The following is a 53,686-nucleotide window of genomic DNA, read 5'->3' on the forward strand; positions in this document are numbered from 1 at the left end:
GGGAAGCGGCCTTCGCCCCTCGGGCCGTGTCCTATTGCGAGGGTAAGCAGAAGGTCACGCTTGGCCAGCTCACTAACCTCGCCCGCGTGTGGGCTGATGAAGAGCGTGGCGCGGGCCGAAATCCGCAGCTCCCGTCCACTGACGACGGCATAAAAGCCGGACTTAAGAGGATGGAAGCGGCGGGCTTGCTTTCTATCCCCGGCCGCACTGAGGGAGGCGCCGGTGTCGGGACAGCAGAATGACGGGCCGCAGATCGAACAGCAGATTGAACAGTTTCGGAACGAGGTCGAGACCGCTGTCGAGGCGGACAACTGGGAACGGGCGTTTGCCGCTTCCGTCGATGCGATTTTCTTGACCGCCCTGAAACTCTGCGGCGATGCGGGTGCGGTGAAACGACCGCTGCCCGAGGGTGGCGTCTATGACTTCTGCGCCAGCTTGCGTGCGGACTGCGACCAGTATCTTGAGGCGCAGCCCGATGACTTCAGGGTGGTGACTGCTCGACATGCATTCGATGCCGTCATGGACGCGCAGGGCTTCCTTCTCCGGGGAGCATTGAACGACCCGCTGCCCACGGTGATGTCCAAGCTCATGGTGCTCGGGGCTCGGCTTGGTCATGTCGATATGATGCTCGCCATGGTGACGACGGGCCTGTGGGATGAGTTCGGAGAGGCGAAGTTCAAGCTGCACAGCATCGGCTCGCCCCGGCGCAATCACCGCCCACAATGGGAGGTCCAGTTCTTGGATGAAGCCCGGCGATTCATCTCCGCTATGGGCAGCGGTGCCACGATGGGTGGTCTGGTGCGGCGCGCAAAGACTTGGGCGAAAGAGCGCGAGAAGCAGGGGGATAGCTTGGAGGTCCCAAAGACCGATGACGGCATCAAGGCTGGAATCCGACGCATGCGCCAGCGCGGTGAGATAATCCTTCCCAAGCGAGGGGGGTAAGCGAAGGCTTCATTTACTGGCGCAAGCCTTCCGTCATCTGCATTGGGCTTCGCTCGTGCTGCATCTGGAACACCGAGACGCGGCGGGAATCCTCCCGCTACCTCTCGGGACCAGACGAAACGTGGAAGCTCTTCTCACGACCCCTGAAGTTGCAGGCCGTCTCGGGGTGGCGGAAATCACCCTGCGGAAATGGCGCATACATGGCACCGGCCCGCGCTTCATCCGGTGCGGGGCCAACGTGCGCTACCGGAACTCCGACATCGAAAGCTGGGTGTCCTCGCGGACGGTCGGCAGCACGAGTGAGGCGGCCTAATGACCCCTCAAAATGGAAACCCCGGCGCGGACGGCGCCGGGGCCTCGAAAGTGCGTTCGCCTAAGCAGCAGCAGAACGCCACGAAGGTAGCACAGCCCAAGCCGATGCTGAAGGTGCATCGCGCGTCCGACAACGCCAGCCTGACGTTCCATGGTCGCGAGGCGCAGACCTTGGACCTGCTCATCCAGTGCGGGGCCAACGGCCTCACCAGCGGCGAGGCTTCGCCCTTGGGATGGGCGCGGCGAACGTCGGCCTACGTCAAGAACCTGCGCGACGGCGGGGTGAACATCACCACAACCCGTGAACCGGCGTCGGGCGCGATGGTGGGGCGGTATCGGCTGCTGGACAGCTTCACCGTCGTCGCCTCGCACGGCTTGTGAGGTGCGCGCCATGTCCGACATGACATCCGCCGCCGTCGAGCTGGCGAACACCGGCCTTGCGGTCTTCCCCGTTCGGGCGGGCCGCAAGGAACCCGCGCTTCGAGACTGGCAGGCGCGCGCCACCACCGATCCGGCGGAGGTGATGCAGCTCTTCCGGGGTGGCGCCTACAACATCGGCGTGGCCACCGGCGGTCGCTCTGGCGGCTTCGTGCTCGACATCGACCGCAAGCAGGTGGACGGCCTGACAACCTTGGCCGAGTTGGAAGACCGCCACGGTGGCCTGCCCGAGACACGGACCGTGGAGACGCCTTCCGGCGGTCGTCACCTCTGGTTCGCATCGCCAATGGATCGCTGCATCCGCAATCGCGCTGGCTTCGCTCCCGCGCTCGACATCCGGGGCGATGGGGGCTTCGTGGTGGCTCCGCCATCGGTGGTCGGGGGTGGCCGCTATCGGTGGTCGATTGGACCTGCCCGTCAGGGACTCTCAGAAGCTCCACAGTGGCTTTTGGACCTTGCCGCACCCCAACGGCCTCCGCCCTCGCAAACCCGCTCCACGGGGCTCTCTGGGGCCGGGAGCGGTGGTCTTGCTCGCTATGTCGCCGCTGCGGTGGTGGGGGAAGTCCAGAAGGTCGAGGCTGCACCACCGGGGCGTCGTAATCAGACGCTCTTTCAGGCCGCCGCCAACCTTGGGGAGTTCGTGGGCGCGGGGGTGCTCCGCTCCGAGCTGGTCGAAATCTCGCTCTCGGTCGCGGCGGAGGCGTGTGGCTTGACGCACGATGACGGCCGCCAGGCCGTCACCAGCACCATCGCCAGCGGGATGCGGCGCGGCATGGCCAATCCGCGCGAGGTGACCTCGTGAGCGAAGCTGTGACGCGCCTCGCGGCCGTGGTTGCGGCCGACCTCGCACCTCCGCCGGAGTCTATCGACGCCGCGCGGTGGGCGCAGCCGTTCGTCTGGCGTGACCCGGCGACGCTGCCGCCTCGGCGTTGGCTCTACAAACCCCACCTCATCCGTGGGTTCGTCAGCCTGACGGTCTCTCCCGGTGGCGTCGGCAAATCCACGCTGACGCTATGCGAGGCATTGGCCTTGGCCAGCGGACGTTCGCTTTTGGGCGTCATGCCTGCCGAACGGACGCGGGTGTGGTGCTGGAACGGCGAAGACCCCACCGAGGAAATCGAACGTCGCATTCAGGCGGCGATGATGCATCACCAACTCCGGCCTGCGGACTTGGAGGGTTGGCTCTTCACAGGCTCGGGCCGGGATGCGGACCTCGTGGTCGCCGAACAGGATCGGTTCGGGGTGGCCGTTGCGGCGCCGGTGGTGGACGCCCTCATTCAGTTCATCGGCGACAACCAGATCGGCGCGGTGGTCATCGACCCCTTCGTGTCGTCGCACCGGGTTGCGGAGAACGACAACGGCGCCATCGACCGGGTGGCGAAGACATGGGCGCGCATCGCTAACGCGACCGGCTGCGCGGTCGAGCTGGTCCACCACACACGGAAGACGGGCGGCGCCGATGTCTCGGTTGAGGATGGGCGGGGCGCGAGCGCGTTGCTGGCGGCAGCGCGTCACGCCCGGACGCTGCGAACGATGAACGAGCAGGAGGCCGACAGCCTCGGGGTCGAGCGGATCGACCGGCCCGCCTATGTCCGCATCGACGGCGGCAAGGCGAACCTCTCACCACCGGCGACGGCGGCTGTCTGGTTTCGGCTGGCGAACGTCCACCTGCCCAACGGCGACTACGTTCAGGCCGCTTCCCATTGGACGCCGCCTGACCCGTTTGAAGGTGTGACCACCGCCGACCTGCTGCGCGTCCAGAACGCCATCAAGGCCGGTCGTGGGGAAGCGGGCGAGGGCTGGCGGGCCAACGTCCAGACCGGCGATGCATGGGTTGGTCACGCCATCGCTCTGGCTCTCGGCCTCGATGTCGGCCGCCCCCGTGAGGCCGCGCGTGTGCGCGAACTGCTGCGGACATGGCTCGTATCGGGCGCGCTGGTGAAGGCGGAGCGCAGCATCAACGCCAAGGGAAAGACGGCGCCCTTCGTGGAGGTCGGCCGTTGGGCGGAACTCTGACCCCCCACCTCGCCAAGGTAGGGGGTGGAGAGGTGGGGGAAGTGGGGGGTAGGCCAGTCCAAGAGCCACCCACCCCCACTACCTCAATAGGTAGGGGGTGCGGTGGTGGTGGGGGGTGCATCAGGCGGCGGGTTGCGGTGCGCTGCGCGCACGCGCGCGAGGGTTTCGGCAGCACTACGCGCGGGCGCGCGAGGCCGATGGCTAAAGTAGATTGAAATAGGCGGGTTACGCAGATGATTTCGGGAAATCTGACGGACGGCGGTGACTGATGGGCGGCTACGGATCAGGGCCGGGAGGCGGTCGCCCGACAGTCGAGGGCAGCTTGCGCTTGGAGCTGCCGCGCCTGCGCCGTGCGGGTTACCTAAAGCCCGGCTGTCGCGTGTCGGGTTCATGGTCATGGTCGCGCGGTGGTGACCCCAGCGGCAGCGTCTCGCTCGCCTGCACGGTGGACCCGGAAGGGACCTCGGAGATGGTCATCAGCTTTTCCCACAAGGGCGAGCCGGTCACGCAGCGCATCCGATTGGAGGGCGTGCCCATGAAGTTCGGTGGCTGGCGGTGGTATGCGCGCTGCCCCTTCAGCGGCCGACGCTGCACGACGCTGGTGCTCCCCAACGGCGGCCATCGGTTCGCGTCGGTGAAGGCGTGGCGCCTGCCGTATGCATCGCAGAACGAGGATGCCTTCGGCCGGGCGCATCGTCGGATTGCGAAAGCGAATGAACGCTTGGGCCGGATGTCCAAATATGCGCGCAAGCCGACGCGCCAGCGGCAGTGGGACCGAATCTGGGATGCTGAGGAATTGCTCGACTACGGGCTCGCGCTGGCGTGGCAACGCCTCAGCAAGTTGGAAGGTCGCCTCGAAGGGAAGTAGGCACCCGGCTGACGGCGCCTTGCGCTCTTCGCCTGCGGTCGTAGCTTGCCCGTGGGGGGAGCCATGGCAAACATCACGCTCGAAGTGCAGTCAGCGAAGCTGATATCAATGTTCGGCAGCGGCCCCGGCGGCGCGTCGCACGATGGGAAGTGGACAATCACCTCCGTCGTGAAGCTGAACTGGCCCGAACGCCTCGAACTTGGCACGGGCGAGGACATTGGCAGGCTCGGCAAGCCCGCCGAAATCGAAATGCACCTGACATTCCGGGCCACCAAGCCTGAGCTGGTCGAGTGGGCGACCGAGCGCACCAAAGGCGTCGATGACACCTTCAAGAGCGACGACGACGCAGTATGCGGGACGGCCAGCTACCACGCGGAATGGAACAGCCGCGACGGGCTCGACCACAGCCCGGCCTCCATCCTCTTCGACATCTACACGCCCTCCGACGTGATGGCTTCGTTGGTGCGCTTCGCTGAGAACGGTCGGTTCGTGAAGCAGGTCACCGTCGAGGTGCGCGGGATGGATTATGGCTATGCCCCGGACGGCCGCGAGAAGCGGTGGCCTGACAATGCCGACAACACGATGCTGCCCATCGTCAACGTCAGCTACGACCTCCCGCTCCTTGAACGGCCGGAGGACGAGCCCGAGCCGGGCGAGCCCGCAACGCCGGTCGGCGCCGACCTCGCGCCTGTCCTGAAGGAAACCCTGAAGTGGCTGAAGGGCGCCGTGTGGCTGCTGGCCGCGATTGCAGGCGCGGTGGTGCTTAAGGGATGCCGGTAGTAATTGGCCTGTCGACCTTTAGGGACGGTGTGCAAACAGGTTGCTCGCCACCTGATCCTGCCCGTTGTTCATCACGCAGTAGAAGATGTGTTCGCGGTCAGGCGAGGTGATGATGTGTCGGGTGAGAAGCCGCACGGCCTTATCCCGCCACGCTTGGATTGCACCGAAATTGGGCCGGTCGCGCTTGGCAAGGTTGCGAACAGATCCTCGGTGCAGCCGCTCGCCTGCGTGGCGGGTGTAAAGGTCTAGCAATTCGCGTTTTGTGAGAAAGCCGGAAGTTCGATGCACCCACGTCACAGCTCCGCCCGGAGCTTCAGCGGGTAAGTCGTCCTGCTCAAGCGGCGTCGGATAGAAGTCCGGGTGCAGCTTCTCCAACCCGTTCATGATCCAGTCCGCCTTGTATGACCTCAGCAGATCGGTCTTCTTCGCCGATACGTCGCCATGGATGAGCAGGCAGCCAATGGCGATGGACTCGCAGATCATGCGAAGTTGAAGATAACAAAGTTCTTCAGCGATGACGGCCCGCAGGGGAATGCTCGAAGCGAGAACCTTGTCGATGGCCTCGGTTCGATATTTCACCTCCTGCATGAGGCCTCGATACGATGTCATCGCCTGCTCGTTCACGGCAGCCCCATTTCACTTAAGGCGGTAAGGGAGCCACTGGCGGCGCCACTTGGCGGTGGCCTTGCTCTGGAAGCGAGGCTGGTCGAACTCCCAGCTCTCCCATTCCCATGTCCAGCTTTTCGCCTTGGTCACGAGCGCATCCTCGAAGAACACCCGGTCGAAGGCGATAGGCTCCAACTTGGCTTCGCCAGCCTCGACGCGGCGGAGGAACTCCCGGTCCTCCTTCATCTGCTCCATATGGTCGGTGCGCGCGGATTGCCCGAACTCCCGGTCCTGCGCGCAGTGCAGGTGGATGAAGTTGAAGCCGGAGGACACGGCCTGCTGCATGGCGTGCTGGAAGGCCCGCAGAACGTCGCCAGTCGGGTCGTTGATATGGACGTAGAGCAGATAGGCGCCGTCTTCTGCGGAGCGGTCGAAGTGAGCTGCGCCAAAGCGTTCGGGTTTGAAGTGGTCCTCGCCGAACGTCAGCTTCACCGGCACGAGCGGTTCTTCGGCTCCGTGGTCAGGAAACGTCGCGCTTCCATGCAGCAGGCCCAGCGCGACCGCCTCCACCGACGAATGAGCCCGAACCGGCCAGCTCTGGTGCATCGACAGCTTTGACAGCGCGAGGGTGAACCGGCCGTATCGGTAGAGCTGAGCATAGGGCAGTTCCGCAGCCCTCATGCAGAACCGCGATGACGAAACTTCCGCAGCTTTGGCCTTGCGTCCGAACATCCTGCCACCCCCGATGGCGACACTCCGTCAGCCATCAGCCTGCGGTCAAGCTGGCGTCCTCAAATATCCCTGAGTTCCGCTCTCTGGGTATCGATGTGGTATCGGAAGGCGGTTGCACCGTTGCGGCGTCACCTGCAGCCCTCCCTCAAGTCAATGATTTTGCTGAGGAAGGAATGGTGGATGCGACAGGGATTGAACCTGTGACCCCCTCGGTGTGAACGAGGTGCTCTCCCGCTGAGCTACGCATCCGCCGCAGGAAGGGTGCGCCTATAGCCGCTAGCTTTGCGCCGGGCAAGCGGTCAGAAGCCGAACACACGCTTTTGCCATCTGATCGTAGTGATCGACCAGGATGTCGGGGGCCAGTTCGACCGCCGGAATCTCGGTGTAGCCGAAGCTGACCAGGATCAGCGGAGCCTTGGCGGCGCGGGCGGCGCCGGCGTCCGTAGAGGCGTCGCCGACCATCACCGCGCGCTCGATGCGTCCGCCCGCCGCCTCGACGGCGAAGATCAGGTGGCGGGGATCCGGCTTGGGCGCCGGGGCCGAATCGGCCCCCACCACGGCGTCGAAGAATCGGGCGAGGTCGAGCTTTTCGAGAATCGGCGTCGACAGGCCGGTCAGCTTGTTGGTGCAGACCGCCAGCCTGGCGCCGGCCGCCTTCATCTCCGTCAGGCAATCGACCACGCCGGGGTAGGGGCGGGTCAGGTCGGCGCTGTGGTCGTTGTAATGGGCGATGAAGCGCTCGAAGAGCTCGGGGATGCGCTCGGCGGGCAGGGGGCGGCCCTGGGCGGCGAAGCCGCGCTCGATCAGCCGCCGCGCGCCGTGGCCGATGAAGGGGCGCGCCTCGTCCACCGGCAGGGGGGCGATCCCCTCCTGCTGCAGGACGACGTTGAGCGTCCCGATCAGGTCTGGGGCGGAGTCGACAAGCGTCCCGTCGAGGTCGAAGGCGATGGTCGCGCCGTCCAGCGCGCTGAGATCGGTCAAGGAAACGCTCCGTCGAAACCGCTCGCCGTTTCGGCTAAACGCCGCATGATTGCAACATCCGCACGACTCGTAAGGACCGATCCATGACCAGACGCGCCGCCGTGATTATGGCCGCCGGCCAGGGCACGCGCATGAAGTCGCCGACGCCGAAGGTGCTGCACAAGGTCGGCGGCCGCGCGATCCTCGACCGGGTGATCGACACGGTTCAGGCCAGCGGCTGCGAGCGGATCGTGGTGGTGGTCGGCAATCACAGTCCCGGCGTCCGGGCCCTGGTCGAGGCGCGCCTGGGCGCGGCTGCGGTGGCGGTGCAGGATCCGCCGCTGGGGACGGCCCACGCGGTGCTGGCCGCTCGCGAGGCGCTGGCCGATTTCGACGGCGACGTCCTGATCCTCAACGGCGATTGCCCGCTGCTCGAGGCTCACCACCTGGAGCCCCTGTTCGAACTGCGCGCCGCCGGCGTCGACATGGCGATGCTGGCGTTCGAGCCCGCCGACCCGCTGCTCTACGGCCGGGTGCTGCGCGGCGCCGACGGCCATGTCCTGCGCATCGTCGAGGCCAAGGAGGCCACGCCCGAGGAACTGGCGGTCAGGGTCTGCAACGCCGGCATGATGGTCGCCGATCGGGCCCGCATGTTCGGCTGGCTCGGTCAGGTCACCAACGACAACGCCAAGGGCGAATACTACCTGACTGACACCGTGAAGATCGCGGTCGCCGAAGGCGGGCTGGTCAAGGCCTCGATCGCGCCGGAGAGCGCGGTGATGGGCGCGGACACCGCCATGCAACTGTCGCAGGCCGAGGCGGTCTTCCAGCAGCGCCGCCGCGCGCACTTCCTGGCGCAGGGGGTGCAGATGCTGGCGCCGGAAACCGTCCACTTCAGCTGGGACACCCAGATCGCTGCGGCCGCCATGATCGAACAGTTCGTGGTCTTCGCGCCCGGCGTAAGCGTCGAGACCGGCGCGGTGATCCGCGCCTTCAGCCATCTCGAGGGCGCGGTGGTGAAGGCCGGGGCCCTGATCGGTCCCTACGCCCGCCTGCGTCCGGGGGCGGAGATCGGCGAGGAGGCGCACATCGGCAACTTCGTCGAGGTCAAGAAGGTCAAGGTCGGCGCCGGCGCCAAGGCCAACCACCTCAGCTATCTCGGCGACGGCACGGTGGGCGCGAAGGCCAACCTCGGGGCCGGGACGATCTTCTGCAACTACGACGGCTTCGACAAGTTCGAGACCCATGTGGGCGAGGGGGCCTTCGTGGGATCGAACTCGGCCCTGGTCGCTCCGGTCGTCATCGGGGCCGGCGCCTATACCGGCTCGGGCTCGGTGATCACCCGCGACGTCGCCCCCGACGCCCTGGCGCTGGAGCGCAGCGCCCAGGTCGAGAAGCCCGGCTGGGCCGCCCGTTTCCGCGCCGCCAAGCTGGCCAAGAAGGCGAAGAAATGACGTCGCGGCGCGTCTGCGCTTGGCCTATGTCACCGCCATGAACACAGCAGACGATCAGAAGCGGGCCGCCGGCGAGGCCGCCGCCACCCTTGTCGAGAACGGCATGACCGTCGGCCTGGGCACCGGCTCGACCGCCGCCTGGTTCGTCAAGGCGCTGGCTGCTCGGGAGCTGGACATCGTCGGGGTGCCGACCTCGCTGGCGACGGCGCAGCTGGCGCAAAGCCTGGGTATCCGGCTGGGCGATCTTGGCCAGTTGAAATCAATCGACCTGACCATCGACGGCGCCGACGAGATCGGCCCGGCCCTGTCGCTGATCAAGGGGGGCGGCGCGGCCCTGCTGCGCGAGAAGCTGGTCTGGGAGGCCTCCCGGCGCTGCGTGGTCATCGCCGACGCCGAAAAGCGCGTGGCCAAGCTGGGCAAGTTCCCGCTGCCGATCGAGGTCGTTGCCTTCGGGCACGAGACCACGGCCCTGCGGATCTGCGACGCCCTGGCCGAGTGCGACCTGGGGATCGCGCCGCGTTTGCGCATCAAGGACGGCGCCCCGGTGAAAACCGACGGCGGCAACCTCATCTATGATGCAGCTTGCGGGCGTATCGAGGACCCCGCCCAGCTCGCCGACGCGCTGAAGAGCGTGACCGGCGTGGTCGATCACGGCCTCTTTCTGGACCTCGCGGACATGGCCCTGGTGGGCACGCCGGACGGCGTCGTCACCCTCGAGCCGTAAGGAGTCATCTGTGGCGAAGTACGACTACGACCTCTTCGTGATCGGGGCCGGTTCGGGCGGGGTGCGGGCCGGGCGGCTCGCGGCGCTGTCGGGCGCCAAGGTCGGCATGGCCGAGGAGCACCGCGTCGGCGGCACCTGCGTGATTCGCGGCTGCGTGCCCAAGAAGTTCATGGTCTACGCCTCGGAGTTCGCCAACCAGGCCCAGGTCGCCGAAGGCTACGGCTGGAGCGTGGGCGAGGCGCAGTTCGACTGGAAGCGCTTCCTGGAGGCCAAGGATCGCGAGATCGCCCGCCTGTCGGGAATCTATGTTACCAATCTCAGCAACGCCGGGGTCGAGATCGTCCACGCCAAGGCCCGCCTGAAGGACGCCCACACCGTCGAACTGGTCGGCAAGGGCGAGGTCACCGCGGACAAGATCCTGATCGCCACCGGCGGGCGGCCCTGGACGCCGACCGATTTCGCCGGCGCCGAGCACATCATCACCTCGGAAGAAGCCTTCCACCTGCCTGAGCTGCCCAAGCGGATCATGGTCGCCGGGGGCGGCTACATCGCCGTCGAGTTCGCCGGCATCTTCGCGGGGCTGGGTGTCGACACCACCCTGGTCTATCGCGGCCCGAACATCCTGCGCGGCTTCGACGACGACATCCGCTCGCACGTCACCGAGGAGATGAAGAAGCGCGGCGTGAAGATCATGCTCGGCTGCCAGCACCAGAGCATCGAAAGGACGGCCAGCGGCCTGGTCAGCCACATGGACGGCTGCGGAGACATCGAGACCGACGTCGTGATGTTCGCCACCGGCCGCAAGCCGTACGTCGAGGGCCTGGGCCTGGAGACCGCGGGCGTGGCCCTCAACGAGGCCGGCGCTATCGTCGTCGACAAGTTCTCGAAGACCAACGTCGACAACATCTGGGCGGTCGGCGACGTCACCGACCGGATCAACCTGACCCCGGTGGCGATCCGCGAAGGCGCGGCCTTCGCCCAGACCGAGTTCTACGGCAATCCGACCAGCTTCGATCACGACATGGTCGCCTCGGCGGTGTTCTCGCAGCCGCCGGTCGGCTCGGTCGGCCTGTCCGAGGCCGACGCCCGCCATCTTCATGGCAAGGTCGACATCTACCTGTCCCGCTTCAGGCCGATGAAGACGACCTTCTACGGGGGCGACGAGCGTTGCATGATCAAGCTGGTGGTGGAGGCGGGCTCCGAGAAGATCCTCGGCTGTCACGTGGTCGGCCCGGACTCGCCGGAGATCATCCAGATGGCCGCCATCGCGCTGAAGATGGGCGTGACCAAGCCGCAGTGGGATTCGACGTGCGCCGTGCACCCGACCTTGGCCGAGGAACTGGTGACGATGCGCGACAAGTACGTGCCCCAGGGCGCGGCGGCGTGACGGCTGCGGAGGCGAGCGCCCCGATCCGGGAGGCCTCCTGGTACGGCTGGGTGCTGGCCTTCGCCTTCGTTCTGGCGCCGGTCGCCGGCTGGGTCGGGCCGCTGGCCTTCGCGCCGATCGTGGGCCTGAGCGGCCTGCTCAGCCTGGGCGCGCTGCGTATGGCCGAGCGGGACCGCCCGGCCGCCCTGGCGATCCTGGTGCTGTCGATCTGGGCGCTGGTTTCGATGGTCTGGAGCCCGTTCCATCCGACCAAGGCCGGGCAGGCCACGGCCATGAAGCTGATCCTACAGGGCGTCCTCTACTGGGCGCTGTTCCGGGCCGGGGCTGCGCTGCCCTCGGCCAGCCGCGTCCTGGTCCTGCGCATCTTCGCCTGGGGCATGGCCCTGCTCGGCGCGCTGCTGGCCATCGAGGCCCTGACCGGGGCCGGCGTCTACCAGGCGCTGCGCAATGCGATGGGCGACCCGATCCGGCCGGACCTGGCGGTCAAGAACGTCGCCCAGGGCGGCTTCGTCCTGGCCGTGCTGACCCCGGCCGCGGCCCTGGCGGGCTGGCGCGTCGGCGTCGGCGTCTGGCCAGGCCTGCTGATGGCTGCCGGCGTCCTGGGCGCGAGCTTCGGCCTCGACGCCGACGCGCCGGTGATCGCCCTGGTCCTCAGCGCCCTGGCCGTCTGGGCGGTGTGGCGCTGGCCGGCCTGGGCCCCGCGCGTGCTCGGGGCCGGGGCGGCGGTGTTGTTCCTGGCCGCCCCCGCGGTCGTCTGGGCCACGCGCCAACTCGGCTGGTTCCAGACGCTGGAGCGCGAGGTGCCGCTCTCCTGGTCGCTGCGGATGGGCTATTGGCGCCATGCGGCCGACTGGATCGGCGACCACCCGCTGCGCGGCTGGGGCATCGACGCCAGCCGCATGTTTGGTCCCGGCATCACCCTGCACCCGCACAACGGCCCGCTGCAGGTCTGGCTTGAGCTCGGCCTGATCGGCGCGGCCGCGGCGGCGGTGTTCTGGTTCGTGGCCATCGCCAGCCAGAGCCAGCCGCACCGCGACCTCGGCCGCGGCGCCGCCGTCGGCACGGCGGTCGCCTACCTGACCTTCTCGGCCGTCTCGTTCGGCGTCTGGCAGGAATGGTGGCTGGCGGTCGGCGGATTGGCGGCGGCCGGATGCATGGCGGTTCTGCGACAGGGCCGGCCGGAAAACGCCTAGCAGGGGGCTCAAGGCCTTCCTACGTCATCGACTGCGCAATCATTCTGGGTTTAGAAGCCCTCGGCCCGTTCGTCGTGCGGGCGCGGAGTTGAGCCATGACCGAACATTGGACGCCTGCCTCCTGGAGGAACAAGCCCGCCAAGCACGTGCCGACCGACTATCCGGATCTGGCCGAGGTGGCGAAGGTGGAGCAGGTCCTGCGCGGGATGCCGCCGCTGGTGTTCGCCGGTGAAGCCCGTCGCCTCAAGAGCCTGCTCGGCGATGTCGCTGAGGGCCGCGCCTTCCTGCTGCAGGGCGGCGACTGCGCCGAGAGCTTCAAGGAATTCCACGCCGACAACATCCGCGATACCTTCCGCCTGATCCTGCAGATGGCGGTGGTGCTGACCTTCGCCGGCGGCAAGCCGGTCGTGAAGGTCGGGCGCATGGCCGGCCAGTTCGCCAAGCCGCGCTCGTCTCCGGTCGAGACCGTGAACGGCGTCGAGCTGCCGTCCTATCGCGGCGACATCATCAACGGCATGGAGTTCGACGAGGCGTCCCGTCGCCCCGATCCGCAGCGCCTGCTGCAGGCCTACGGCCAGTCGGCCTCGACGCTCAACCTGCTGCGCGCCTTCGCCGGCGGCGGCTATGCCGATCTCTACAACATCCACCGCTGGACCCTGGGCTTCGTCGCCGACAGCCCGCAGGGCGCCAAGTACCGGGAGTTGTCCGAGAAGATCAGCGAGGCGCTGACCTTCATGGCCGCCATCGGCGTCACCCCGGAAAGCCAGCCCGACCTGCACCGCGTGGAGTTCTTCACCAGCCACGAGGCCCTGCTGCTGGGCTTCGAGGAGGCGATGACCCGCGTCGATTCCACCTCGGGCGAGTGGTACGACACCTCGGCCCACCTGGTCTGGATCGGCGAGCGCACCCGTCAGCTCGACGGCGCGCACATCGAGTTCTTCCGCGGCATCAAGAACCCGATCGGCGTGAAGTGCGGCCCGACCATGGAGCCGGACGATCTTCTGCGGCTCATCGACGTGCTGAACCCGAAGAACGAACCGGGCCGGCTGACGCTGTACGGCCGCTTCGGCCACGACAAGATCGCCGAGCGCCTGCCGCGCCTGCTGCAGGCGACCAAGAAGTCCGGCCGCTCGGTGGTCTGGGCCATCGACCCGATGCACGGCAACACCCTGACCGCGGCCAACGGCTACAAGACCCGGCCCTTCGACCGCATCCTGTCGGAGGTGAAGAGCTTCGTGCAGATCGCCGAATCCGAAGGCGTGCACCCGGGCGGCGTCCATCTGGAGATGACCGGCCAGAACGTCACCGAGTGCCTCGGCGGCGCGCGGGCGCTCTCCGAGGGCGACCTCGCCGACCGCTATCACACCCACTGCGACCCGCGCTTGAACGGCGAGCAGGCGTTGGAGCTGGCCTTCCTGGTGGCCGAGAAGCTCAAGGAAGAACGGCTGGAAGCGGCGCTGCGCGCAGCGATCTAGCCGGCGAAGCGCGGGCGCTTGGCGCTTCCGCGGCCGGTTCGGCGAGCGCCGGGGTGAGCGCTCGCTTGTGCCTTGGCGGGCGCCGGGCGCCTGGAAAACGAGCATGCCGGCCAAGCCGCCCCTTGCGGCTTGTGTTGCAACGCGTCACGTTCCGCGCCTTCTTTGAAAATCGGTGAGATCATGGCCGACCCGGCCCAGGCTGCTCTTCCCTTGGGAGAGCGCGAAATCGACGTTGTGCGCAAGGAAACCGCGGAGCTGTGGAAGCTCTCGTGGCCGGTCGTGCTGTCGCGCCTGGGCATCATGGTCATGGGCCTGTCGGACGCCATCGTCGTCGGCCGCTTTTCGGCGACCCAGCTCGGCTATCACGCCTTGGCCTGGGCTCCGACCAGCGTCGTGGTGACCATGTGCGTGGGGCTGCTCACCGGGGTGCAGGTGATGACGGCCCGGCGGATCGGGCAGGGGCGGCGCGAACTGACCGGCGCGGTGCTGCGCCGCGGCCTGTCGTACGGCTTCTGGATCGGCGTGGTGTCGATGGCGATCACCCTGGCGGCCGGCCCGACCTTCCTGCACGTCATCGGTCTGGACAAGGACCTGGCCGACGGCGCCGCCAAGGCGATGCTGATCTTCGCCCTGTCGCTGCCAGGCTACGCCTTCAGCGTGGCCGCCAGTTTCTGGCTCGAGGGGCTCGGCAAGCCCAAGCCCGGCGCGGTGATGATGTGGCTGGCCAACGGCGTGAACCTGGCCCTGCTGCTGGTCCTGGTGCCCGGCAATTTCGGCCTGCCGGCGCTGGGCGCGGTCGGCGGCGCGTGGGCGACGACCGGGGCGCGGACCTTCCTGGCCTTGGCGATGCTGGCCTATATCTGGCGTATGCCCGAGGCGCGGGCGCTCGGCGTGTTCAACAAGCCGGAGCGCGACAAGCCGGCCGAGGTCGAGCAGCGGCGTATCGGCTACGGCGCGGGCGCCTCCAACTTCTTCGAGGTCGCGGCCTTCGCCTCGATGAACATCTTCGCCGGCTGGATGGGCGGCCTGCACGTCGCGGCCTGGGCCGTCGTGCTCAATGTCGCCGCGCTGGTCTTCATGGTGCCGCTGGGCCTGTCGACCGGTACGGCGGTGATGGTCGGCCGCGCCTATGGCGCGCGAGACCCCCGCGGGGTGACCCGCGCCGGCCTGATCGGCTTCGGCATGACCGCCGTCTTCGGCCTGGTGATCTCGCTGGTGATCTGGCCGTCCGCAGGGCTGATCAGCCAGGCCTACACTTACGACAAGATGGTGCTGGCCATGGCCTCGGCCGCGCTGGTGCTGTCGTGCCTGTTCTTCCTGGTCGACGCCCTGCAGGTGGTCATCGCCCAGGCGCTGCGGGCGCGCGGCGATGTCTGGCTGCCGACCTTCACCCACCTGACCAGCTATGTGCTGGTGATGATGCCGCTGGCCTGGTTCCTGGCCATCCATCTGAAGATCGGGCTGAACGGCATCGTCTGGGCGGTGATCGCCGCCTCGTTCCTGTCGGCCGGTCTGCTCAGCGCGCGCTTCTGGATGCTGGCCCGCCGCGGGTTGTAGCGGAACTATTTTTCGCGCGGTGAACGGTCGATTCACGCTGATCTGCGAGGGTGCCGGCCATGGTTCTCTCGCCGAAGACCGCCGCCCGCTGCCTGCTTGTCGCCGCCGCCCTGGTGTGCGGGATCGGCATGGTCACGCCCGGCCTGCAGGGCGTGGAGAAGAACTTCGTGCCGGCCGACAAGGCCGCCCACTTCATCGCCTTCTATGGCCTGACCGTCCTGATGATGGCTGCGTTCCCCAAGAACCGCCGCCTGGAGATCACCCTGGCCGCGGTCATGCTGGGGGCCTCGATCGAGGTGGCGCAGATGCTCACCCATCGCGGGGTCAGCTTCAGCGATCTGGCCGCCGACGCGGCCGGCGCCTTTGCGGTCTGGGTTCCGATGTGGATCCAATCGCTGCGTAGCCCGCCGGTGGTCGAGCGCCGCCGCCGGGCCAGCGACCGGGTTCCTGAGGCCTCGTCGGTCTAGGTCACAAGGCCGGACAGGCCGGGCGCCACCGAGCTGCTTGCGTGAGGCAGCGCGAGCGCGACGCGCCGCATTGTCGGCGTTGGGAACCGTTTCGCGGCTTAGTGAAAACTCTCAGGCTAATCCGCGGCGGCCGCTTTAAGATGAAGGATCGGCCGTTTGCCCGGCGATGAATGGGACGTCGGCGTTAGGCGAGCCGGCTGGGCGTGACTGACGTAAGGGCGTCTCGGACGCCGAACGACTGAGATGAAGGACATTCGTGTTCCATTGTTTGCGGTGAAGTCTGCTCACGCTTGAAGCGTGTGGTTGTCGGTCAGCGATGAGGGGAATGCTTGAGGCCGCGCGGCCGAATTGCGACTGCTGAACGGCGCGGCGCACTCGTCGGCGGCGGAGCCGGGGCGACGAGGCGTTCTTGGCGGCAAGGGAGTCTGGACGTGGCCGCTCGTCCTGTAGGGGATCGCCTGGGCGCGATTAGAAACCCGCCCAGGCTTCCAACGCTTAGGCCGTCTGCAGTTGACCAGCGGACGTCTTACCGCTGCGCTGATCGCGTTCTAGCTCGTAGCCAAGCTTCTGGCCTTCGTTCAGGGAGGCCATGCCCGCTCGCTCGACCGCTGAAATGTGGACGAACACGTCCGGGCCGCCGTTGTCGGGTTGGATGAAGCCGAAGCCCTTGGCCGTGTTGAACCACTTAACTGTGCCGGTAGTCATGAGAAAATGTCTCCGAATAAGAGTTTTTGCGCGCTCGATATGAGGCGTAGCTTAAGTTTTTCGAGAGGGTTCAAGAGGGGCCGCGGTTTGACTCTAGAGTCAAAATATCTGTTCGGCCGAAATTAAATCGCAAATCGATTTTGAAAGCATCTCACGTATTTCAACTCGCTGCGAGCGAAAAATAAAAATGACTTTCCTGCAATGCGATATTGGGGCGCGAGCCGTTATCACCTCACGCTCAAAGAAGATTTGTGCTAAGTTTGTTAATGCAAAAGGAAATCGAACTCACGCGATTGATCGCCGATCTCCAGGCTCGATCAGTTGTCCACCATCACATCATCATGCAGTTGGTTCGCGATAACGCTCGGGAAGCAGGTGACCCGCGCGCCTATCTGTCCGGCCTTGCTGAAGATCTTACGCAGATTGTTGATCAGAGCCTACCTCTCGACGACGTGCGCACTGCGGCGATGAGCATGCGGCAATATTTCGACGAGTTTCTAGTCAACGTCGGAGCCGAACTGTTGATGAAGCAGCAATCCGACAAGTCCTAAGCGCGGCCTGACCGCGCCTGCGCGGCGCGGGAGCCCAAGCTGTGGCCGCTATTGCGGCGGGTTTTGGAGGCTGGCGGCCAGCGCGCTGGCCTACTGCCGCTGCCGCGACTTGGCTTCCTCGTCGCGATTGATTTGCGCCCGCTCATTTTGCCTCGCGCGCTGGTTCTTCTTTTTCAGGCGCAGAAACACTGCAAGTCCGCCTGCGAACCCGGCGACCATGAGCACCCCAAGACTTTCGAGGTTGTCGCGCAGGCGCCAAGCGTAGAAGCCCGAAATGATCGCGTCAGCGGCGAGAAGCAAACCGGCGCCTGCAACGCCGGCCATGAAGAGGCTGCCGGTGGGGCGCGGCGCGTATTCTTCCGCTCTGGAGGCGGCCATCTTGTCGCGTCTCTTCTCTTCCATAGGCGACTATATCACACGCATCGCTCAGGTGGGGTCACAATAAGCCATACTGAGCGACCGACGCCGGATTGGTTGGGGGGCCGAACCTAGGCCTCGACGCCCAGGATCCAGCCTTCCTCGGTTTCGGCGTCGACGATCACCTCGGCCGCGGAGCTCTTGGCCCCGAAGATCGCGCCCAGCTTGCCGGTCTCGTCCAGTCGCGCGAAGTGCTCGGCGGTGACGCGGACCTGAGCTTGGTCCTTGATCTCGCCAGGCTGCGGCTGGGCCTTGTAGAGCGAGGGGTAGACCTCGGCCACGACCACTTCCACGCCGGCTAGATCGGCTTCGGTCAGCGCCTTGAAGCCGCCCTCGAACGGCCAGACCTTCACGGCCTCGCCGCGGGCCAGCTTGAGGCGGCGGACGGCCGGAATGCCCAGGATCGCCTGACCGCCGACCGAGCCGTTATAGTAAAGCTTCCAGATGGAGGCCGCGCCCTTGGCGGCCAGATCCGCATGCCGGAACTCGGGCAGGTCGTCGGGGCCATGGGCCCGCGGGCGCTTGGGCTGCAGGGTGGTCAGCGCGTCCTTGGGCGGGCAGCCCCAGAACGGGAACGGGCCGCCGGTCAGCCGCCGGTTGATCTCCGAGCCGACGCCGAAGCGGTTGTTCGTGTTGTCGGCCTTGTCCTTGACCATCTTGTCGAGCTGGTCCCAGACCGCGCGCCACGGGAGGTCGCCGGGCAGGGCGAGCGCCTTGGCCAGGCCGCGCGGGAAGCCGAGCGGGAAGTCGAAGCCGACCAGCACGCGCTCGCCGCGCTTCTGGAAGTCGTCGAGGATCTCGCCGAGCTTCTTCTCGGCCTCGGCGCGGGTCGAAGGATTGAACGCCTCGAACGAAAGCCGGAAGCGCAGGTCGCGCTTCATCACCCCGATCCAGACGGAGTCAGGACCCGTGGCGGGCTTGGCCGCCGCGCTCCAGTCGACGATCACATAGGCGCTGAACAGGCGGGACACGGGAAACTCCGGCGGCGACTAACCCTTGGCTTGTAGCGGCTCGATCCCGAGCGGCCAACGCCCTCAGGTCAGCTTGACCAGCATCTTCCCGAAGTTCTCGCCGGAGAACAACTTGAGGAAGGCCTCGGGCGCGCGCTCGATGCCCTCGACCACGGTCTCGCGCCACTGCAGCTTGCCGGCGGCGTGCCACTCGGCCAGGTCGTGATGGAAGGCCTGCAGCAGGTCGTAGTGGCTGGAGACGATGAACCCCTCCATGCGGATCTGCTTGCCGACCGCCTGGGCGATGTTGCGTGGTCCCGGCGGCGGAGTGGTGGCGTTGTACATCGAGATCATCCCGCACAGCGCAAAGCGGGCGAAGGGCCGGGCCGAGTTGAGCGCTGCCTCCAGGTGGTCGCCGCCGACATTGTCGAAATAGACGTCGATCCCCTCCGGCGCGGCGACCTCCAGCGCCTTCATCAGGTCGGGCGCGGCCTTGTAGTCGATCACCTCGTCGACGCCGAGTTCGTCCTTCAGGAAGCGGACCTTCTCCGCCCCGCCGGCCGAGCCGATCACCTTGTGGCCCTTGAGCTTGGCGATCTGGCAGACCATCGAGCCGACCGCCCCGGAGGCGGCCGAGACGAAAACCACGTCGCCGTCCTTCAGGGCCGCGACCCGCAGCAGTCCGGCATAGGCGGTCATGCCGGGCATGCCGGCCGCGCCCAGGAACGCCTGCGGCGGCAGCCCCATGGTGTCGAGCTTCTGCACCATCGAGGCATGGGCGTTGAACGCCTCGCGCCAACCGTAGTTGGACTGCACCAGGTCGCCCGGCTTGAAGCCCTCGTCGGCGGAGGCGACCACCGTGCCGATCGCCCCGCCGTGCATGGCTTCGCCCAGCGCGAAGGGCGCGGCGTAGCTCTTGGCGTCGTTCATGCGGCCGCGCATGTAGGGATCGACGGTCATCCAGTCGTTGCGCACCTGAACCTCGCCGGCGGCGGGCGCGGGCAGGGTGATGGAGGCCAGTTCGAAGTTGTCGGCGCTCGGCGTGCCGACGGGGCGGCTCTTAAGCCGGACCTCGCGCGAGGTGGTCATTGCAGCGTCTCCCTTGCCCGCCTGTCGTTGTCAGCGGCCCATGTTGGCGCGCGGCGCAGGTGGCGTCGAGTGGGGCTTCCGTGTAAGGCGCGGCGCTAGAGTTGGTTGCGGAGCGAATCCATGGGCGAACCCCTGCGAGGCGGCGTGATCGGCGCCGGCGTGTTCGGCGGCCATCATGCGCGCAAGTATGCGGGCGCCAAAGGCGCGGTGCTGTCGGCGGTGCTCGACACCCATCACCCGGACCGCGCCGCGGCATTGGCCGTTCCGCTGGGCGGACGGGCGTTCCATAAGATCGACGAGTTTCTCGAGGCCTGCGACGTCGTCACCGTCGCATCGCCGGCCAGCGCCCATATCGAGGGCGCCCTGGCGGCCTTGAAGGCGGGCAAGCCGGTCTACATCGAAAAGCCCATCGCCATCAGCCTGGATGACGCCGACAAGATCATGGCCGAGGCCGCCCGGCAGAACCTTGTGGTCGCCTGCGGCCATCAGGAGCGGGTGGTGTTCGAGGCCATGGGACTGTTCGACATTCCCGAACAGCCGCTGAGCCTGGAGTCGATCCGCCACGGCACGCCGTCGGAGCGCAGCTTGGACGTCTCGGTAGTGCTCGACCTGATGATCCACGACCTGGACCTGGCGCTGTCGCTGTCGACCGCCCAGCCCATGGCGGTCGAGGGCGAGGGGACGGTCGACTTCTCCGGCGGCTGGGATCAGGCCCGGGCCGAGGTGACCTTCGACGACGGCTTCACCGCGGTGTTCGATTCCTCGCGCATGGCGCTGGAGCGCAAGCGCAGCATGAAGCTGGTCTATCCGTCCGGCGAGGTCGAGATCGACTTCATCAGCCGCAAGTTCCGCAACACCACGGGCTTTGCGCTGAATGAGGACTATGCCGAGGCCCCGGCCGTGAAGGACACCCTGGCCACCAGCGTCGAGGGGTTCCTGGCGGCGGTGCGCGGCGAGGCGCCTCGCCCGATCGTGACCGCCCAGGAAGCGGCCCGCGCGCTCGATCTGGCGCTGGCGGTCGAACGGGCGCTGGAGGATCGGCGCTAGCGGCGTTAGGCTTGCTCAACCCCATCGGTGGAGCACGGCCATGACCAAGTTCGCCTACGACTTCGAGTTCCACACCATCGGAGGCGGCCACCTGCCGCTTGAGACGTATCGGGACAAGGTCGTGTTGGTGGTGAACACGGCCTCGCAGTGCGGCCTGACCCCGCAGTATGAAGGCCTCGAGAAGCTCTACAGCGACTATCGCGACCAGGGGCTGGTGGTGCTGGGCGTGCCCTGCAACCAATTCGCGGGCCAGGAGCCGGGCACTGAGGCCGAGATCAAGGAATTCTGCGAGACCCGCTTCAACGTCGACTTCCCGCTGACCGGCAAGACCGACGTCAAGGGCGACACCGCGCACCCATTCTACAAGTGGGCCAAGGAAGTCCTCGGCGAGTCCGCCGAGCCGGTGTGGAACTTCCACAAGATCCTGGTCGGCAAGGACGGCAAGCTGATCCGCGCCTTCGGCCCGCGCACCGAGCCGCTGGATGACGAAGTCGTCGGCGCGATCAAGGCGGCGCTTTAGGCGCTCGCCCGTTTCGCCGCGGCGACACGGGGCGCGTCAATCAAGTCGGGGGTTCAATGCGTACGGTCGGACTGCTGGGCGGGATGAGCGCCGAGAGCACGACGCTTTACTATCAGGCCATGAACCGGCTGGTGCGCGAGCGGCTGGGCGGCCTGCACTCCATCCAGCTGCTGATGTGGTCGGTGGACTTCGCGCCGATCGCCCGGATGCAGGCCGACGGCGACTGGCAGGCCGCCGGCGAAGTGTTGGCCCAGGCCGCAGCGCGGCTGGAGCGGGCCGGCGCCGAGGCGATCATGATCGGGGCCAACACCATGCATCTCGTCGCCGACCAGGTGCAGGCGGCGGTGAGCGTGCCGCTCATCCACATCGCCGACGCCACCGCCGATGCGGTCAAGACGGCCGGCTGCTCGCGGCCGCTGCTGCTGGCCACCCGCTTCACCATGGAAAAGCCGTTCTATCGCGAGCGGCTGAAGGTCCAGGGAGTCGAGGCCAGCATCCCTAGCGACGCCGAACGCGAGCGGCTGCACGCGATCATCTATGACGAGCTGTGCCAGGGCGTGATTTCGCCCGCCTCGAAGACCGAGGTGCTGGCGATGATCGCCCGGGCCGCGGGCGCCGACTGCGTGATCTTCGGCTGCACCGAGGTCGGCCTGCTGCTGTCGCCGGACGATCTGGACCGGCCGGTGATCGACACCGCCCTGGTGCACGCCCGGGCTGGCGTCGACTTCGCCCTGGGCTAAGGCCTCACAGCAGCCGCTCGTCGCTGTCCAGCTGGAACGGGGGCTCCTCGTCGTCGTCTTGGGCGGCGTCGGGGGCGGGGCCCGGCATGGCGGCCGCGACGCGCGGGGCGATCGGACGGCGCAGGATCGCCTCGGCGCGCGCCAGCCAGCGGTTGGCCTCCTGCATGGCGTCGCTGGGCGAGGTCGCCCGCCGGCGCGCCTCATCGCCGGCCAGCCACAGGTCCAGGTCGAAGTCGGGATGGTGCGGGTCGTCGAAGATCAGCCGCAGCGTCACCCGCGCGGCGTGCTCCAGCGTCTGGTCGAGGGCGCGGCGGGGCTCGCCGCGATAGGCGCGCGCCACCACCTGGCCGTCGACGATCACCTCGGCGCCCATGAGCTCGTCCAGGCGGTAGATCAGCAGCCAGGCCCCGGCGTCCCAGGCCACGCCCATCAGCCCGGTCGAGGTGTTGAACCCCGCGCCCCGGCCGCGCCCGCGAGCGATGATCACGGCTTCGGCCGGTCCCTTCAGGACTCGCTTCAGCGCGCGCCGGATGCGCCGCTCCTCGTCCATCAGCCAGGCGGCCGCGCTGCCGAGCAGGGTCACGACCACGCCGGCCAGCGCCAACAGCAGGAAAAGCCTGGGCCATTCGTTCATGCCTGGACGCTAGCGCCGTTCGCAAAGGCCGAGAAGACCAGCCGCCAGCCAATGATTGAAGTGTCACGCAGCTGATGTCTCATATGGCGCGACGATCGTCGGATGACAGGAGCGCGACATGGGTCTGCTGGACAGCATTCTGGGCGGGGCGGGCGGCGATGGATCGCCGATCGGCGCCATCACCGATCTTCTTGGCCAACAGCAAGGCGGGCTGGGCGGCCTGCTCGGCGCTTTCGAACAAGGCGGTCTGGGCGAAATCGCCAAGTCGTGGGTCTCGACCGGGGGCAACCTGCCGATTTCGGCCGAGCAGATCCAGGCGGTGCTGTCCTCGGGCATGCTCGCCGACTTCGCAGCCAAGCTGGGCGTCGATCCGCAGGCGGCGGCCGGCACGCTGGCCCAGGTGCTGCCCCAGGTGATCGACCAACTCACTCCGAACGGTCAGGTCGCCGCTGGCGGCGGGCTGGGCGGCCTCGCCGACATCCTGGGCAAGCTCAGGGGCTAGGGTCGCTGGACCACCAGCGCTTCAGGCTCCGCAGGATGCGCCAGCTGACATAGATCACGCCGAGCGCGCAGAGCAGCAGGCCGACCGCCACCGCAATGGCGATGTGCGGCTGGCTGAGCACCAGCCACAGGCCGCCGGCGGTCATCACGTCCTCAAAGCCGCTGACAGCGACGTTGCTGACCGGTTCGGGGCTGGTGTTCACCGCCGCGCGGGCGCTGGCCTTGGCGCTGTGGCTGAGCAGCGCCGCGCCGCCGCCCAGCATGAACACCACCACCTGCCAGGCCGGGTCGGAAGCGTCGACAATGGCCAGGGCCAGCAGCGCTCCGCCCAGCGGGCCGACCAAGGTGTGCGCGCCGTCCCAGAGGGTGTCGAACCACATCACCTTGTCGGCGACCAGTTCGGCGACCGCGCCCAAGGCGGCGACGCCGATCACCCAGGGATTGGCGAGCGCGTCCAGGGCCTGGATCTTCTGCGGCAGGTCAATGACCCCGAACCGCATGGCCAGACCCACGGCGGCGATGCAGGCATAGAGCCGCCAGCCCGCCAGAAAGCTCAGGCTCGCGGCCACTCCGACCAGTTCGACCGCGCCCATGGCCCGATCTCCCAGCAGCTTCTCGCGGTGAGGCTAGCCCCGATCAACCGGGAGGTGAAGCTCAGCGCTGGAAGTTGAAAACGTAGGCTTCCTGCAACAGGTTGTTCTCGCGCATGAACTCGGCCATCGACTCGTAGGTCGCGGTGCGGACCGTGCCGTCCTGGTCGTCGGTGCGCAGCCGTTGGTCTGCGATCGGCCCGAACAGTCGCACCACGGCGTTGGTCTTCACGACCGTTGGCTCGTAATGGGCCTTCAGGTTGGCGGTGATCCGCTGCGGATCGTCCGTCTGCCAGATCGCCGCGCCGATGACGTTCAACATGAAGTTGTTGCAGTTCTGGTACTTGCGGGCCCACGGATTGGCGACCAGCGAGTAGGCCGGGTTGTGGACCTTCTGGTAGGTCGGGCTGTCGATCACGGCCAGGATGCGGCGCTGCATTTCCGGGCTCGGGATGATCACCGCCATGTCGTCGACGGTGGAGCCGCGGGTGAAGTCCAGCGGGAAGTCCTGGACCAGGCGGCTCTCGATCTTCGACCAGTCGGTCCCGTTGCCTGCATAGAGGTTGTAGACGGCGTACCCCTTCATCGTCCCGCCGTCGGCGGTCTTGATGTCGCGATAGACCCAGAACGCGCCGTGGGTATAGGCGATGCCCTCGGGCAGTTGATCGCGCATGCGTCCGGCGCGGAACACCATAGCCACCCGCGCGCCCTTGGCGGCGAGGTCGCGCTCGACCTGCTTTGAGAACGCGGCGGCCTGTTCGGCGCTCAGGTGCTGGGAGATCGCGCGGACGGAGCTGTCCTGCGCGCTCGCCGGCACGGCGGCGGCGCTCAGCGCCGCCGCGACCAGCGCGGCTTGAAGGGCTTTCATCAGGGGGTCGGCTTCTGGGCGTTGTAGGGCACTGCGGGCATGGCGTCGGGCGAGACGACCACCTTGTCGTCGACCTTCAGCGGGCCGGAGGCGAAGTCGGCCGAGGCTCCAGCCGCTTCGGACAGGCCGCCGCCGACCGCGGCCGAGCCTGCGCCGACGCTCACGGCCGCGGATCCCGCGGCCCCCGAACCGGCCGCCGCGACGCTGACGGGTACGGCGGCGACGCCCACCACGGCCTGCACGCCCGCAGCAGCGAGGTGACCGACCGCCTCGGACGAGGCGCCGCTGGCGGCCGAGGCGTTGGCGGCGCTGTCCTGGGCCAGGGCCGGCGCGGCGCCTGCGCCAAGGGCGAGCGCCGCAATCATGAGAACGCGCATGTGAACACCTCCGATGAGTTCATGGTGCAGCTAGGATCGGGCCGGAATTGCGGCAAACGCTTTGCGACGAACTAGACTTCCAGTTCGACGACCAGGGGCACGTGGTCGGACGGCTTGTCCCAACCGCGAACGTCCTTGTGGATGACGCAGCCGCGCAGCAGGTCCGCCGCCTGGGGCGAGAGCAGGGCGTGGTCGATCCGGATGCCGTTGTTCCGCTGCCAGGCGCCGGCCTGATAGTCCCAGAAAGTGTAGGCGCCCGGCGAGCCGTCGGCGGTCATGAAGGCTTCGGTCAGCCCCAGCCATTGCAGGGCCCGGAACGCTTCGCGGCTCTGCGGCTGGAAGAGGGCGTCGCCCAGCCAGTTCTCGGGATGGGCCGCGTCGCGCGCCTCGGGGATGACGTTGTAGTCGCCGACCAGGGCCAGCGGCTCCTCGTAGCTCAGCAGTTCGCGTGCGTGGGCGTTGAGTCGCGCCATCCAGTTCAGCTTATAGTCGAACTTCTCGGTTCCGATCGGATTGCCGTTGGGCAGGTAGATCGAAGCGACGCGGACCGGGCGAGGGCCGCTGATCACCGCCTCGAGGTAGCGCGCCTGCTCGTCGGCGTCGTCGCCGGGCAGGCCCCTGCGGACGTCCTCCAGCGGGGCCTTTGAGAGGATCGCCACGCCGTTGTAGGTCTTCTGGCCGTGAACGGCGACGTTGTAGCCCAGGCGCTCGAAGGCCTCGGCTGGGAACTTCTCGTCGACGCACTTGATTTCCTGCAGGCAGGCGACGTCCGGGGCGGCCTCCTCGAACCAACGCAGCACCGTTTCGAGGCGTGCGTTGACAGAATTTACGTTCCAGGTCGCGATGCGCATCGACTGCTCCAGCTAGGGGTGGGGACGCTAGTGGCGCCGACTGCGTGGCTCAAGCCCCGCGAACGCACGTGACCTTGTCGCAATGATAGTCTAGCTACCTGCGACCAATTGTCATTGCACGGGGGTATTCATGTCGCGTTTTGCAAAGCTGGCCATGGTCGGCGCAGCGGTGCTGACTGCGGCGCCGGTCGGTGCGTTCGCCCAGGGCCGTCCGGCCAAGGCGTCCAACGCTCAGAAGATGCAGGAAGCCGCGTCGGCCGAGGTGCCGCGTTGCACCCGCAAGCTCGGCACGCTTTCCATCACCAACGGCGACGATCCGCGCGGCTGGAACCAGTACAACCTTGCGCCGCCGGCCAAGCTTCTGCGCTCGATCGTTCAACGCTCGGGCTGCTTCAACCTGGTGGACCGTGGTGCGGGCCTCAACGCCGCCCAAGCCGAACGCGACATCGGCGCGGGCCTGGGCATGCAGCGCGGCTCGAATGTCGGCCAAGGTCAGATCAAGGCTGCGGACTACGTCCTGGTGGCAGAAGTGCAGGCCGCCGACGGCAATGCTGGCGGCTCGGCCCTGGCCGGCATCGCCGGCGGCCTGATCGGCGGCACGGCCGGCGCGCTGGTCGGCGGCATCAAGACCCGCAAGCTGGAGGCCAACACCGTGCTGTCGCTGACCAACGTCCGCACCACCGAAACGGTGTCGGTGACCGACGGCTACGCGGTGAAGAACGACATCGGTTGGAGCGCCGGCGGCGGCGGCTTTGGGACGACCGGCTTCGGCGGCGCCGTCGGCGGCGGCTACGAAGACACCGAGACCGGCCGCATCGTCACCCTGGCCTTCATCCAGGCCTATTCGAAGATGGTCAACGAACTCGGCCTGGTCTCGGCCTCGCCGGGCGCGGCCCAGGCCTCGCCGGCCAAGACCTTCACCGCCACGGCGCCGGTGAACATGCGCCGCACGCCGGACGCCAAGGGCGCCCTGGTCCGTGCGCTGAACCCGGGGGCGATCCTCTATCCGACCGGCCAGAAGAACGGCCTGTGGTGGGAAGTCGCCGACGAGAACGACAATGTCGGCTGGGTGCTGAACACCAAGCTCGAACCCTCCCGCTAGGGTTCGAAACAGGGGCGGGGGCCGCGGCTCCCGCCCTTTTTGATTCGCGCTAGATCGAGAAGCTGACGCCGCAGCCGCAGCTGGACTTGGCGTTGGGGTTGCGGACCTTGAACTCGGCGCCGGCCAGTTCGTCGACGAAGTCGATCTCCGAGCCTTTCAGCAGCACCAGCGACATCTCGTCGACCAGGGCCGCGGCGCCGTCGCGCTCGATCTTCAGGTCGTCGGGCTGGGCGGCGTCCACCAGGTCGAACTGGTACTGGAAGCCGGAGCAGCCGCCGCCCTCGACCGCGATGCGCAGCATGATCGGCTTGCCTTCGGCGGCGCCGATTTCGTGCAGCCGCTTGGCGGCGGCGGGCGAGAGTGTGAGTTCGGTCGTAGTCATACTGCGGAAAACCTCTGCCTGGACTATATGAGATCGCCAAGCCCTTCGTCCAAGAGGGCGTCGTCAAACTGAGACCCGATGATCCTTCCGCCCCGCGCGCCCTACGCCGAAGATCCCACCAAATCCTTGGGCCGTAAGGTGTCCGAGCCGGAGAGCCGCACCCGCACGCCCTTCGCGCGCGATCGCGACCGGATCATCCACGCGACGGCGTTCCGGCGACTCAAGGAAAAGACCCAGGTGTTCGTGGCGCACGAGGGCGACCATTTCCGCACCCGGCTGACCCATTCGCTGGAAGTGGCGCAGATCGCGCGCTCGGTCGCCACGGCCCTCGGTTTCGAGCCGGATCTGGCCGAGACCATCGCCCTGGCCCACGATCTCGGCCACCCGCCGTTCGGTCACGCCGGCGAGGACGAGTTGCAGATCCAGATGGAGAAGTACGGCGGCTTCGACCACAACGTGCAGACCTTCCGGGTCGTCACCAAGCTGGAGCGCCGCTATCCCGGCTGGGACGGCCTGAACCTGACCTGGGAAACCCTGGAAGGGATCATCAAGCACAACGGCCCGGTGGCCGATAAGCTGGACCGCCCGTCCTGGAATTCGATCGCCGAATTCGACACGGGCTACGACCTGCGCCTGTCGACCTGGGCCTCGGCGGAGGCCCAGGTGGCCGCCCTGGCCGACGACATCGCCTACAACAATCACGACGTGGACGACGGCGTCGCCGCCGGCCTGTTCACCCTCGACGACCTGCTGGACGTGCCGCTGATCGGGCCGATCCTGGCTGGCGTCTACAAGGACTATCCGGGCGTCGATCCGGTGATCACGCGACTGGAGGCTGTCCGGCGGATGATCGGGGCGATGGTCGACGACGTTCTGGCTGAGACCCATCGTCGCGCCCTCGAGGCCAAGGTCGCCACGCCCGAGGACGTGCGCAACATGGACCACGCGCTCGTCTCCTTTTCACGGGACATGCTTGAGGACCTGTCGCGGCTGCGCGAGTTCCTGATGAACCGCATGTACCGCTACTGGAAGGTCAATCGAACCCGCAGCCAGGCCCGCCGCATTCTTGCCGAGATGTTCCAGTTGTTCATGGCTGAACCCGACGTTCTGCCGACGGAGTGGTTCGCTCGCTCGCAGAACCGCGACGAGGCCGGGCGGGCGCGAGTGGTGTGCGACTACATCGCCGGCATGACCGACCGGTTCGCCATCGAAGAGCACCGCCGACTTTTCCACCTCGACGTCTGGAATTAGGCGTAGGGCTGGCTTCGAAGCCTCGGTCCCCTTCGGTAAACTCACCGAAACGCTGCGCGCGATTCGCGCTGCGGCCACCGAGTCCTTTTCGGAGCCTTCCATGTCCGACCCCGATCGCGGCGCCTATACGCCCCCGACCGATGCGCCGCTGTCCTTCGATGCGCGCCAGCCGGTGCGCGGGGGTGGTCCTGCGCCCGTCATGCTGATCCTGAGCGCCCTGGTCCTCATCGCGCTCGTGGTCGCCATCATCATGTTCTACCGTTCCGGCGTGCGCGAGGCTGGCGATGCGCCGCGCACCGTCGGCACGCCGGTGGCCGAGATGAAGGCCCCGCCGCCGGCCGAGGCCCAGCCCGCCGATCCGGCCGCCGGCCTGCAGATCTATCATTCCGAGGACGGCTCCGAAGCGCCGGCCGCGCCGAACTTCACCGCGCCGCCGGAGCAGCCCCAGGCGCGTCCCGCCCCGGTGACCGTGCCGCCGCCGCCGCGTCCGGCCCCGACCTCGCCGGTCTCGGCCGCGCCGATCGCCCCGACCACCGCGGGCGGTCTGCGTCCGGCTGTGGCCCCGCCGGCCGCGCCGGTGACCAGGGTCACGCCGCCGGCGGCTCCCGCCCCCAAGTCGATCGACGCCGCGCTCGCTCAGGCGCCGGCCCCCAAGCCCGCCGCCGCGGGGGGGCCGGCCGCGGTGCAGATCGGCGCCTTCTCGTCGCAGGCGCTGGCGGATTCGGAGTGGAGCAAGGCTGTCGCGGGCGCGCCCGGCAAAGGCAAGAAGGTCGAGGCGGTCCAGAAGGGGACCTCGACCCTCTACCGCACCCAGGTCACCGGCTTCGCCAGCCGCGCCGAGGCTTCGGCCTTCTGCGACAAGCTGAAGGCGGCCGGCAAGAACTGCTTCGTAAAGTGACCCGTGCGGCGATCCTCGGCTGTTCGGGCCTGAGCCTCTCGCGGGAGGAGGAAGCCTTCTTCCGCGACGTTCAGCCGTGGGGGTTCATCCTCTTCGCCCGCAATGTCGAGGCTCCGGACCAGGTGCGCCGGCTGGTCGATCAGCTGCGCGTCGCCGTCGACCGCCCCGACGCGCCGGTGCTGATCGACCAGGAAGGCGGCCGGGTCCAGCGCCTGGGACCGCCGCACTGGCGGCGCTACCCGCCCGGCCGCGCCTATGGCGAGCTGGCCTCCAACGACCCGCTGCTGCGGCGGGAGATCACCCGCCTGGGCGCGCGCCTGCTGGCTCATGACCTCGCCGCGCTGGGCATCAATGTCGACTGCGTGCCGGTGCTCGACGTGCCGGTGGCCGGCGCGCACGACGTCATCGGCGACCGCGCCTACGCCAAGACCCCGGACGGGGTGGCGCTGCTCGGCCGCGCCGCGTGCGAGGGGCTGATCGCCGGCGGGGTGCTGCCGGTCATCAAGCACATCCCCGGCCACGGCCGGGCCATGGCCGACAGCCACCACGACCTGCCGGTGGTCGATACCGCCTATGACGAGCTCGACGCCTGGGACTTCGCGCCGTTCAAGATGCTGTCGGATATGCCGATGGCGATGACCGCCCACGTCGTCTACTCGGCCGTCGACGCCAAGCGGCCGGCGACGACCTCGAAGAAGGCGATGCGCCAGGTGATCCGCGGGGCGATCGGCTTCGACGGCCTGGTGATGAGCGACGACCTGTCGATGAAGGCGCTCGGCGGCGAGTTCGCCGACCGGGCCCGCGACTCGCTGGCCGCCGGTTGCGACGTGGTCCTGCACTGCAATGGCGACATGGCCGAGATGAAAGCCGTGCTGGCCGGGACCAAGGCGCTGTCGGGCCAGGCTCTGCGCCGGGCCAAGGCCGCGCTTGGCCGGTTGGCCAAGGTTCCCGAGCCCTTCGACCTCGACGAGGCCCGGGCCCGGTTCGACGCCGCCTTTGACGGCAGGTGGGCCGCTTGAGCGGCTTCCAGCCCACGCTCGACTTCGAAGCGGCCAATACGGCGGCCGAAGACGGCGATGCGCTGGTCATCGACATCGACGGCTACGAAGGCCCGCTGCATGTCCTGCTGGCCCTGGCCCGGAACCAGAAGGTCGACCTGCTGCAGCTGTCGATCACCAAGCTGGCCGACCAGTACCTGTCTTTCGTCCAGCAGGCTCGGCGCGTGCGCTTCTCGCTGGCGGCGGACTACCTGGTCATGGCCGCCTGGCTGACCTACTTGAAGTCGCGGCTGCTGCTGCCCAAGCCCGAGCGCCCCAAGGCCGAGGAGCTTCCGGCCGAGGAGATGGCCGCCCAGCTCGCCTTCCGCCTGGCCAAGCTCGACGCCATGCGCAAGGCCGCTGACGCTCTGCGCGACGGGCCCCAGCTCGGCCGCGAGGTGTTCGTCCGCGGCGACCCCGAAGCGATCAAGGTCATTCCTTCGACCCGTCTCGAAGGCGACCTCTATGGCCTGATGAGCGCCTACATCGAACAGCGCCGCAAGGAGCAGGGCCGCCACTACACCCCGCGCGTGCAGCAGGCCTATCCGCTGGAGGACGCCCGCGATCGGCTGCGCCACATGCTGCCTGACCTGGGGCGCTGGACCCCGCTGACCGGGGTCGCGCCGCTGCGGCCGGCCGGCGAGGGACCGAGCCAGGCCTCCTATGTCGCCTCGACCCTGTCGGCCAGCCTGGAGCTGGTGAAGGAGGGGGCGCTTGAGACCCGCCAGCTTGAGGCCTTTGCAGACATCTATCTACGGGCCCGCAAGGAGTTGCGGCCATGAGCGACACCGAACGCCAGATCGAAGCGCTGCTGTTCGCCGCCGCCGGGCCGCTCAGCCTGGATGACCTCGCCAAGCGGCTGCCGGCCAATGCGGATGTGCCGGCGGCGATCACGGCGCTGCAGACGACCTACGAGGGCAGGGGAGTGGAGCTGGCCTGCATCGCCGGCCGTTGGCGCTTCCAGACCGCCCAGGACCTGGCCTTCCTGATGACCGAGGAGCGCGAGGAGCCGCGCCGGCTGTCGAAGGCCGCGCAGGAAACCCTTGCCATCATCGCCTACCACCAGCCCGTCACCCGCGCCGAGATCGAGTCAGTGCGCGGCGTCCAGGCCAGCAAAGGGACCCTCGACGTGCTGCTGGAGTTGGGACTGGTGCGGATGCGCGGCCGTCGCCGCACGCCGGGCCGGCCGGTGACCTACGGCACCACCGACGCCTTTCTCGAGCACTATGGCCTGGCGCACCTCAGCGACCTGCCCGGGGTAGCCGAGATGAAGGCGGCGGGGCTGCTCAGCCTCGACCTGCCGCCCGACTTCAACGTTCCCAATCCCGCCGGCCTCGGAATGCCGGAAGAAGACCCGCTGGGAGACGACGAGGCGCCCGAATTCCACACCGATTTCCTGGGCGAGGACGATCCAGCGCACTAGGACGCGTGGCGTCTTGCAGCGTGACCGACTATATTCCGTTCTCAATAGTGGCGGGCGCGCGGCCGAGGGCGGCCGCCGACGTTAAGGAGTTTGGCCTGATGGGCTCATTTTCGATTTGGCACTGGCTGATCGTTCTGGTCGTCGTGGCGCTGCTGTTCGGCGGCCGCGGCAAGCTTTCGGGCATCATGGGCGACGCCGCCAAGGGCATCCGCGCCTTCCGTGACGGCCTGAAGGACGAGCCGACCTCCGCGGAAAGCAAACCGCTGCCGAACACCGAGCGGGAAAAGGACGAAGCGCGCGGCTAGCCGCGCCCGTCTCATCGAAGATTCGTCCGCGCCGGTTCCGATCGGCGCGGGCTCTTACGTCTAGGCTGCCTTACGAATGCTTCCCGAAATCGGCGGGCTTGAACTCCTGGTGATCGCGGCGGTCGCTCTGATCGTCGTAGGCCCTAAGGACCTGCCCGTGATGCTGCGCAAGCTTGGCCAGTTCACGGCCAAGATCCGCGGCATGGCCAACGAGTTCCGCGCCAGTTTCGACGAGATGGCGCGCCAGTCCGAGCTGGACGAGCTGCGCAAGGAAGTCGAGGCGATGCGCCGCGGCCAGCTGGCCGACACGGCCGCGGCCGACGCCTCCAAGGCTCAGGTCGACCAGGTCTTTAAGGAGATCGGCGACAGCCTGCAGGGCTCGGACGTGCGGTTCCCGCCCTCGGCGAGCCAGAGTTACGAGCCGCCGGCTCCGGAGCCGGCGGCGCCTGAGCCCGCGCCCATCGTCGAGGAAGCCAAGCCGCGCGCCCGCCGGACGGCGAAGCCGAAGGCGGAGACCGACGCCAAGCCGAAGGCCGCGAAACCGAAGGCCGCCGCCAAATCCAAGGCCGGAGCCAAGGCGTGAGCAGCCCCTATGACCATGACGAGGCCGAGATAGAGGCCTCGCGTGCGCCGCTGTTGGACCATCTGGTCGAGCTGCGTTCGCGCCTGATCGTCTGCGTGCTGGCGATGGCGATCGGGTTCGCCATCTGCTTCGGCTTCTCCAAGCAGATCTACATGTTCCTGCTGCATCCGTTCGCGATCGCCGCCCAGCTGCTGGCGGCCGAGCAGGCGGCGCACGCCCAGCAGGCAGGCGGCTTCGACATCCTGAAGTTCCTGTCCGGGACCAAGGACCTGTTCCTGGCCCTGATCGGCGCGCGCGAGGTGCCCGATGCGGCCGGCGCCGAGAAGCTGAAGCTGGTCTTCACCGCCCCGCTCGAATTCTTCTTCACCAAGCTGAAGCTGGCCGGCTTCGGCGCGGTGGTGCTGACCTTCCCGGTGCTCGCCTGGCAGATCTACGGCTTCGTTGCGCCGGGCCTCTACAAGCGCGAGCGCAAGGCGTTCCTGCCGTTCCTGGTGGCTTCGCCGAGCCTGTTCCTGATGGGCGCGGCGCTGGTCTACTACGTGATCCTGCCGTTCGTGCTGTGGTTCTCTCTGTCCCAGCAGATCGTCGGCGACGCCGGGGTGACGGTCGAGCTGTTGCCCAAGGTCTCGGACTATCTGAGCCTGGTGACCACCCTGCTGCTGGCCTTCGGTCTCTGCTTCCAGCTGCCGGTGGTGCTGACCCTGCTCGGCATGGCCGGTCTGATCTCGTCCAAGGCGCTGTCGAGCGGCCGCCGCTACGCCATCGTTGGCGTCTTCGTGGTCGCCGCCGTGGTCACTCCGCCAGATCCGATCAGCCAGACCATGCTCGCCGTGCCGATCATCCTGCTCTACGAGATCTCGATCTGGTGCGTGAAGCTGATCGAGATCCGCCGCAAGCGCGAAGAGGACGAGGCCGGCACGGACGTGGCGGTGGTCTAGGGCGCTGTCGGATTGGCCGCGATCCAGCCGCTGAGGCCTGTCCTGGCGCGGTTCAGCACCGCGGCGATGTCCGCAGGTTTGTCGCCGTCATTGTAGACGTTGTAGCTCAGGACGTGCCCCTTGATCGACGTGATCGCGACCGCCACGACGGACGTGTGGGCCTGCTCGCCCACCTGCATCTTCAGCACGCCGGCGAGATAGTATCCGGATGGGTCGCGATCGACCGGCTGGATGTTGCTTTTGATTTCCCCCTCCAGCCCCAGCACCTCGTTGAGGCTCTTGTTGGCGCTGGCGTCGATCGTGTCCCCGTCAAGGACGGCCGCCAGCTCTGATGGGGGAATCGCGCCCATCATCTCAAGCAGTTCCGGGCGTTCGACCCTCACGCGCAGGCTGGTCCTGGGCGCCTTGATCAGGATGTAGTTGGCGGAACTCTCGCCTCGATCCATCGCTGCGCAGTCGTACAGGGTCATGAAGGTGAGGTTCTGTTCGTCGCCCGCAGCCAGCATCTGCGCCAAGGCGACGTACCGATCGCGGACTTCGCACAGACCGTCTGGGATCGGCGTGCGGATGTCGTCGCCCATGACGTTGAAGGTCACGAACCGCTCGCTCGGCGCTGCGGCCGCGGCCGCGCTCGTCAGCATCGCGCCCACGGCGGCCAACGCCGCCGTCCTGATCCGCCAGTTCATCGATCGCTCCATGCCAGACACAACCATTGTCAGGCGGTCGAGCTTAGCAATGACGGGGAAAGGTCGTCGAGACGCCCGGCGCTTGCCCTTGGCGCCCCTATCAACGCGCTCTAGAGAAGTCCGCTCACTCCCACCTGCGGCGGACCCATGCACGATATTCGAGCCATTCGCGAAACCCCGGAGCTTTACGAGAAAGCGTGGGCTGCGAAGGGCCGTTCCGGCGCCGCCGCCCAGGCGATCGAACTGGACGCCAGGCTGCGCGCCGCCAAGCTGGCCCTTGAGACCGCCCAGAGCCGCCGCAACGAAGCCTCCAAGCTGATCGGCCAGGCCAAGGCGAAGAAGGACGAAGCCGAGGCCCAGCGCCTGATGGCCGAGGTCGAGCAGGTCAAGGGCGTGCTGGCCGAGCAGGCCGAGGTCGAGCGCGCGGTCTCCGCCGAGCTTCAGAACCTCTTGGCCTCGCTGCCGAATTTGCCGATGCCGGAGGTCCCGGAGGGGGCGGACGAGCACGACAATGTCGAGGTCCGTCGCTGGGGCGAGCCGAACACCATCGCCGCTCCGAAGGATCACGTCGATCTGGGCGAAGGCCTGGACCTCATGGACTTCGAGGCGGCCGCTCGCATGAGCGGCGCGCGCTTCACGGTGCTGCGCGGGCAGCTCGCCCGGCTGGAGCGGGCCATCGGCCAGTTCATGCTCGACATGCAGACGCTGGAGCACGGCTACACCGAGGTCTCGCCGCCGCTGATGGTTCGCACCAAGGCGATGTTCGGGACCGGCCAGCTGCCCAAGTTCGCCGACGACCAATTCGTGGCCTTCCCGGGCGCCCAGGCGGCCCAGACGCTGGACCTCGACCGGCTGGACGAAACCGACGCCCGCTGGCTGATCCCGACGGCAGAGGTCTCGCTGACCAATCTGGTGCGCGAGCAGATCGTCGCCGAGGAGGAGTTGCCGCTTCGCTTCACGGCCCTGACGCCCAGCTTCCGCGCCGAGGCCGGCGCCTCCGGCCGCGACACCCGCGGCATGATCCGCCAGCACCAGTTCTACAAGGTCGAGCTGGTCTCGATCACCGCCCCGGACAAGTCCGAGGAGGAGCACGAGCGAATGGTCGGCTGCGCCGAGGCGGTGCTGAAGGCGCTGGAACTGCCGTTCCGCACCATGCTGCTCTGCACCGGCGACATGGGCTTCGGCGCGCGTAAGACCTACGACCTCGAGGTCTGGCTCCCCTCCGAGGGGCGCTATCGCGAAATCAGCTCCTGCTCGAACTGCGGCGACTTCCAGGCCCGGCGGATGGACGCGCGGACCAAGAAGGCCGGCGAGAAGGGCGCTCGCTTCGTCCACAGCCTGAACGGCTCGGGGCTGGCCGTCGGTCGCACGCTTGTCGCGGTGATGGAGAACTATCAGGACGAGAAGGGCCGCATTGCGATTCCGCAGGCGCTGCACCGCTATCTTCCGGGCCTGACGCATATCGGTGGCGAATGAGAATCCTCCTGACCAACGACGACGGCATCCATGCTGAAGGCCTCGTCGCTCTGGAGAACATCGCCCGGGCCCTGACCGACGACGTCTGGATCTGCGCGCCCGAGTACGAACAGTCGGGCGCCAGCCGCGCCCTGACCCTGGCCGATCCGGTGCGGGTGCGGAAGCTGGACGACCGCCGCTTCGCCACCACCGGCACGCCGACCGACTGCGTGATGCTGGCGGTCACTGAGCTGATGGGCGGCCTGACGCCCGACCTGGTGCTGTCGGGCGTCAACCGCGGCGCCAACCTGGCCGAGGACGTGACGCTGTCGGGCACCGTCGCCGGCGCCATCGAGGGCATGGCCATGGGCATCCCGTCGATCGCCCTGTCGCAGACCGGCTGGCCGCTGGTCGACGGCCAGGACATGTTCGCCCCGGCCGAGCGTTTCGGCCCCGGCATCGTCAAGCGGCTGGTCGAGATCGGCTGGCCCAAGGACGTAGTGATGAACGTCAACTTCCCCTCGCGGGCGCCCGACGACATCACCGAGGTCGAGGTCACCCGCCAGACCTTCCGCGACGTGGCCGTGCGTCACGCCGAGAAGCGCACCGACCTGCGCAACCGCGACTACTACTGGATGGGCTTCCGCCACGAAATGTCGCAGCCGGCTGACGGCACCGACCTTCGGGCCATCTACGACGGTAAGATTTCCGTCACCCCCTTGCATATCGACCTGACTCACGCCGAAACCGTCTTTCGCCTGAAGGGCGTGCTCGGGGGCGCGCCGCCGAAGGCTTGAGGCGGATATGGGCAAGCAAGACGACAACGGCGAAGAGGGGCGGGACGTCCAACTCGCACGACTGGTGCTGTCGCTGCGCGCCCAGGGCGTCAGCGACCCGGCCGTGCTGGCGGCGCTCGAATCGACCCCGCGCGAGCTGTTCACCCCGGACCTTTTCAAGGAAAGGGCTTTCGAGGATTCGGCCCTGCCGATCGCCTGCGGCCAGACGATCAGCCAACCGTTCATCGTCGGCCTGATGAGCCAGGCGCTTCAGGTCGAGCCACGTTCGCGGGTGCTCGAGATCGGCACCGGCTCGGGCTACCAGACCACCATCCTCTCCAAGATTTCGCGGCTGGTCTACACGGTCGAGCGCTACCGCACCCTGCTGGGCGAGGCCGAGGCTCGATTTAAGCAACTGGGCCTGACCAACATCGTCACCCGTTTCGGCGACGGCGGGCGGGGCTGGCCCGAGCAGGCGCCTTTTGACCGCATTTTGGTCACAGCGGCGGCGCCGGATGAGCCCAAGGCCCTGCTTTCGCAACTGAAGCCCTCCGGCATTCTGGTCGCGCCTGTGGGCAGGGGGCCGGTGCAAAAGCTGATCCGTTATCTCGGCGACGGGGCGGGCGGCTTCCGGGCCGAACACATGACCGACGTCCGCTTCGTTCCTCTGCTCGACGGCGTCGCCAAGGAGCCGTGAGGTACGACTAATTGGGTGGCCTGGGCGTCGGCCGTAACCCATCATTAACCCTGACGCCTCGACTGATTCCGATCCAATGTTCTCCGGAGCGGCGATGACGCTTTCTCTCTCGCGTACGGTTTTGTTCCTTCTGGCCGGCACGGCGCTGACCGCCTGCACCACGGTCGAGCCCGTGCGCCCGAACTTCCCGACCAGGCCCAATCCCGCGCCGAGTCAGCCGCCGCCCGCGCCGCCGCCTGTCGTGCGTCCGTCCGAGCCGGCGCCCGAGGCGCGGCCCACGCCGCCGGTCTCGTCCACGCCGCTGCCCAGCATTCAGCCGGCTCGTCCGCTGCCGCCTGCGCCGACCTCGCCGCCGCCAACGACCCAGGCCCTGCCGCCGGCGCCTCCGGTCATGCAGACCGTGACCCGTACGACGGTCGCCGGCCGGGTGGTCGACACCGCCGGCCCGGCCAAGGACTATACGGTCAAGAAGGGCGACAATCTCGACGCCATCGCCCGCACGCTCGGCACCGACCGCAAGCAGCTCGCCGAGGACAACGATCTCAAGGCGCCCTACGCCCTGCGGCCCGGCCAGGTGCTGAAGGGCCCGCGCACGGCCAACAGCAAGGCCTATGTGGTCGAATCCGGGGACACCCTGTTTGCGATCGCCCGCCGCTTCAGCGTCACCGCCGCGGCGATCGCCGAGGCCAACGAGCGCGACATCGACGCGCCGCTGTCGCCCGGCCAGCGGCTGATCCTGCCGGACGGCTACAAGGACAAGGGCCCGACCGTCGTCCGCACCCAAGTCCCGGTGGCATCCAGCGGCTATGAGCCGCCGCCGCCCGACGCGACCCCGCCCTATACGCCGCCCTACACCCCGCCGCGGGTCACGCCGCCCGCGACGCCGCCGTCCGTCGTCGACGAGCCGGCGACCACGGTGCGCATGCGCGTCACCGGCAAGGTGGTGGACACCGTCGGCAAGCCGAAGACCTATACGGTCAAGAAGGGCGACAATCTCGACGCCATCGCCCGCAGCCTCGACACCACCCGCAAGGATCTGGCTGACGACAACAAGCTGAAGGCGCCCTATGCGCTGCAGCCGGGTCAGGTGCTCAAGGGCCCGGCGACCAAGGCCAAGGCCTATGTGGCGGGGCAGGGCGACACCATGGCCCTGATCGCTCGCCGCTTCGGCGTCACTCAGAAGGCGCTGGCCGAGGCCAACGGCCTGCGCGTCGGCGCCGCGATCAAGGCCGGCCGGCAGGTGATCCTGCCTTCGGGCTATCGCGATCGGGGGCCGATCCGAGAGGAGGTCGCCGCGCCGCGACCGGCGCCGGCTCCGACTCCGGCCCCGCCGCCGCCCTACACGCCGCCTGCGACGACTACGCCGTCGACGCCGTACCAACCGCCGGCGACCACCACGCCGACGCCGCCTGCGCCGGTGCGTCCTGCGCCGCCGCCGCCGAAGCCTTCGACCCCGGCCCCGACGCCGAGTTCTCCGGCCCCGACCAGCGGCACGCCGACCGACGCGCAGATTTCCAGCTTCGGGCGCGGCCGTTTCGTCTGGCCGGTTCGCGGCGACATCGTTTCGGACTACGGGCCCAAGGGCACCGGCCAGCGCAACGACGGCGTCAACATCCGCGCGTCGCAGGGCGAGACGGTCCGCGCCGCCGCAGCCGGCGACGTCGTCTATGCCGGCGACCAGGTGCCGGGCTTCGGCAATCTCGTGCTGATCAAGCACACGGACGGCTGGGTCACCGCCTATGGTCACCTGGCGCGCGTCGACGTGAAGATGCAGCAGAAGGTCGTGCAGGGGCAGCAGGTCGGCCAGGTCGGCTCGACCGGCGGCGTCTCAGAGCCGCAGCTGCACTTCGAGGTGCGCTACGCCCCGACGCCGCAGGAACGCGCCCGCCCGATCGATCCCAAGCTGGTGCTGCCGAAGTAAATTTCCCTCCCCTTTATGGGGAGGGACAGATCGCGAAGCGATCAGGGTGGGGCAGGCGTCGAGAACCCCACCCGCATGGCGGGTTGCGCCGCGCCAACCTCCTCATGAACGAGGGGAGGGGAAGTCGCCTTACAGCGGCAGGTGCTTGCCCTGCTCGCCGGCCAGGTCGCGGATGAACTGATAGGCGACCCGGCCGGAGCGCGAGCCGCGCAGCTGCGCCCACTGCAGGGCCCGGCGGTCGAGTTCCGGATCGGTCAGCCCGTAGCGTTCGGCATAAGCGTTGATCGCCGCCAGATAGGTCGCCTGATCCATCGGCGGGAAGCCGATCCACAGGCCGAAGCGGTCGGAGACGCTGACCTCTTCCTCGGCGTCCTCGGCCGAGGCGACCAAGCCGCGGTCTTCGGTGTTGGTCCGCGGCATCAGGTGGCGGCGGTTGGAGGTCGCCACGAACAGCACGTTGCTCGGCGGACCCGAGACGCCACCTTCCAGCGCCGATTTCAGCGCCTTGGCGGCGGCCGCGCCCTCCTCGAACGAGAGATCGTCGCACAGCACCACGAAGCGTTCGGCCCGGCCGCGCAGCTCGTCGAACAGCGACGGCAGCTCGGTGACCTGATCGCGATCGACCTCGACCAGCTTGAGGTCGGGCGCGTCCTGCGAGACCTGCATGAACGCGGCCTTGGAGATCGAGCTCTTGCCGGTCCCGCGCACGCCCCACAGCAGGACGTGGTTGCTCGGCAGGCCCTTGGCGAAGCGCTGCAGGTTTTCCAGGAACCGGTCTTTCTGCCGTTCGATGCCCAGCAGGGATTCGAGCGGCAGCGGATAGTCCGGCGCGGGATGGAACGCTCCGGTCACGGGATCGTGGCGGAACAGGCGCGCGCCGTCGAACGAGGGCGCTACATTGGCCGCCGGGGCCAGTCGTTCAAGGGCTTCGGCGATGCGGACGAGAACAGGCTTCAACGCGTCTTCCATAGCGAAGGTGCTTAGCCGCACGGCGCTTCCATTGCAAAACGAAGACGCAGCGCATAGCTTCCGCCGACCTGAAAAACCGGGCCGCAACGCGCCCGATTATTGAGCTTCGGAGCGCCATGTTCGCCACGCCCGCCTTCGCCCAGACCGCCGCCGGCGCCCCTACGGGCGGCCCGCAGGATCTGCTGATCCAGTTCCTGCCGCTGGTCGGCCTGGTCGTTCTCTTCTACTTCCTGATGATCCGGCCGCAGCAGCGCCGGATGAAGCAGCACCAGCAGATGATCACCAACCTGAAGCGCAACGACACCGTCGTGCTGAACTCGGGCGTGGTCGGCAAGGTGGTCCGGGTCGAGGACAAGGAAATCGGCCTCGAAATCGCCCAAGGCGTCACCGTCAAGGTGGTGAAGGGCATGATCGCCGAGGTCCGGGTGCGCGGCGAGCCGGCCCCCGCCAATGATTCCAAGGCCTAAGGGCTCGACTTACACATGATCAATCTCTCGCGCTGGAAGGTGATCGCCGTGGTTTTCGCGGCGATCTTCGGCGTGGTGTTCACCTTGCCGAACGTGCTGCCCGCCGATGTGCGCGACAGCCTGCCGGGCTTCATGCCCAAGCAGACCCTCAATCTCGGCCTGGACCTGCAGGGGGGCTCGCACCTCCTGCTGGAGGTAGACACCGCCGCGCTCAAGCAGGAGCGTCTCACCAACCTGCTGGAAGACGTGCGCACCCAGCTGCGCGAGGCCAATATCCAGTTCGCCGAGCTGCGCCTGGTCAATGATCAGGTCAGCGTCCTGATCAACGATCCGGCCCAGGCGAACACAGCGGTCAACAAGCTGCGCAGCACTGTGGCCGCGGCCAGCGCCGCGACGCCGGGCGGCAGCGGCATTTCGGTGTCCTCGGCCGGCGGCGGGCGCATCGTCCTGTCGCTGTCTCAGGACGCGATGAACGCCGAGGCCGGCCGCGCGGTCGACCAGTCGATCGAAATCCTGCGCCGCCGGATCGACGAACTGGGCACCAAGGAACCGACCATCGTCCGTCAGGGCGTCAACCGGATCGTCGTCCAGGCGCCGGGCGAAAGCGATCCGCAACGCCTGCGCGACGTCATCGGCCAGACCGCCAAGCTGACCTTCCAAATGGTCGACGACAGCGTCACGCCGGAAGACATGGCCGCCGGCCGGGTGCCGCCGGGCTCCCAGGTCTATCCGGCCGACGACGGATTCTCGCAGTCGTACATTCTGAAGAAGCGCGCGCTGGTGACCGGCGAGATGCTGACCGACGCCCAGCAGCAGTTCGACCAGCAAAGCGGCCAGCCCGTCGTGTCGTTCCGCTTCAACGGCCAGGGCGCGCGCCGCTTCGCCGATGCGACGTCCCAGAACCTCGGCAAGCGTTTCGCCATCGTCCTCGACGGCAAGGTGATCTCCGCTCCGGTGATCCAGAGCGCCATCACCGGCGGCAACGGCCAGATCAGCGGCAGCTTCACGCCGCAGAGCGCCAACGACCTGGCGATCCTGCTGCGCGCCGGCGCCCTGCCGGCGCCGCTGAAGGTCGAGCAGCAATCGACGGTCGGCGCCGAGCTCGGGGCTGACGCCGTGAAGGCGGGGATCATCTCGCTGGCCATCGGCGGCGTGGCGATCATCGTCTTCATCATCCTGGCCTACGGCCTGTTCGGCGTGTTCTCGGCGATCGCTCTGATCGTCAACGTGCTGCTGATCTTGGGGATCATGTCGTTCACTCAGGCGACGCTGACCTTCCCGGGCATCGCCGGCCTCATCCTGACCCTGGCGGTCGCGGTCGACGCCAACGTGCTGATCTATGAACGGATACGGGACGAGGCCCACGCCGGCAGGTCGCCGATCGCGGCCCTGGAGCACGGCTATTCCCTGGCCCTGGTCTCGATCATGGACGCCAACATCACCAGCGCCATTTCCGCGCTGATCATGTTCCAGTTCGGCTCCGGCCCGATCCGCGGCTTCGCCTGGACGCTGCTCATCGGGGTCATCACCTCGGTGTTCACCGCCGTCGTCATCACTCAAGTGCTTATCGGTCTGTGGTTCCGCGCCACCCGGCCGAAGGCGCTGCCGATCGTCTAGGATTCGAGAACATGTGGCCTCTGATCCGTCTCCTTCCGCGCGAGTTCCACTTCAACTTCGTGCGCCTGGCGCCCTATGCGGCGATCTTTTCGGCGATCCTCATCGCGCTCTCGGGCGTGTCGTTCTTCACCAAGGGCCTGAACCTGGGCATCGACTTCATCGGCGGGTCGATGATCGAGGTGCAGACCCCGGGGCCGGCCGACATCGGCAAGCTGCGTCAGACCATGATGCGGGTCGGCGGCGAAGACGCCCAGGTCCAGCAGATGGGCTCGCCCAACAGCGCGATGCTGCGCTTCCGGACCGCCGAGGGCGTCAATCCCGTCGACGGCGCTGAAGCGATCAAGACCGAGCTGACCAAGGCTTTCCCGGGCATCACCTTCAAGAAGGTGGAGGTCGTGGGGCCGAAGGTTTCGGGCGAGCTGATGACCGGCGGCTTCATGGCCCTGGGCGTCGCGGTGCTGCTGATGCTGCTCTACATCTGGTTCCGTTTCCAGCTGCAGTTCGGCCTCGGCGCCGTGGTGGGCGTGTTCCACGACGTGCTGCTGACGATGGGCATGCTGTCGCTGACCCATCTCGAGTTCTCGATGACCTCGATCGCGGCGCTGCTGACCGTCATCGGCTACTCGATGAACGAAAAGGTCATCACCTTCGACCGTCTTCGCGAGAACCTGCGCAAGTACAAGACCGCGCCGCTGGCCGACATCATCAACAAGTCCGAGAACGAGCGTCTGTCGCGGACCCTGATCACCGGCTCCACGGCGATCCTGGCCCTGTCGGGCGCAGTGTTCTTCGGCGGCCCGGTGCTGCTGCCGCTGGTCGTGACCATGGTGTTCGGCGTCGTCGTCGGCACCTACTCGTCGATCTACGTGGCCCTGCCGATCATCCTGCTCTGGGGCGTGAAGCGCGGCGACGAGCCGGCCGAGCCGCTCAAGCCCATGGCCGCCCGCTAGGCGCGCCATGGCCCGGGACGCCCCCCAGATCGACGCCTACGGAGACGGCGGCTTCCGCCTCTCCACCGGCCGCCACGAGGGCTCCCTGCTAATCGTGCGCGACGAGGCCAGGGCCTGGCCCGTCCGCACGATGGGCGAGCTGTCGCCCGACCACTTCGCCGAGATCATCGCCGCCGGCCGCGGCGAGGTGGAGTTCGTGCTGCTGGGGGCGGGGATGCACAACGCCCTGCCGCCGCGCGCCGTGCGCGAGGCCCTGCAGCGGGCCGGCATCGGCCTCGAATTCATGGACACCCCGGCCGCCTGCCGGCTCTACAACATCCTGACGGCCGAAGGCCGCAAGCTCGCGGCCGCGCTCATCGCGGTTTAAGCTTGGCTTTTCGCCTGCTGCGAAGCGCCCTATATCCGGTCCTTAGGGCTGGAAACAAAAGGGGCATCGACAATGCAGGGACTGCTGTCCAATTTCCGCAACACCATGATCGTGAGCTTCCTGCTCGCCGTGATCATGGTCGTTGGTTACATGAGCCATTACGGCTCGGCTGACTCGATCTTCTGGCAGGCGGTGTTCCGCTGGCTGCACACCTTCTTCGGGATCCTCTGGATCGGCCTGCTGTACTACTTCAACTTTGTCCAGATCCGGAAAATGCCGGACATCCCGGCCGAGCTGAAGCCTGCCGTCTCCAAGTACATCGCGCCCGAGGCGCTGTTCTGGTTCCGCTATGCAGCGCTGGCCACCTGGATCATGGGCGTGATCCTCGCTTTCAACCGCGGCTACCTGTTCCAGGCCTTTACCCTGGGCGCCCTGGACGGCTTCTCGGTGCCGCAGCACACCTTCATCGGCGTCGGCATGTGGCTGGCGACGATCATGTTCTTCAACGTCTGGGTCTTCATCTGGCCGAACCAGAAGATCGCCCTGGGCCTCGTTGACGGCGACGCCGACGCCAAGGCCAAGGCCGGCAAGGTGGCCATGCTGTTCTCGCGCACCAACACGCTGCTGTCGTTGCCGATGCTGGTCACCATGACCATGAACCAGACTATCTTCGGCTAATCCCCGAACACGTCTAGGATCGGAAGGCCCGCCCCACCCGGCGGGCCTTTTGCTTGTGTGTGATGTCCGAAACCCAACCCGCCGCCGACCTCGACGACCAGGCCCGCCGCCTCGACCCTGAACGCTGGCTGTCCAGCCGCTTCATCGCCGACCCCGCCGCCCGTGCGGACGCCATGGCCGTCTACGCCTTCGACTATGAACTGGCCCGCGCGCCCAAGGTCGCGTCCAACGCCCTGATGGGCGAGATCCGCCTGACCTGGTGGCGCGAGGTGCTGGACGAGGTGTTCGAGGGGCGGTCCGTGCGCCAGCACCCGACCGCCCAGGCGCTGGCCGCGGCCATCGGCCGCCACGGCCTGCCGCGCGGCCCGCTGGAGGCGATGATCGACGCCCGCTACCGCGAACTCGATCCCGCGCCGATGAACCTGGCCGACGCGCTCGAATGGGCCCGGGGATCGGCGGGCGGGGCGGCTCGCGCCGTCGCGCTGATCCTCGACCCGCAGGCCGACCTGGACCGGGCCGAGCGCGCGGGCGAGGCCTGGGCGATCGGCATGCTGATGGGCACCGCCGGCATGGAAGGCGAGGCCGCCCAGGCGGCGCTGGCCGAGGCGCTGGCGGCCGGGCAGGGGATGTCGGTGGCCGCATTCCCGGCCGTCGCCCATGCGACCCTGGCGCGGGTCAGGGCGCGGGGACGGCGAGCCTCCGATCTGGAAGCCCGCCTGCGGCTGTTCTGGGCCAGCGCCCGCGGTCGGCTCTAGCTACTCCGCCGCCAGCGCCGGCGCGCCGGCGACCCAGGCGTCGAGGTCGGCCAGGGCGCGTTCGCCCATCGCCAGCTTCTTGTTGCGGCCGCGCTCCTTGGCGCCGATGCGGCTGCCGTCTTCGCGCCGCTTCGGGCCGGCCGCGTCTAGCGGCGGCAGCAGGCCGTAGTTGATGTTCATCGGCTGGAACGAGCCCTTGCCCGCGTCGATGTGGCCGCCGGTGATGTGGCCGATCAGGGCCCCCAGGGCCGTGGTGGCCGGCGGCGGCGCGATCGGCCGGCCCAGGCGCTCGGCGGCGGCGAAGCGGCCGGCCAGCAGGCCGACGGCGGCGCTCTCGACATAGCCCTCGACCCCGGTCACCTGCCCGGCGAAGCGCAGCCGCGGCTGGGTCTTCATCCGCAGCTGGGCGTCCAGCAGCTTGGGGCTGTTCAGGAAGGTGTTGCGATGCAGGCCGCCGAGCCGCGCGAACACCGCCTTTTCCAGCCCCGGAATAGTGCGGAAGATTTCGGTCTGGGCGCCGTGCTTCAGCTTGGTCTGGAACCCGACCATGTTCCACAGCGTGCCGAGCGCGTTGTCCTGGCGCAGCTGGACGATGGCGTAGGCCTTAACCTCGGGATTGTGGGCGTTGGTCAGGCCGACCGGTTTCATCGGGCCGTGACGCAGGGTCTCGCGGCCGCGCTCGGCCATCACCTCGATCGGCAGGCAGCCGTCGAAGTAGGGAACGTTCTCCCAGTCCTTGAACTCGGACTTCGGACCAGCCAGCAGGGCGTCGATGAACGCCTCGTACTGCGCCTTGTCCATCGGGCAGTTGATGTAGGCGGCGGTGTCGCCGGCCGGGCCGGCCTTGTCGTAGCGCGACTGGCGCCAGCAGACGTCCATGTCGATCGAGTCGAAGTTCACGATCGGGGCGATGGCGTCGAAGAACGCCAGCTCGCCTTCGCCGGTCAGCTGCAGGATCGCCTCGGACAGCGCCGGCGAGGTGAGCGGTCCGGTAGAGACGATCACGTTGTCCCACTCGGCCGGCGGCAGGCCGGCGACTTCTTCGCGTTCGATGGTGACCAGCGGGTGGGCTTCGAGGCGCGCGGTGACCGCCTGCGAGAAGCCGTCGCGGTCGACGGCCAGGGCGCCGCCGGCCGGCACCTGGTTGGCGTCGCCGCAGCTCATGATGATCGAGCCGAGTTTGCGCATCTCGGCGTGCAGCAGCCCGACGGCGTTGCCGGTCCAGTCGTCGGCGCGGAACGAGTTGGAGCAGACCAACTCGGCCAGGCCGTCGGTCTGGTGCGCGTCGGTCTTCCGGACCGGACGCATCTCATGCAGGACGACCGGAACTCCGGCCTCAGCGACTTGCCAAGCGGCTTCGGAACCGGCCAGGCCCCCGCCGACGATATGAACTGGTTGGATCGACATGCGTGACTAACTAGCAACGATCGTAACACTTCGCGAGCGGGGCCTTGCGAAGGTTGAACCCGCCCACCAGAATCCGCAGCCAAACAGCGGCCGACTCGTTATTAGCGACGGCTTGGCCAGAGGATTGAGATGAGCGCGTTTTCGGCGACTGACGCCGCTTTCGAGGGTTTCCGACTGACGCGCGAACGCCCGAGGACGGTTCTCGTCTGGGCGACGCTGTGCTTCCTGGTCAGCATCTGTAGCGCGATCTACCTGACCACTGTCGGGCGCGAGGCCAGCGCCCTGCTCGAGGCCGGCCCCGCCGACACGCCCGATGCCGCTGCGCTGGGTGAGATGCTCGCCGTGCTGTTTCCGATGATGATCATGGGGCTGCTATTCCAGTGCCTGATGGCCGCGGCGGTCTATCGCGTCACCCTGCGTCCGGAAGATCGCGGTTTCGCCTATCTGAAATTCAGCATGGACGAGGTCCGGCTCATCCTCTTGTCCTTGGTCTACTTCGTCCTGGTGCTCGGGGCGTTGATCGGCGCGGTCCTGGCGGCGGGAATCGTCGCCGGCCTGGTGATGTTGCTGGCCGGGCAGGGCGCGGGCGCGTTGATGGGCGTGGTCATCGAGTTCTTCATCCTCGGCGTCCTGTTCTACACCGCCGTGCGGCTGTCGCTGGCGCCGGCGATCACCTTCGCCGAGCATCGGCTGGCGATCTTCGATTCCTGGCGGCTGACCAAGGGCCAGTTCTGGAAGCTGGCCGGCGCCTACGTCCTGGCGATCTGCGGCATCATCGCCATGTCGCTGCTGGTGCTGGTGATCTTTGCGGCCGCGGTGGCGATCGCCAAGGGCGGCGACCTGCAGGCGGCCGGCCGGATGTTCAGTCCCGACAGCACCTCCGTGCAGTCATACTTCACCCTGACCACGGTGCTTTACCTGGTGGTCTCGGGCTGGTTGACGGCGATCTATTACGCCGTGGTGATCGCCCCCGCCGCCGTGGCGTATCGGGGGCTCACCAAGGCGGCCGACGCCTAGGCGTCGGCGCTCGGCCGGGCCTTCACGCGCTCGCGCCAGGCCTTCAGGTTGGTGAACTCGTCCTCGACCGGCAGGCCGATCCACTCGGCGAAGTCGACGGTCGAGAGCAGGCAGATGTCGGCCATGGTGTAGCTGTCGCCGACCAGGAACTCGCGGCCCTCCAGCTCGCGGTCGACGTACTTCTGCGCCCCGCGATAGGTTTCCTTGTTGGACTCGCCGAAGTCCTTGAACTGGGTCAGCAGCGCCGCGGTGAACGGGTGCGCGTGGCGCCAGAAGTTGCCCACCGGCATCATCACCGCGAACTCGACGCGGCGGATCCACTGGTCGACCAGCGCCTTCTCGACGGCGGTGCGGCCGAACATCGGCGGCTCGGGGTGGGTCTCCTCGAAGTAGCGGCAGATGGCGACGGTCTCGGCGATGCAGGTGCCGTCGTCCAGTTCGAGCGCCGGCAGCTGGCCCATCGAGTTCTTGGCTCGGAACTCGGCCGACTTGTGCTCACGCTTCCTCATGTCCACCGGCGTCTCGGGCAGGTCGAGGCCTTTCTCGGCCAGGAAGATGCGGACGCGGCGGGGGTTCGGCGCCGGCATCGGCGCGCCGTAAAGTTTCATTGGATCGCTTCCTAATGTTCTTAAGTATGGAACGAGGTTATTTCGAACGCGCGTTTGAATGCAAGCGCCGTTCCGTAGCGTCAGGAGCCGTCATGTGTGGGGCCGAAAGCCGCCAGCGCGCGGTGCCCAGCGGTGCTAGGATCACGGCATGATCGAGGGTTTCGCCCTGTTCGACACCGCCATCGGCCTCTGCGGCGTCGCATGGAACGCGCAGGGGCTCACGGGCGTCATGCTGCCGCTCAGCGAGGGCGGCGATCCGCGTGCGCGGATGACGCGCCGCCATCCGGGGGCGGAGGAGGGGGCGCCGCCCGCCGCCGTCGCCGAGGCGATCGCCGGCATGCAGGCGCTGCTGCGCGGCGACAAGCGCGACCTGCTGGAAGTGGCGCTCGACGACGGCCACGTCGCGCCGCTGGCGGCCCAGGTCTACGCCATCGCCCGCGCCATCCCGCCCGGACAGACCTTGACCTATGGCGACATCGCCCGCCGGCTCGGCGACGTCAGCCTGTCGCGCGCCGTGGGCCAGGCGCTAGGCGCCAATCCCTGGCCGATCGTGGTGCCGTGCCATCGCATCCTGGCGGCGGGCGGCCGCAAGGGCGGCTTCTCGGCCCCCGGCGGGGCCGACACCAAGCTGCGGATGCTGGAGATCGAAGGCGCGCTGGCCCCCGACACCCTGCCGCTGTTCGGCGGCCGCTAAGCCCGAAGCTTGGCCCGCCGCTCGTTGCGGCGCTTGTCGTGCTTTTCGAGGATCTCGGCCAGGTAGCGGCCGGTCCAGCTCTTGGGGCTGGCGGCGACCTGTTCCGGGGAGCCTTGGGCCACGATCTCGCCGCCGCCGTCGCCGCCCTCTGGGCCGAAGTCGACGATCCAGTCGGCGGTCTTCACGACATCGAGGTTGTGTTCGATGACCACCATGGTGTTGCCCTGGTCGGCCAGCTCGTGCAGCACCTCGAGCAGCTTCTTGACGTCCTCGAAGTGCAGGCCGGTCGTCGGCTCGTCGAGGATGTACAGCGTCTTGCCGGTGGCCCGCCGCGACAGCTCCTTGCTGAGCTTCACCCGCTGGGCCTCGCCGCCCGACAGCGTCGTCGCCGACTGCCCGACTTGGACATAGCCTAGGCCGACGCGCTTCAGCGTCTCCATCTTGTCGCGCACCGGCGGCACGGCCTTGAAGAAGTCGGCGGCCTCCTCGACGGTCATGTCCAGCACGTCGGAGATCGACTTGCCCTTGAACAGCACCTCGAGCGTCTCGCGGTTGTAGCGCTTGCCGTGGCAGACGTCGCAGGTGACGTAGACGTCGGGCAGGAAGTGCATCTCGATCTTGATCAGCCCGTCGCCCTGGCAGGCCTCGCAACGGCCGCCCTTGACGTTGAAGCTGAACCGGCCAGGACCATAGCCGCGAGCCTTGGCCTCAGGCAGGCCGGCGAACCAGTCGCGGATCGGCTGGAAAGCGCCGGTATAGGTCGCCGGGTTCGAGCGCGGCGTGCGCCCGATCGGCGACTGGTCGATGTCGATGACCTTGTCGAAGTTCTCCAGGCCCTCGATCTTGGCGTGCGGGGCTGGGGCGTCCGAGGCGTTGTGCAGCCGCCGGGCGGCCGCCTTGTACAGGGTCTCGATGGTGAAGGTCGACTTGCCGCCGCCGGAGACGCCGGTGATGCAGGTGAAGGTGCCGACCGGGATCTCGGCCGTCACGTTCTTCAGGTTGTTGCCGGTGGCCCCGACGACGCGCAGCACCTTCTTCTTCGAGATCGGCCGGCGGTCCTCGGGGATCTCGATCTCACGGGCGCCGGACAGGTACTGGCCGGTGATGCTCTTGGGATTGTCCATGACCTGCTGGGGCGTGCCCTCGGCCACGACCTCGCCGCCATGGACGCCGGCGGCCGGGCCCATGTCGATGACGTAGTCGGCGGTCATGATCGCCTCCTCGTCATGTTCGACCACCAGCACCGAATTGCCGAGGTCGCGCAGGCCCTTGAGGCTTTCCAGCAACCGGGTGTTGTCGCGCTGGTGCAGGCCGATCGACGGCTCGTCCAGCACGTAGAGCACGCCGGTCAGGCCCGAGCCGATCTGGCTGGCGAGCCGGATGCGCTGGCTCTCGCCGCCCGACAGCGTGCCCGAGGCGCGGCTCATGTTCAGGTAGTCGAGCCCGACATTGACCAGGAACCGCAGGCGGTCGTTGATTTCCTTCAGGATCCGCCGGGCGATCTCCATCTGCTTGTCGGTCAGATGGTTGTCGAGGTCGGTGAACCACTCGCCGGCATGCTTGATCGAGAGCCGGCTGATCTCGCCGATGTGCTTGCCGTCGATCTTTACGGCCAGGGCTTCGGGCTTCAGGCGGTAACCTTCGCAGGCCTCGCAGGGCGTCTCGGACTGGTAGCGGCCCAGTTCCTCGCGCACCCAGGACGAATCCGTCTCCCGCCAGCGGCGCTCAAGGTTCGGCAGCACGCCTTCGAAGGTCTTGTTGACCTCGTACTTCCGGGCGTTGTCGTCATAGACGAACTTGATCTTCTCGCTGCCCGATCCGTACAGCACCACCAGCTTGGCGCCCTCGGGCAGCTTCCACCACGGCATGTCCATCGAGAAGCCGTAGTGCGCGGCCAGCGCCTGCAGGGTCTGGGTGTAGAGCGGCGAAGGCCCCTTCGCCCACGGCGCGATCGCGCCCTTGTGCAGGGTCTTGTCCTTGTCCGGCACCACCATGTCGGCGTCGAAGGCGAGCTTGGCCCCCAGGCCGTCGCAGACCGGACAGGCGCCGTAGGGATTGTTGAATGAGAACAGCCGCGGCTCGATCTCGCTGATCGTGAAGCCGGAGACCGGGCAGGCGAACTTCTCCGAGAAGATCAGCCGGCGCGGTTCGTCCTCGCCCTCGGCTTTGTCGGCCCACTCGGCGGTGGCGATGCCCTCGGCCAGCCGCAGCGCGGTCTCCAGGCTGTCGGCGTAGCGGCTCTCCAGGCCGGCCTTGGTGACCAGCCGGTCCACGACCACGTCGATGTCGTGCTTGAACTTCTTGTCGAGCGCCGGGGCGTCCTCGATCGGATAGAACTCACCGTCGATCTTCAGCCGCTGGAAGCCGGCCTTCTGCCACTCGGCGATCTCCTTGCGGTATTCGCCCTTGCGGCCGCGCACCACCGGCGCCAGCAGATAGATCCGCTCGCCGTCGGGCAGGGCGGTCAGCTTGTCGACCATCTGGCTGACGGTCTGGCTTTCGATCGGCAGGCCGGTCGCGGGCGAGTAGGGAACCCCGACCCGCGCCCACAGCAGGCGCATGTAGTCGTGGATTTCGGTCACCGTGCCGACCGTCGAGCGCGGGTTGCGGCTGGTGGTCTTCTGCTCGATCGAGATGGCCGGCGACAGGCCCTCGATCAGGTCGACGTCCGGCTTGCTCATCAGTTCGAGGAACTGGCGCGCATAGGCCGAAAGGCTCTCGACATAGCGGCGCTGGCCCTCGGCGTAGATCGTGTCGAACGCCAGCGAGCTCTTGCCCGAGCCGGACAGGCCGGTCAGCACCACGAGTTCGCCGCGCGGAATATCGACGCTGACGTCCTTCAGATTGTGCTCGCGGGCGCCGCGAACGCGGATGAAATTAAGCTGTTCGGCCATGCTTTTCCGGAAAACGCTTGCAGCCGCCGATGCCCTCGGCGGCTCCCGTCCAATGTAGTTCCGAGACTCACCGATAACACGGGAACATTGGGGGAACAAACCCGCTGCGGCGATATCACCGGCAGGTTCTAGCCCATCGCTTGCACAAACCTGTCAGCAGCGTTGTCAGCAGGCCTACGAGCCGGCGCCCTTGACGGTCCGATTTACGCGTGTAATCCATTGGTGAACTACAAGTGTAAATCGGAGGAAGCGATGCAGACGACGGTCATCCCGCAACCGGACCCCATGAGCCCCGTCATCGTGCCGGAGTTCGAACGGCTGAACTTCGCGCAGGTGTTTCTCGACGCCTCGCGCCTGAACCAGGGCGTCATGCTGATCCTGATGCTCATGGCGGCGGCTGCGGTCGTGCTCTGGGCCCTGGGCATCGGGAGGTCGCTATCGGCCCAGCCGAGCCGCTCGGTCGCCGGTCTGCGTTATCTCAAGGGCATGTGGGTCGGGGCGCTGCTGCTTGGCCTGTCCGGCGCCTCCTACACTCTGCTGGCGAGCTTCATCGGCCTGGCCAACGTCCGTCCGACGCCGTCGCTGGCGATCATGGCGCCGGGGTTCGCCGAGATCATGGCGCAGGTCACCCTCGGGCTGGCGGCGGCGACCCTGGCGGTGATCTGCCACCAGGACCTGGACGCGCGCCTGCGCCGGCTCGCGGCGTGATCGCCATCACCGAGGCCGAGCGCCACGTGATGGAGGCGCTGTGGGCCGGCGAGCCGCTGAGCCCGGACGAACTGGTCCGGGCGGTGGCCCCCGCCCAGGGCTGGGGGGAGGCGACGGTCAAGACCCTGGTCAACCGGCTGCTGAAGAAGGGGGCGATCGCCTCGCGGCGCGCGGACGGCCGCACCCTGTACGCGCCGCTGGTGGCCCGCGACGAGTACGTGACCGCCGAAAGCCAGGGCCTGCTCGACCGGTTGTTCGGCGGCGAGCTGGCCCCGATGGTCGCGCACTTCGCCCGCCGCCGGGCGCTGTCGGACGAGGAGAAGGCGCGCCTGCGCCGGCTGCTGGACGAGCTGGACCGCGAGTAGCCCGCTAGCTCTCCCGCCGCTCGTAGCGCGGCGGGCGCTTTTCCAGGAAGGCGGCGACGCCCTCGCCGAAATCGCCATCCAGGCTGGCGAGGATCTGGTTGCGGTCTTCCATGGCGATGGTCGCCTCCAGGCCTTGGGCGTCGATGGCGTGGTTCAGCGCCTCTTTGGTCAGGCGCAGGCCCAGCGGCGTGGCATGCAGCATGTCGGCGGCGAAGCTCTGCGCCTCGGCCGTGATGGCGTCCGGCGCGACGACCCGGCTGACCAGGCCCAGCTGATAGGCGCGCTCGGCGTCGATGAAGCGGCCGGTCAGCATGTATTCCGCCGCCACCGACGAGCCGACCATCCGCGGCAGGAAATAGCTGACCCCGATGTCGCAAGCCGAGAGTCCGATGCGGATGAAGGCGGCGTTCATGCGGGTCGTCGGCGTGGCGATCCGCACGTCCGAAGCCAGGGCAAGCGCGAAGCCGCCGCCGCTGGCGGCGCCGTCGACGCAGGCGATGATCGGCTGCGGGCAGCGGCGCATGGCGATGACGATCTCGCTGATCTGCCGCTGGCCGGTCAGGCTGGCGCCGACCGAGCGTCCGCCCGGCGCGGCGGTGTTGCGCTCCTTGAGGTCCAGCCCGGCGCAGAACGCCCCGCCGGCCCCGCACAGCACCACCACCCGCACGTCGCGCCGCCAGTAGAGCCCGACGAAGAAGTCGCGCAGCTCCTCGACCAGCTTGCGGTTCAGGGCGTTCAGCCGCTCGGGCCGGTTCATCGTGGCCCAGACGACGTCGCCGTCCTGGCGCAGGTCGAGGTGTTCGTACATCGCAGGCCCTCCGAGGTTTCGAAGGAGCCTGCGCCCGCCGCCGCCGCGTCAGGCAAGCGGCGGCTATTTCGCCTTCAGCTCGTCGGCCTGCCGGAGCACCCGCAGGGCGTTGCCGCCCCAGAAGCCGGCCAGGTCTTCCTTGCTCCATCCGGCCGCGACCAGCCGTTCGGTCAGGGC

At 67.8% G+C, this 53,686-nt stretch carries 62 protein-coding genes and 1 tRNA gene (2 of these 63 cut by a window edge); 42 read left to right on the plus strand and 21 right to left on the minus strand.

Going from position 1 to position 53,686, the window contains the following annotated elements; all coding sequences use genetic code 11:
• The 7 genes from O4N75_RS10225 to O4N75_RS10255 form a co-directional block, all read left to right on the plus strand.
• Positions 1-242, plus strand: partial view of a hypothetical protein gene (locus tag O4N75_RS10225; protein ID WP_269629242.1) — the final stretch only. 535 nt of this gene lie to the left of the window's left edge; only the last 242 of its 777 coding nucleotides appear in the window; its start codon lies off the left edge, out of view; the stop codon is at positions 240-242.
• The gene (locus O4N75_RS10230; protein ID WP_269629243.1) at positions 223-942 is read left to right on the plus strand and encodes a hypothetical protein; all 720 of its coding nucleotides are present in this window, start codon (positions 223-225) and stop codon (positions 940-942) included. The genes O4N75_RS10225 and O4N75_RS10230 overlap by 20 nt, the downstream gene beginning before the upstream one ends.
• Before the next feature lie 363 nt (positions 943-1,305).
• A complete protein-coding gene (locus O4N75_RS10235) occupies positions 1,306-1,635 on the plus strand; it encodes a hypothetical protein (RefSeq protein ID WP_269629244.1) in 330 nt (109 codons plus the stop codon).
• A gap of 10 nt (positions 1,636-1,645) precedes the next feature.
• The gene (locus O4N75_RS10240; RefSeq protein WP_269629245.1) at positions 1,646-2,494 is read left to right on the plus strand and encodes a bifunctional DNA primase/polymerase; all 849 of its coding nucleotides are present in this window, start codon (positions 1,646-1,648) and stop codon (positions 2,492-2,494) included.
• Entirely contained in the window at positions 2,491-3,708 is a 1,218-nt protein-coding gene (locus tag O4N75_RS10245) for an AAA family ATPase (protein WP_269629246.1), read from the plus strand. The genes O4N75_RS10240 and O4N75_RS10245 overlap by 4 nt, the downstream gene beginning before the upstream one ends.
• Positions 3,709-4,030: 322 nt before the next feature.
• Positions 4,031-4,576 (plus strand): hypothetical protein, encoded by a 546-nt coding sequence (locus O4N75_RS10250; protein WP_269629247.1) that lies wholly within the window; start codon positions 4,031-4,033, stop codon positions 4,574-4,576.
• A gap of 63 nt (positions 4,577-4,639) precedes the next feature.
• Positions 4,640-5,356 (plus strand): hypothetical protein, encoded by a 717-nt coding sequence (locus O4N75_RS10255; RefSeq protein WP_269629248.1) that lies wholly within the window; start codon positions 4,640-4,642, stop codon positions 5,354-5,356.
• 18 nt (positions 5,357-5,374) lie between these two features.
• Here the strand turns inward: O4N75_RS10255 and O4N75_RS10260 are convergent, their stop codons facing one another.
• From O4N75_RS10260 to gph, 4 genes are all read right to left on the minus strand, one after another.
• On the minus strand, positions 5,375-5,980 hold the full coding sequence (locus O4N75_RS10260) for a hypothetical protein (RefSeq protein ID WP_269629249.1): 606 nt from the start codon (positions 5,978-5,980) through the stop codon (positions 5,375-5,377).
• A 12-nt stretch (positions 5,981-5,992) separates the two neighbouring features.
• On the minus strand, positions 5,993-6,694 hold the full coding sequence (locus O4N75_RS10265) for a hypothetical protein (protein WP_269629250.1): 702 nt from the start codon (positions 6,692-6,694) through the stop codon (positions 5,993-5,995).
• 174 nt (positions 6,695-6,868) lie between these two features.
• Positions 6,869-6,943, minus strand: a tRNA-Val gene (locus O4N75_RS10270).
• Positions 6,944-6,970: 27 nt separating this feature from the next.
• Entirely contained in the window at positions 6,971-7,675 is a 705-nt protein-coding gene (gph, locus tag O4N75_RS10275; RefSeq protein WP_269629251.1) for a phosphoglycolate phosphatase, read from the minus strand.
• Between the two features lie 83 nt (positions 7,676-7,758).
• Here gph and glmU point away from each other — a divergent pair, with 83 nt between their 5' ends.
• From glmU to O4N75_RS10310, 7 genes are all read left to right on the plus strand, one after another.
• Positions 7,759-9,108 (plus strand): bifunctional UDP-N-acetylglucosamine diphosphorylase/glucosamine-1-phosphate N-acetyltransferase GlmU, encoded by a 1,350-nt coding sequence (gene glmU, locus O4N75_RS10280; protein ID WP_269629252.1) that lies wholly within the window; start codon positions 7,759-7,761, stop codon positions 9,106-9,108.
• A 37-nt stretch (positions 9,109-9,145) separates the two neighbouring features.
• Positions 9,146-9,832: a ribose-5-phosphate isomerase RpiA gene (gene rpiA / locus O4N75_RS10285; RefSeq protein ID WP_269629253.1), complete on the plus strand. Its 687-nt coding sequence runs from the start codon at positions 9,146-9,148 to the stop codon at positions 9,830-9,832.
• Positions 9,833-9,842: 10 nt separating this feature from the next.
• Positions 9,843-11,219 carry a glutathione-disulfide reductase gene (gene gor, locus O4N75_RS10290; protein ID WP_269629254.1) on the plus strand — a complete coding sequence of 459 codons (1,377 nt, stop codon included), beginning with the start codon at positions 9,843-9,845 and terminating at the stop codon, positions 11,217-11,219.
• Positions 11,216-12,412, plus strand: a complete 1,197-nt coding sequence (locus O4N75_RS10295) for an O-antigen ligase family protein (RefSeq protein WP_269629255.1) — start codon at positions 11,216-11,218, stop codon at positions 12,410-12,412. The genes gor and O4N75_RS10295 overlap by 4 nt, the downstream gene beginning before the upstream one ends.
• A gap of 95 nt (positions 12,413-12,507) precedes the next feature.
• Positions 12,508-13,887, plus strand: coding sequence for a 3-deoxy-7-phosphoheptulonate synthase class II (locus O4N75_RS10300; protein ID WP_269629256.1), 1,380 nt, complete (start codon positions 12,508-12,510; stop codon positions 13,885-13,887).
• A gap of 180 nt (positions 13,888-14,067) precedes the next feature.
• Positions 14,068-15,444: an MATE family efflux transporter gene (locus O4N75_RS10305; protein WP_348649540.1), complete on the plus strand. Its 1,377-nt coding sequence runs from the start codon at positions 14,068-14,070 to the stop codon at positions 15,442-15,444.
• A gap of 59 nt (positions 15,445-15,503) precedes the next feature.
• On the plus strand, positions 15,504-15,911 hold the full coding sequence (locus O4N75_RS10310) for a VanZ family protein (protein WP_269629257.1): 408 nt from the start codon (positions 15,504-15,506) through the stop codon (positions 15,909-15,911).
• A 495-nt stretch (positions 15,912-16,406) separates the two neighbouring features.
• Here the strand turns inward: O4N75_RS10310 and O4N75_RS10315 are convergent, their stop codons facing one another.
• Positions 16,407-16,616 carry a cold-shock protein gene (locus tag O4N75_RS10315; RefSeq protein ID WP_267229763.1) on the minus strand — a complete coding sequence of 70 codons (210 nt, stop codon included), beginning with the start codon at positions 16,614-16,616 and terminating at the stop codon, positions 16,407-16,409.
• 266 nt (positions 16,617-16,882) lie between these two features.
• Between O4N75_RS10315 and O4N75_RS10320 the strand changes: the two genes are divergently transcribed.
• The gene (locus O4N75_RS10320) at positions 16,883-17,167 is read left to right on the plus strand and encodes a hypothetical protein (protein ID WP_269629258.1); all 285 of its coding nucleotides are present in this window, start codon (positions 16,883-16,885) and stop codon (positions 17,165-17,167) included.
• A gap of 90 nt (positions 17,168-17,257) precedes the next feature.
• Here O4N75_RS10320 and O4N75_RS10325 read toward each other — a convergent pair whose 3' ends face one another.
• The 3 genes from O4N75_RS10325 to O4N75_RS10335 all read right to left on the minus strand — a co-directional run bounded on the left by O4N75_RS10325 (position 17,258) and on the right by O4N75_RS10335 (position 19,623).
• The gene (locus O4N75_RS10325; RefSeq protein WP_269629259.1) at positions 17,258-17,569 is read right to left on the minus strand and encodes a hypothetical protein; all 312 of its coding nucleotides are present in this window, start codon (positions 17,567-17,569) and stop codon (positions 17,258-17,260) included.
• Between the two features lie 86 nt (positions 17,570-17,655).
• Positions 17,656-18,555 (minus strand): cobalamin biosynthesis protein CbiG, encoded by a 900-nt coding sequence (locus O4N75_RS10330; protein WP_269629260.1) that lies wholly within the window; start codon positions 18,553-18,555, stop codon positions 17,656-17,658.
• 63 nt (positions 18,556-18,618) lie between these two features.
• On the minus strand, positions 18,619-19,623 hold the full coding sequence (locus O4N75_RS10335) for an NADP-dependent oxidoreductase (RefSeq protein ID WP_269629261.1): 1,005 nt from the start codon (positions 19,621-19,623) through the stop codon (positions 18,619-18,621).
• Positions 19,624-19,743: 120 nt separating this feature from the next.
• Here O4N75_RS10335 and O4N75_RS10340 point away from each other — a divergent pair, with 120 nt between their 5' ends.
• From O4N75_RS10340 to O4N75_RS10350, 3 genes are read left to right on the plus strand one after another with little or no spacing between them, the layout of a single operon-like run.
• A complete protein-coding gene (locus tag O4N75_RS10340) occupies positions 19,744-20,670 on the plus strand; it encodes a Gfo/Idh/MocA family oxidoreductase (RefSeq protein ID WP_269629262.1) in 927 nt (308 codons plus the stop codon).
• 40 nt (positions 20,671-20,710) lie between these two features.
• A complete protein-coding gene (locus O4N75_RS10345) occupies positions 20,711-21,190 on the plus strand; it encodes a glutathione peroxidase (RefSeq protein ID WP_269629263.1) in 480 nt (159 codons plus the stop codon).
• 56 nt (positions 21,191-21,246) lie between these two features.
• The gene (locus tag O4N75_RS10350; RefSeq protein ID WP_269629264.1) at positions 21,247-21,930 is read left to right on the plus strand and encodes an aspartate/glutamate racemase family protein; all 684 of its coding nucleotides are present in this window, start codon (positions 21,247-21,249) and stop codon (positions 21,928-21,930) included.
• A gap of 4 nt (positions 21,931-21,934) precedes the next feature.
• Here the strand turns inward: O4N75_RS10350 and O4N75_RS10355 are convergent, their stop codons facing one another.
• Positions 21,935-22,564 carry a hypothetical protein gene (locus O4N75_RS10355; RefSeq protein WP_348649541.1) on the minus strand — a complete coding sequence of 210 codons (630 nt, stop codon included), beginning with the start codon at positions 22,562-22,564 and terminating at the stop codon, positions 21,935-21,937.
• Between the two features lie 118 nt (positions 22,565-22,682).
• On the opposite strand from O4N75_RS10355, the gene O4N75_RS10360 reads away from it, so the two are divergent.
• Entirely contained in the window at positions 22,683-23,066 is a 384-nt protein-coding gene (locus O4N75_RS10360; RefSeq protein ID WP_269629265.1) for a YidB family protein, read from the plus strand.
• Here the strand turns inward: O4N75_RS10360 and O4N75_RS10365 are convergent.
• From O4N75_RS10365 to xth, 4 genes are all read right to left on the minus strand, one after another.
• A complete protein-coding gene (locus O4N75_RS10365; protein WP_269629266.1) occupies positions 23,056-23,658 on the minus strand; it encodes a DUF4126 domain-containing protein in 603 nt (200 codons plus the stop codon). The two genes, O4N75_RS10360 and O4N75_RS10365, sit on opposite strands and share 11 nt — an antisense overlap.
• 61 nt (positions 23,659-23,719) lie before the next feature.
• Positions 23,720-24,523 carry a DUF2145 domain-containing protein gene (locus O4N75_RS10370; protein ID WP_269629267.1) on the minus strand — a complete coding sequence of 268 codons (804 nt, stop codon included), beginning with the start codon at positions 24,521-24,523 and terminating at the stop codon, positions 23,720-23,722.
• Positions 24,523-24,900, minus strand: coding sequence for a hypothetical protein (locus tag O4N75_RS10375; RefSeq protein ID WP_269629268.1), 378 nt, complete (start codon positions 24,898-24,900; stop codon positions 24,523-24,525). The genes O4N75_RS10370 and O4N75_RS10375 overlap by 1 nt, the downstream gene beginning before the upstream one ends.
• 71 nt (positions 24,901-24,971) lie before the next feature.
• Positions 24,972-25,751: an exodeoxyribonuclease III gene (gene xth, locus O4N75_RS10380; protein ID WP_269629269.1), complete on the minus strand. Its 780-nt coding sequence runs from the start codon at positions 25,749-25,751 to the stop codon at positions 24,972-24,974.
• Positions 25,752-25,905: 154 nt separating this feature from the next.
• Between xth and O4N75_RS10385 the strand changes: the two genes are divergently transcribed.
• Entirely contained in the window at positions 25,906-26,853 is a 948-nt protein-coding gene (locus O4N75_RS10385; protein ID WP_269629356.1) for a CsgG/HfaB family protein, read from the plus strand.
• Positions 26,854-26,902: 49 nt separating this feature from the next.
• On the opposite strand, the gene erpA is transcribed toward O4N75_RS10385, so the two are convergent.
• Entirely contained in the window at positions 26,903-27,235 is a 333-nt protein-coding gene (erpA, locus tag O4N75_RS10390; RefSeq protein WP_267229748.1) for an iron-sulfur cluster insertion protein ErpA, read from the minus strand.
• Between the two features lie 78 nt (positions 27,236-27,313).
• Between erpA and O4N75_RS10395 the strand changes: the two genes are divergently transcribed.
• The 8 genes from O4N75_RS10395 to tatC all read left to right on the plus strand — a co-directional run bounded on the left by O4N75_RS10395 (position 27,314) and on the right by tatC (position 33,670).
• Positions 27,314-28,486, plus strand: coding sequence for a deoxyguanosinetriphosphate triphosphohydrolase (locus tag O4N75_RS10395; protein WP_269629270.1), 1,173 nt, complete (start codon positions 27,314-27,316; stop codon positions 28,484-28,486).
• A 100-nt stretch (positions 28,487-28,586) separates the two neighbouring features.
• The gene (locus tag O4N75_RS10400) at positions 28,587-29,384 is read left to right on the plus strand and encodes an SPOR domain-containing protein (RefSeq protein ID WP_269629271.1); all 798 of its coding nucleotides are present in this window, start codon (positions 28,587-28,589) and stop codon (positions 29,382-29,384) included.
• Positions 29,381-30,403, plus strand: coding sequence for a beta-N-acetylhexosaminidase (nagZ, locus tag O4N75_RS10405; RefSeq protein ID WP_269629272.1), 1,023 nt, complete (start codon positions 29,381-29,383; stop codon positions 30,401-30,403). Before O4N75_RS10400 ends, nagZ begins: the two co-directional genes overlap by 4 nt.
• The gene (locus tag O4N75_RS10410; protein ID WP_269629273.1) at positions 30,400-31,203 is read left to right on the plus strand and encodes a ScpA family protein; all 804 of its coding nucleotides are present in this window, start codon (positions 30,400-30,402) and stop codon (positions 31,201-31,203) included. Before nagZ ends, O4N75_RS10410 begins: the two co-directional genes overlap by 4 nt.
• A complete protein-coding gene (gene scpB / locus O4N75_RS10415) occupies positions 31,200-31,844 on the plus strand; it encodes an SMC-Scp complex subunit ScpB (protein WP_269629274.1) in 645 nt (214 codons plus the stop codon). The genes O4N75_RS10410 and scpB overlap by 4 nt, the downstream gene beginning before the upstream one ends.
• A gap of 98 nt (positions 31,845-31,942) precedes the next feature.
• Entirely contained in the window at positions 31,943-32,149 is a 207-nt protein-coding gene (locus O4N75_RS10420; protein WP_183769598.1) for a twin-arginine translocase TatA/TatE family subunit, read from the plus strand.
• Between the two features lie 76 nt (positions 32,150-32,225).
• Positions 32,226-32,732 carry a Sec-independent protein translocase protein TatB gene (gene tatB / locus O4N75_RS10425; RefSeq protein ID WP_269629275.1) on the plus strand — a complete coding sequence of 169 codons (507 nt, stop codon included), beginning with the start codon at positions 32,226-32,228 and terminating at the stop codon, positions 32,730-32,732.
• On the plus strand, positions 32,729-33,670 hold the full coding sequence (tatC, locus tag O4N75_RS10430; RefSeq protein WP_269629276.1) for a twin-arginine translocase subunit TatC: 942 nt from the start codon (positions 32,729-32,731) through the stop codon (positions 33,668-33,670). Before tatB ends, tatC begins: the two co-directional genes overlap by 4 nt.
• Here tatC and O4N75_RS10435 read toward each other — a convergent pair.
• On the minus strand, positions 33,667-34,356 hold the full coding sequence (locus O4N75_RS10435) for a hypothetical protein (protein WP_269629277.1): 690 nt from the start codon (positions 34,354-34,356) through the stop codon (positions 33,667-33,669). The genes tatC and O4N75_RS10435 overlap by 4 nt on opposite strands.
• Before the next feature lie 147 nt (positions 34,357-34,503).
• On the opposite strand from O4N75_RS10435, the gene serS reads away from it, so the two are divergent.
• The 4 genes from serS to O4N75_RS10455 all read left to right on the plus strand — a co-directional run bounded on the left by serS (position 34,504) and on the right by O4N75_RS10455 (position 39,205).
• On the plus strand, positions 34,504-35,832 hold the full coding sequence (gene serS, locus O4N75_RS10440) for a serine--tRNA ligase (RefSeq protein ID WP_269629278.1): 1,329 nt from the start codon (positions 34,504-34,506) through the stop codon (positions 35,830-35,832).
• Positions 35,829-36,608 (plus strand): 5'/3'-nucleotidase SurE, encoded by a 780-nt coding sequence (gene surE / locus O4N75_RS10445; protein WP_269629279.1) that lies wholly within the window; start codon positions 35,829-35,831, stop codon positions 36,606-36,608. Before serS ends, surE begins: the two co-directional genes overlap by 4 nt.
• Before the next feature lie 7 nt (positions 36,609-36,615).
• Complete coding sequence (locus O4N75_RS10450; protein WP_267229738.1) at positions 36,616-37,284, plus strand: protein-L-isoaspartate(D-aspartate) O-methyltransferase; 669 nt, start codon at positions 36,616-36,618, stop codon at positions 37,282-37,284.
• A gap of 94 nt (positions 37,285-37,378) precedes the next feature.
• Positions 37,379-39,205, plus strand: a complete 1,827-nt coding sequence (locus O4N75_RS10455) for a LysM peptidoglycan-binding domain-containing protein (protein WP_269629280.1) — start codon at positions 37,379-37,381, stop codon at positions 39,203-39,205.
• A 129-nt stretch (positions 39,206-39,334) separates the two neighbouring features.
• On the opposite strand, the gene O4N75_RS10460 is transcribed toward O4N75_RS10455, so the two are convergent.
• Positions 39,335-40,174: an ATP-binding protein gene (locus tag O4N75_RS10460; protein WP_269629281.1), complete on the minus strand. Its 840-nt coding sequence runs from the start codon at positions 40,172-40,174 to the stop codon at positions 39,335-39,337.
• Between the two features lie 116 nt (positions 40,175-40,290).
• On the opposite strand from O4N75_RS10460, the gene yajC reads away from it, so the two are divergent.
• From yajC to O4N75_RS10490, 6 genes are all read left to right on the plus strand, one after another.
• Complete coding sequence (gene yajC / locus O4N75_RS10465; protein ID WP_267229736.1) at positions 40,291-40,641, plus strand: preprotein translocase subunit YajC; 351 nt, start codon at positions 40,291-40,293, stop codon at positions 40,639-40,641.
• A gap of 15 nt (positions 40,642-40,656) precedes the next feature.
• Entirely contained in the window at positions 40,657-42,258 is a 1,602-nt protein-coding gene (gene secD, locus O4N75_RS10470) for a protein translocase subunit SecD (protein ID WP_269629282.1), read from the plus strand.
• Positions 42,259-42,269: 11 nt separating this feature from the next.
• Positions 42,270-43,208 (plus strand): protein translocase subunit SecF, encoded by a 939-nt coding sequence (gene secF / locus O4N75_RS10475; protein ID WP_269629283.1) that lies wholly within the window; start codon positions 42,270-42,272, stop codon positions 43,206-43,208.
• Positions 43,209-43,215: 7 nt separating this feature from the next.
• On the plus strand, positions 43,216-43,575 hold the full coding sequence (locus tag O4N75_RS10480; protein ID WP_269629284.1) for an Mth938-like domain-containing protein: 360 nt from the start codon (positions 43,216-43,218) through the stop codon (positions 43,573-43,575).
• 72 nt (positions 43,576-43,647) lie between these two features.
• The gene (locus O4N75_RS10485) at positions 43,648-44,253 is read left to right on the plus strand and encodes a urate hydroxylase PuuD (protein WP_269629285.1); all 606 of its coding nucleotides are present in this window, start codon (positions 43,648-43,650) and stop codon (positions 44,251-44,253) included.
• Positions 44,254-44,315: 62 nt separating this feature from the next.
• Complete coding sequence (locus tag O4N75_RS10490; protein ID WP_269629286.1) at positions 44,316-45,008, plus strand: squalene/phytoene synthase family protein; 693 nt, start codon at positions 44,316-44,318, stop codon at positions 45,006-45,008.
• On the opposite strand, the gene trmFO is transcribed toward O4N75_RS10490, so the two are convergent.
• Positions 45,009-46,415 (minus strand): methylenetetrahydrofolate--tRNA-(uracil(54)-C(5))-methyltransferase (FADH(2)-oxidizing) TrmFO, encoded by a 1,407-nt coding sequence (gene trmFO / locus O4N75_RS10495; protein ID WP_269629287.1) that lies wholly within the window; start codon positions 46,413-46,415, stop codon positions 45,009-45,011.
• A 129-nt stretch (positions 46,416-46,544) separates the two neighbouring features.
• Here trmFO and O4N75_RS10500 point away from each other — a divergent pair, with 129 nt between their 5' ends.
• The gene (locus O4N75_RS10500) at positions 46,545-47,432 is read left to right on the plus strand and encodes a hypothetical protein (protein ID WP_269629288.1); all 888 of its coding nucleotides are present in this window, start codon (positions 46,545-46,547) and stop codon (positions 47,430-47,432) included.
• Here O4N75_RS10500 and O4N75_RS10505 read toward each other — a convergent pair.
• Positions 47,429-48,040 (minus strand): glutathione S-transferase family protein, encoded by a 612-nt coding sequence (locus tag O4N75_RS10505; protein ID WP_269629289.1) that lies wholly within the window; start codon positions 48,038-48,040, stop codon positions 47,429-47,431. The genes O4N75_RS10500 and O4N75_RS10505 overlap by 4 nt on opposite strands.
• A gap of 148 nt (positions 48,041-48,188) precedes the next feature.
• Here O4N75_RS10505 and O4N75_RS10510 point away from each other — a divergent pair, with 148 nt between their 5' ends.
• Positions 48,189-48,734, plus strand: a complete 546-nt coding sequence (locus O4N75_RS10510) for a methylated-DNA--[protein]-cysteine S-methyltransferase (RefSeq protein ID WP_269629290.1) — start codon at positions 48,189-48,191, stop codon at positions 48,732-48,734.
• Here the strand turns inward: O4N75_RS10510 and uvrA are convergent.
• Positions 48,731-51,628 carry an excinuclease ABC subunit UvrA gene (gene uvrA / locus O4N75_RS10515; RefSeq protein WP_269629291.1) on the minus strand — a complete coding sequence of 966 codons (2,898 nt, stop codon included), beginning with the start codon at positions 51,626-51,628 and terminating at the stop codon, positions 48,731-48,733. The two genes, O4N75_RS10510 and uvrA, sit on opposite strands and share 4 nt — an antisense overlap.
• A 252-nt stretch (positions 51,629-51,880) precedes the next feature.
• Here uvrA and O4N75_RS10520 point away from each other — a divergent pair, with 252 nt between their 5' ends.
• Together O4N75_RS10520 and O4N75_RS10525 are read left to right on the plus strand one after the other, a co-directional pair.
• Positions 51,881-52,336, plus strand: a complete 456-nt coding sequence (locus O4N75_RS10520) for a MotA/TolQ/ExbB proton channel family protein (protein WP_269629292.1) — start codon at positions 51,881-51,883, stop codon at positions 52,334-52,336.
• Positions 52,336-52,701 (plus strand): BlaI/MecI/CopY family transcriptional regulator, encoded by a 366-nt coding sequence (locus tag O4N75_RS10525; protein ID WP_269629357.1) that lies wholly within the window; start codon positions 52,336-52,338, stop codon positions 52,699-52,701. Before O4N75_RS10520 ends, O4N75_RS10525 begins: the two co-directional genes overlap by 1 nt.
• A 4-nt stretch (positions 52,702-52,705) precedes the next feature.
• Here the strand turns inward: O4N75_RS10525 and O4N75_RS10530 are convergent, their stop codons facing one another.
• Positions 52,706-53,509 carry an enoyl-CoA hydratase-related protein gene (locus O4N75_RS10530; protein ID WP_269629293.1) on the minus strand — a complete coding sequence of 268 codons (804 nt, stop codon included), beginning with the start codon at positions 53,507-53,509 and terminating at the stop codon, positions 52,706-52,708.
• 63 nt (positions 53,510-53,572) lie between these two features.
• Positions 53,573-53,686 carry the final stretch of a dipeptidase gene (locus O4N75_RS10535; RefSeq protein ID WP_269629294.1) on the minus strand. 1,104 nt of this gene lie beyond the right edge of the window, so only the last 114 of its 1,218 coding nucleotides appear in the window; the start codon falls outside the window, past its right edge — the gene reads right to left on this strand; it ends in the stop codon at positions 53,573-53,575.

The sequence above is a fragment of the Phenylobacterium sp. NIBR 498073 genome (genome assembly GCF_027286305.1).
GTDB lineage: Bacteria > Pseudomonadota > Alphaproteobacteria > Caulobacterales > Caulobacteraceae > Phenylobacterium.

Coding starts and splice junctions, on each gene's coding strand:
- O4N75_RS10240 (WP_269629245.1), top strand. CDS start 1,646: ATGTCCGACATGACATCCGCCGCCGTCGAGCTGGCGAACACCGGCCTT.
- O4N75_RS10255 (WP_269629248.1), top strand. CDS start 4,640: ATGGCAAACATCACGCTCGAAGTGCAGTCAGCGAAGCTGATATCAATG.
- O4N75_RS10265 (WP_269629250.1), bottom strand. CDS start 6,694: ATGTTCGGACGCAAGGCCAAAGCTGCGGAAGTTTCGTCATCGCGGTTC.
- glmU (WP_269629252.1), top strand. CDS start 7,759: ATGACCAGACGCGCCGCCGTGATTATGGCCGCCGGCCAGGGCACGCGC.
- rpiA (WP_269629253.1), top strand. CDS start 9,146: ATGAACACAGCAGACGATCAGAAGCGGGCCGCCGGCGAGGCCGCCGCC.
- O4N75_RS10300 (WP_269629256.1), top strand. CDS start 12,508: ATGACCGAACATTGGACGCCTGCCTCCTGGAGGAACAAGCCCGCCAAG.
- O4N75_RS10305 (WP_348649540.1), top strand. CDS start 14,068: ATGGCCGACCCGGCCCAGGCTGCTCTTCCCTTGGGAGAGCGCGAAATC.
- O4N75_RS10310 (WP_269629257.1), top strand. CDS start 15,504: ATGGTTCTCTCGCCGAAGACCGCCGCCCGCTGCCTGCTTGTCGCCGCC.
- O4N75_RS10315 (WP_267229763.1), bottom strand. CDS start 16,616: ATGACTACCGGCACAGTTAAGTGGTTCAACACGGCCAAGGGCTTCGGC.
- O4N75_RS10320 (WP_269629258.1), top strand. CDS start 16,883: ATGCAAAAGGAAATCGAACTCACGCGATTGATCGCCGATCTCCAGGCT.
- O4N75_RS10325 (WP_269629259.1), bottom strand. CDS start 17,569: ATGGAAGAGAAGAGACGCGACAAGATGGCCGCCTCCAGAGCGGAAGAA.
- O4N75_RS10335 (WP_269629261.1), bottom strand. CDS start 19,623: ATGACCACCTCGCGCGAGGTCCGGCTTAAGAGCCGCCCCGTCGGCACG.
- O4N75_RS10340 (WP_269629262.1), top strand. CDS start 19,744: ATGGGCGAACCCCTGCGAGGCGGCGTGATCGGCGCCGGCGTGTTCGGC.
- O4N75_RS10345 (WP_269629263.1), top strand. CDS start 20,711: ATGACCAAGTTCGCCTACGACTTCGAGTTCCACACCATCGGAGGCGGC.
- O4N75_RS10350 (WP_269629264.1), top strand. CDS start 21,247: ATGCGTACGGTCGGACTGCTGGGCGGGATGAGCGCCGAGAGCACGACG.
- O4N75_RS10355 (WP_348649541.1), bottom strand. CDS start 22,564: ATGAACGAATGGCCCAGGCTTTTCCTGCTGTTGGCGCTGGCCGGCGTG.
- O4N75_RS10360 (WP_269629265.1), top strand. CDS start 22,683: ATGGGTCTGCTGGACAGCATTCTGGGCGGGGCGGGCGGCGATGGATCG.
- O4N75_RS10365 (WP_269629266.1), bottom strand. CDS start 23,658: ATGGGCGCGGTCGAACTGGTCGGAGTGGCCGCGAGCCTGAGCTTTCTG.
- O4N75_RS10370 (WP_269629267.1), bottom strand. CDS start 24,523: ATGAAAGCCCTTCAAGCCGCGCTGGTCGCGGCGGCGCTGAGCGCCGCC.
- O4N75_RS10375 (WP_269629268.1), bottom strand. CDS start 24,900: ATGCGCGTTCTCATGATTGCGGCGCTCGCCCTTGGCGCAGGCGCCGCG.
- xth (WP_269629269.1), bottom strand. CDS start 25,751: ATGCGCATCGCGACCTGGAACGTAAATTCTGTCAACGCACGCCTCGAA.
- O4N75_RS10385 (WP_269629356.1), top strand. CDS start 25,906: ATGGTCGGCGCAGCGGTGCTGACTGCGGCGCCGGTCGGTGCGTTCGCC.
- erpA (WP_267229748.1), bottom strand. CDS start 27,235: ATGACTACGACCGAACTCACACTCTCGCCCGCCGCCGCCAAGCGGCTG.
- O4N75_RS10395 (WP_269629270.1), top strand. CDS start 27,314: ATGATCCTTCCGCCCCGCGCGCCCTACGCCGAAGATCCCACCAAATCC.
- O4N75_RS10400 (WP_269629271.1), top strand. CDS start 28,587: ATGTCCGACCCCGATCGCGGCGCCTATACGCCCCCGACCGATGCGCCG.
- scpB (WP_269629274.1), top strand. CDS start 31,200: ATGAGCGACACCGAACGCCAGATCGAAGCGCTGCTGTTCGCCGCCGCC.
- O4N75_RS10420 (WP_183769598.1), top strand. CDS start 31,943: ATGGGCTCATTTTCGATTTGGCACTGGCTGATCGTTCTGGTCGTCGTG.
- tatB (WP_269629275.1), top strand. CDS start 32,226: ATGCTTCCCGAAATCGGCGGGCTTGAACTCCTGGTGATCGCGGCGGTC.
- O4N75_RS10435 (WP_269629277.1), bottom strand. CDS start 34,356: ATGAACTGGCGGATCAGGACGGCGGCGTTGGCCGCCGTGGGCGCGATG.
- serS (WP_269629278.1), top strand. CDS start 34,504: ATGCACGATATTCGAGCCATTCGCGAAACCCCGGAGCTTTACGAGAAA.
- surE (WP_269629279.1), top strand. CDS start 35,829: ATGAGAATCCTCCTGACCAACGACGACGGCATCCATGCTGAAGGCCTC.
- O4N75_RS10450 (WP_267229738.1), top strand. CDS start 36,616: ATGGGCAAGCAAGACGACAACGGCGAAGAGGGGCGGGACGTCCAACTC.
- O4N75_RS10455 (WP_269629280.1), top strand. CDS start 37,379: ATGACGCTTTCTCTCTCGCGTACGGTTTTGTTCCTTCTGGCCGGCACG.
- O4N75_RS10460 (WP_269629281.1), bottom strand. CDS start 40,174: ATGGAAGACGCGTTGAAGCCTGTTCTCGTCCGCATCGCCGAAGCCCTT.
- yajC (WP_267229736.1), top strand. CDS start 40,291: ATGTTCGCCACGCCCGCCTTCGCCCAGACCGCCGCCGGCGCCCCTACG.
- secD (WP_269629282.1), top strand. CDS start 40,657: ATGATCAATCTCTCGCGCTGGAAGGTGATCGCCGTGGTTTTCGCGGCG.
- secF (WP_269629283.1), top strand. CDS start 42,270: ATGTGGCCTCTGATCCGTCTCCTTCCGCGCGAGTTCCACTTCAACTTC.
- O4N75_RS10480 (WP_269629284.1), top strand. CDS start 43,216: ATGGCCCGGGACGCCCCCCAGATCGACGCCTACGGAGACGGCGGCTTC.
- O4N75_RS10485 (WP_269629285.1), top strand. CDS start 43,648: ATGCAGGGACTGCTGTCCAATTTCCGCAACACCATGATCGTGAGCTTC.
- O4N75_RS10490 (WP_269629286.1), top strand. CDS start 44,316: ATGTCCGAAACCCAACCCGCCGCCGACCTCGACGACCAGGCCCGCCGC.
- trmFO (WP_269629287.1), bottom strand. CDS start 46,415: ATGTCGATCCAACCAGTTCATATCGTCGGCGGGGGCCTGGCCGGTTCC.
- O4N75_RS10500 (WP_269629288.1), top strand. CDS start 46,545: ATGAGCGCGTTTTCGGCGACTGACGCCGCTTTCGAGGGTTTCCGACTG.
- O4N75_RS10505 (WP_269629289.1), bottom strand. CDS start 48,040: ATGAAACTTTACGGCGCGCCGATGCCGGCGCCGAACCCCCGCCGCGTC.
- O4N75_RS10510 (WP_269629290.1), top strand. CDS start 48,189: ATGATCGAGGGTTTCGCCCTGTTCGACACCGCCATCGGCCTCTGCGGC.
- uvrA (WP_269629291.1), bottom strand. CDS start 51,628: ATGGCCGAACAGCTTAATTTCATCCGCGTTCGCGGCGCCCGCGAGCAC.
- O4N75_RS10520 (WP_269629292.1), top strand. CDS start 51,881: ATGCAGACGACGGTCATCCCGCAACCGGACCCCATGAGCCCCGTCATC.
- O4N75_RS10530 (WP_269629293.1), bottom strand. CDS start 53,509: ATGTACGAACACCTCGACCTGCGCCAGGACGGCGACGTCGTCTGGGCC.